This is a genomic window from Gottfriedia luciferensis (assembly GCF_002156865.1).
Classification (GTDB): Bacteria; Bacillota; Bacilli; order Bacillales; family Bacillaceae_G; genus Gottfriedia; species Gottfriedia luciferensis.
Genome location: NZ_NCTA01000017.1, coordinates 1 through 57,671 on the forward strand (window position 1 = coordinate 1; position 57,671 = coordinate 57,671).

General features: G+C 32.3%; 57 protein-coding genes (1 of these 57 running past the window's edge). 41 read left to right on the forward strand and 16 right to left on the reverse strand.

What is annotated here, in order from left to right:
• Nucleotides 1-127: 127 nt before the first annotated feature.
• Nucleotides 128-340 (reverse strand): hypothetical protein, encoded by a 213-nt coding sequence (locus B7R67_RS12995; RefSeq protein ID WP_088071084.1) that lies wholly within the window; start codon nucleotides 338-340, stop codon nucleotides 128-130.
• A 312-nt stretch (nucleotides 341-652) separates the two neighbouring features.
• Here B7R67_RS12995 and B7R67_RS13000 point away from each other — a divergent pair, with 312 nt between their 5' ends.
• From B7R67_RS13000 to B7R67_RS13065, 14 genes are all read left to right on the forward strand, one after another.
• A complete protein-coding gene (locus tag B7R67_RS13000; RefSeq protein WP_088071086.1) occupies nucleotides 653-1,261 on the forward strand; it encodes a superoxide dismutase in 609 nt (202 codons plus the stop codon).
• 225 nt (nucleotides 1,262-1,486) lie between these two features.
• Nucleotides 1,487-2,704, forward strand: coding sequence for an MFS transporter (locus tag B7R67_RS13005; RefSeq protein WP_088071089.1), 1,218 nt, complete (start codon nucleotides 1,487-1,489; stop codon nucleotides 2,702-2,704).
• A 100-nt stretch (nucleotides 2,705-2,804) separates the two neighbouring features.
• On the forward strand, nucleotides 2,805-4,958 hold the full coding sequence (locus B7R67_RS13010; protein WP_088071091.1) for a peptidoglycan D,D-transpeptidase FtsI family protein: 2,154 nt from the start codon (nucleotides 2,805-2,807) through the stop codon (nucleotides 4,956-4,958).
• A gap of 321 nt (nucleotides 4,959-5,279) precedes the next feature.
• The gene (pstB, locus tag B7R67_RS13015) at nucleotides 5,280-6,107 is read left to right on the forward strand and encodes a phosphate ABC transporter ATP-binding protein PstB (protein WP_088071093.1); all 828 of its coding nucleotides are present in this window, start codon (nucleotides 5,280-5,282) and stop codon (nucleotides 6,105-6,107) included.
• Nucleotides 6,108-6,131: 24 nt separating this feature from the next.
• Nucleotides 6,132-6,785, forward strand: a complete 654-nt coding sequence (gene phoU / locus B7R67_RS13020) for a phosphate signaling complex protein PhoU (protein ID WP_088071095.1) — start codon at nucleotides 6,132-6,134, stop codon at nucleotides 6,783-6,785.
• Nucleotides 6,786-6,891: 106 nt separating this feature from the next.
• Complete coding sequence (locus B7R67_RS13025; protein ID WP_088071097.1) at nucleotides 6,892-7,878, forward strand: sugar phosphate nucleotidyltransferase; 987 nt, start codon at nucleotides 6,892-6,894, stop codon at nucleotides 7,876-7,878.
• An 85-nt stretch (nucleotides 7,879-7,963) separates the two neighbouring features.
• Entirely contained in the window at nucleotides 7,964-8,113 is a 150-nt protein-coding gene (rpmG, locus tag B7R67_RS13030) for a 50S ribosomal protein L33 (protein ID WP_056475024.1), read from the forward strand.
• A 281-nt stretch (nucleotides 8,114-8,394) separates the two neighbouring features.
• Nucleotides 8,395-8,958: a 5-formyltetrahydrofolate cyclo-ligase gene (locus B7R67_RS13035; protein ID WP_088071098.1), complete on the forward strand. Its 564-nt coding sequence runs from the start codon at nucleotides 8,395-8,397 to the stop codon at nucleotides 8,956-8,958.
• A 195-nt stretch (nucleotides 8,959-9,153) separates the two neighbouring features.
• Nucleotides 9,154-10,101: an L-lactate dehydrogenase gene (locus tag B7R67_RS13040; protein WP_088071100.1), complete on the forward strand. Its 948-nt coding sequence runs from the start codon at nucleotides 9,154-9,156 to the stop codon at nucleotides 10,099-10,101.
• A gap of 128 nt (nucleotides 10,102-10,229) precedes the next feature.
• Complete coding sequence (locus B7R67_RS13045; RefSeq protein ID WP_088071196.1) at nucleotides 10,230-11,012, forward strand: M15 family metallopeptidase; 783 nt, start codon at nucleotides 10,230-10,232, stop codon at nucleotides 11,010-11,012.
• A gap of 95 nt (nucleotides 11,013-11,107) precedes the next feature.
• A complete protein-coding gene (locus B7R67_RS13050) occupies nucleotides 11,108-11,317 on the forward strand; it encodes a YqgQ family protein (protein ID WP_088071102.1) in 210 nt (69 codons plus the stop codon).
• Between the two features lie 52 nt (nucleotides 11,318-11,369).
• Nucleotides 11,370-12,341: an ROK family glucokinase gene (locus B7R67_RS13055; protein ID WP_088071104.1), complete on the forward strand. Its 972-nt coding sequence runs from the start codon at nucleotides 11,370-11,372 to the stop codon at nucleotides 12,339-12,341.
• 277 nt (nucleotides 12,342-12,618) lie between these two features.
• On the forward strand, nucleotides 12,619-14,526 hold the full coding sequence (locus B7R67_RS13060) for an LTA synthase family protein (protein WP_407920399.1): 1,908 nt from the start codon (nucleotides 12,619-12,621) through the stop codon (nucleotides 14,524-14,526).
• A gap of 86 nt (nucleotides 14,527-14,612) precedes the next feature.
• A complete protein-coding gene (locus B7R67_RS13065; RefSeq protein ID WP_158095098.1) occupies nucleotides 14,613-15,569 on the forward strand; it encodes a M14 family metallopeptidase in 957 nt (318 codons plus the stop codon).
• A gap of 90 nt (nucleotides 15,570-15,659) precedes the next feature.
• On the opposite strand, the gene B7R67_RS13070 is transcribed toward B7R67_RS13065, so the two are convergent.
• Entirely contained in the window at nucleotides 15,660-15,836 is a 177-nt protein-coding gene (locus tag B7R67_RS13070; protein ID WP_088071109.1) for a DUF2759 domain-containing protein, read from the reverse strand.
• Between the two features lie 158 nt (nucleotides 15,837-15,994).
• Here B7R67_RS13070 and B7R67_RS13075 point away from each other — a divergent pair, with 158 nt between their 5' ends.
• Entirely contained in the window at nucleotides 15,995-16,621 is a 627-nt protein-coding gene (locus B7R67_RS13075) for an MBL fold metallo-hydrolase (protein ID WP_088071111.1), read from the forward strand.
• 9 nt (nucleotides 16,622-16,630) lie between these two features.
• On the forward strand, nucleotides 16,631-17,764 hold the full coding sequence (locus tag B7R67_RS13080; protein ID WP_158095099.1) for an SAM-dependent methyltransferase: 1,134 nt from the start codon (nucleotides 16,631-16,633) through the stop codon (nucleotides 17,762-17,764).
• Between the two features lie 29 nt (nucleotides 17,765-17,793).
• On the opposite strand, the gene B7R67_RS13085 is transcribed toward B7R67_RS13080, so the two are convergent.
• On the reverse strand, nucleotides 17,794-18,036 hold the full coding sequence (locus tag B7R67_RS13085; protein ID WP_088071115.1) for a DUF2626 domain-containing protein: 243 nt from the start codon (nucleotides 18,034-18,036) through the stop codon (nucleotides 17,794-17,796).
• Between the two features lie 362 nt (nucleotides 18,037-18,398).
• On the opposite strand from B7R67_RS13085, the gene comGA reads away from it, so the two are divergent.
• The 9 genes from comGA to B7R67_RS13125 are packed head-to-tail and all read left to right on the forward strand — an operon-like array spanning nucleotide 18,399 to nucleotide 23,109.
• Entirely contained in the window at nucleotides 18,399-19,457 is a 1,059-nt protein-coding gene (gene comGA, locus B7R67_RS13090; RefSeq protein WP_088071116.1) for a competence type IV pilus ATPase ComGA, read from the forward strand.
• Between the two features lie 43 nt (nucleotides 19,458-19,500).
• Nucleotides 19,501-20,493: a competence type IV pilus assembly protein ComGB gene (comGB, locus tag B7R67_RS13095; protein ID WP_158095100.1), complete on the forward strand. Its 993-nt coding sequence runs from the start codon at nucleotides 19,501-19,503 to the stop codon at nucleotides 20,491-20,493.
• Nucleotides 20,494-20,504: 11 nt separating this feature from the next.
• Entirely contained in the window at nucleotides 20,505-20,801 is a 297-nt protein-coding gene (comGC, locus tag B7R67_RS13100; protein ID WP_235822163.1) for a competence type IV pilus major pilin ComGC, read from the forward strand.
• A complete protein-coding gene (comGD, locus tag B7R67_RS13105) occupies nucleotides 20,767-21,243 on the forward strand; it encodes a competence type IV pilus minor pilin ComGD (protein ID WP_088071122.1) in 477 nt (158 codons plus the stop codon). The genes comGC and comGD overlap by 35 nt, the downstream gene beginning before the upstream one ends.
• A complete protein-coding gene (locus B7R67_RS22175; protein ID WP_158095101.1) occupies nucleotides 21,227-21,556 on the forward strand; it encodes a pilus assembly FimT family protein in 330 nt (109 codons plus the stop codon). Before comGD ends, B7R67_RS22175 begins: the two co-directional genes overlap by 17 nt.
• Nucleotides 21,537-21,971 (forward strand): competence type IV pilus minor pilin ComGF, encoded by a 435-nt coding sequence (comGF, locus tag B7R67_RS13110; protein WP_158095102.1) that lies wholly within the window; start codon nucleotides 21,537-21,539, stop codon nucleotides 21,969-21,971. Before B7R67_RS22175 ends, comGF begins: the two co-directional genes overlap by 20 nt.
• Entirely contained in the window at nucleotides 21,940-22,341 is a 402-nt protein-coding gene (locus B7R67_RS13115; protein WP_088071126.1) for a hypothetical protein, read from the forward strand. The genes comGF and B7R67_RS13115 overlap by 32 nt, the downstream gene beginning before the upstream one ends.
• A gap of 13 nt (nucleotides 22,342-22,354) precedes the next feature.
• Nucleotides 22,355-22,879, forward strand: a complete 525-nt coding sequence (locus B7R67_RS13120) for a shikimate kinase (protein WP_158095103.1) — start codon at nucleotides 22,355-22,357, stop codon at nucleotides 22,877-22,879.
• A 20-nt stretch (nucleotides 22,880-22,899) separates the two neighbouring features.
• The gene (locus B7R67_RS13125) at nucleotides 22,900-23,109 is read left to right on the forward strand and encodes a YqzE family protein (RefSeq protein WP_088071199.1); all 210 of its coding nucleotides are present in this window, start codon (nucleotides 22,900-22,902) and stop codon (nucleotides 23,107-23,109) included.
• Between the two features lie 104 nt (nucleotides 23,110-23,213).
• Here the strand turns inward: B7R67_RS13125 and B7R67_RS13130 are convergent, their stop codons facing one another.
• Nucleotides 23,214-24,020, reverse strand: a complete 807-nt coding sequence (locus tag B7R67_RS13130) for a YqhG family protein (protein WP_088071130.1) — start codon at nucleotides 24,018-24,020, stop codon at nucleotides 23,214-23,216.
• On the reverse strand, nucleotides 24,007-25,692 hold the full coding sequence (locus tag B7R67_RS13135; RefSeq protein ID WP_088071132.1) for a DEAD/DEAH box helicase: 1,686 nt from the start codon (nucleotides 25,690-25,692) through the stop codon (nucleotides 24,007-24,009). The genes B7R67_RS13130 and B7R67_RS13135 overlap by 14 nt, the downstream gene beginning before the upstream one ends.
• 358 nt (nucleotides 25,693-26,050) lie before the next feature.
• Here B7R67_RS13135 and gcvT point away from each other — a divergent pair, with 358 nt between their 5' ends.
• The 7 genes from gcvT (at nucleotide 26,051) to B7R67_RS13170 (ending at nucleotide 33,984) form a co-directional block, all read left to right on the forward strand.
• The gene (gcvT, locus tag B7R67_RS13140) at nucleotides 26,051-27,154 is read left to right on the forward strand and encodes a glycine cleavage system aminomethyltransferase GcvT (protein WP_088071133.1); all 1,104 of its coding nucleotides are present in this window, start codon (nucleotides 26,051-26,053) and stop codon (nucleotides 27,152-27,154) included.
• A 26-nt stretch (nucleotides 27,155-27,180) separates the two neighbouring features.
• A complete protein-coding gene (gene gcvPA / locus B7R67_RS13145; RefSeq protein ID WP_235822164.1) occupies nucleotides 27,181-28,566 on the forward strand; it encodes an aminomethyl-transferring glycine dehydrogenase subunit GcvPA in 1,386 nt (461 codons plus the stop codon).
• Entirely contained in the window at nucleotides 28,538-29,995 is a 1,458-nt protein-coding gene (gene gcvPB, locus B7R67_RS13150; protein WP_088071135.1) for an aminomethyl-transferring glycine dehydrogenase subunit GcvPB, read from the forward strand. The genes gcvPA and gcvPB overlap by 29 nt, the downstream gene beginning before the upstream one ends.
• A 135-nt stretch (nucleotides 29,996-30,130) precedes the next feature.
• Nucleotides 30,131-30,580: a DUF4275 family protein gene (locus B7R67_RS13155; protein ID WP_088071136.1), complete on the forward strand. Its 450-nt coding sequence runs from the start codon at nucleotides 30,131-30,133 to the stop codon at nucleotides 30,578-30,580.
• A gap of 268 nt (nucleotides 30,581-30,848) precedes the next feature.
• Nucleotides 30,849-32,213, forward strand: a complete 1,365-nt coding sequence (locus B7R67_RS13160) for an aspartate kinase (protein WP_088071138.1) — start codon at nucleotides 30,849-30,851, stop codon at nucleotides 32,211-32,213.
• A 77-nt stretch (nucleotides 32,214-32,290) separates the two neighbouring features.
• Complete coding sequence (locus tag B7R67_RS13165) at nucleotides 32,291-32,785, forward strand: Lrp/AsnC family transcriptional regulator (protein WP_088071140.1); 495 nt, start codon at nucleotides 32,291-32,293, stop codon at nucleotides 32,783-32,785.
• Nucleotides 32,782-33,984, forward strand: coding sequence for an aminotransferase (locus tag B7R67_RS13170; RefSeq protein ID WP_088071142.1), 1,203 nt, complete (start codon nucleotides 32,782-32,784; stop codon nucleotides 33,982-33,984). The genes B7R67_RS13165 and B7R67_RS13170 overlap by 4 nt, the downstream gene beginning before the upstream one ends.
• A gap of 20 nt (nucleotides 33,985-34,004) precedes the next feature.
• Here the strand turns inward: B7R67_RS13170 and B7R67_RS13175 are convergent, their stop codons facing one another.
• The 8 genes from B7R67_RS13175 to B7R67_RS13210 form a co-directional block, all read right to left on the reverse strand.
• A complete protein-coding gene (locus B7R67_RS13175; protein WP_088071144.1) occupies nucleotides 34,005-34,787 on the reverse strand; it encodes a sirohydrochlorin chelatase in 783 nt (260 codons plus the stop codon).
• Nucleotides 34,788-34,822: 35 nt separating this feature from the next.
• A complete protein-coding gene (gene cobA / locus B7R67_RS13180; protein ID WP_142289558.1) occupies nucleotides 34,823-35,608 on the reverse strand; it encodes a uroporphyrinogen-III C-methyltransferase in 786 nt (261 codons plus the stop codon).
• Between the two features lie 16 nt (nucleotides 35,609-35,624).
• Nucleotides 35,625-35,843, reverse strand: a complete 219-nt coding sequence (locus tag B7R67_RS13185; RefSeq protein ID WP_088071147.1) for a DUF3906 family protein — start codon at nucleotides 35,841-35,843, stop codon at nucleotides 35,625-35,627.
• 16 nt (nucleotides 35,844-35,859) lie between these two features.
• The gene (locus B7R67_RS13190; protein ID WP_088071149.1) at nucleotides 35,860-37,482 is read right to left on the reverse strand and encodes a nitrite/sulfite reductase; all 1,623 of its coding nucleotides are present in this window, start codon (nucleotides 37,480-37,482) and stop codon (nucleotides 35,860-35,862) included.
• The gene (cysC, locus tag B7R67_RS13195) at nucleotides 37,479-38,090 is read right to left on the reverse strand and encodes an adenylyl-sulfate kinase (RefSeq protein WP_088071151.1); all 612 of its coding nucleotides are present in this window, start codon (nucleotides 38,088-38,090) and stop codon (nucleotides 37,479-37,481) included. The genes B7R67_RS13190 and cysC overlap by 4 nt, the downstream gene beginning before the upstream one ends.
• A gap of 10 nt (nucleotides 38,091-38,100) precedes the next feature.
• On the reverse strand, nucleotides 38,101-39,252 hold the full coding sequence (gene sat, locus B7R67_RS13200; RefSeq protein ID WP_088071153.1) for a sulfate adenylyltransferase: 1,152 nt from the start codon (nucleotides 39,250-39,252) through the stop codon (nucleotides 38,101-38,103).
• A 76-nt stretch (nucleotides 39,253-39,328) separates the two neighbouring features.
• Complete coding sequence (locus tag B7R67_RS13205; protein ID WP_088071155.1) at nucleotides 39,329-40,030, reverse strand: phosphoadenylyl-sulfate reductase; 702 nt, start codon at nucleotides 40,028-40,030, stop codon at nucleotides 39,329-39,331.
• Nucleotides 40,031-40,215: 185 nt separating this feature from the next.
• Nucleotides 40,216-40,359 carry a YezD family protein gene (locus B7R67_RS13210; RefSeq protein WP_088071157.1) on the reverse strand — a complete coding sequence of 48 codons (144 nt, stop codon included), beginning with the start codon at nucleotides 40,357-40,359 and terminating at the stop codon, nucleotides 40,216-40,218.
• A 394-nt stretch (nucleotides 40,360-40,753) separates the two neighbouring features.
• Between B7R67_RS13210 and B7R67_RS13215 the strand changes: the two genes are divergently transcribed.
• The 3 genes from B7R67_RS13215 (at nucleotide 40,754) to B7R67_RS13225 (ending at nucleotide 44,522) form a co-directional block, all read left to right on the forward strand.
• Nucleotides 40,754-41,182: a divergent PAP2 family protein gene (locus B7R67_RS13215; protein ID WP_088071159.1), complete on the forward strand. Its 429-nt coding sequence runs from the start codon at nucleotides 40,754-40,756 to the stop codon at nucleotides 41,180-41,182.
• A gap of 237 nt (nucleotides 41,183-41,419) precedes the next feature.
• Nucleotides 41,420-43,651 carry an MMPL family transporter gene (locus B7R67_RS13220; RefSeq protein ID WP_088071161.1) on the forward strand — a complete coding sequence of 744 codons (2,232 nt, stop codon included), beginning with the start codon at nucleotides 41,420-41,422 and terminating at the stop codon, nucleotides 43,649-43,651.
• Between the two features lie 235 nt (nucleotides 43,652-43,886).
• Complete coding sequence (locus B7R67_RS13225; protein WP_088071163.1) at nucleotides 43,887-44,522, forward strand: peptidylprolyl isomerase; 636 nt, start codon at nucleotides 43,887-43,889, stop codon at nucleotides 44,520-44,522.
• A 90-nt stretch (nucleotides 44,523-44,612) separates the two neighbouring features.
• Here B7R67_RS13225 and B7R67_RS13230 read toward each other — a convergent pair whose 3' ends face one another.
• Nucleotides 44,613-46,079: a CoA-acylating methylmalonate-semialdehyde dehydrogenase gene (locus B7R67_RS13230; protein ID WP_088071166.1), complete on the reverse strand. Its 1,467-nt coding sequence runs from the start codon at nucleotides 46,077-46,079 to the stop codon at nucleotides 44,613-44,615.
• 17 nt (nucleotides 46,080-46,096) lie between these two features.
• Nucleotides 46,097-47,470: an aspartate aminotransferase family protein gene (locus B7R67_RS13235; protein ID WP_268876035.1), complete on the reverse strand. Its 1,374-nt coding sequence runs from the start codon at nucleotides 47,468-47,470 to the stop codon at nucleotides 46,097-46,099.
• Between the two features lie 142 nt (nucleotides 47,471-47,612).
• Here B7R67_RS13235 and B7R67_RS13240 point away from each other — a divergent pair, with 142 nt between their 5' ends.
• The 4 genes from B7R67_RS13240 to B7R67_RS13255 all read left to right on the forward strand — a co-directional run bounded on the left by B7R67_RS13240 (nucleotide 47,613) and on the right by B7R67_RS13255 (nucleotide 54,050).
• Nucleotides 47,613-49,286, forward strand: coding sequence for a PucR family transcriptional regulator (locus B7R67_RS13240; protein WP_158095104.1), 1,674 nt, complete (start codon nucleotides 47,613-47,615; stop codon nucleotides 49,284-49,286).
• Nucleotides 49,287-49,548: 262 nt separating this feature from the next.
• Nucleotides 49,549-50,925, forward strand: coding sequence for a putrescine aminotransferase (locus tag B7R67_RS13245; RefSeq protein WP_268876036.1), 1,377 nt, complete (start codon nucleotides 49,549-49,551; stop codon nucleotides 50,923-50,925).
• Between the two features lie 105 nt (nucleotides 50,926-51,030).
• On the forward strand, nucleotides 51,031-52,401 hold the full coding sequence (locus B7R67_RS13250; protein ID WP_088071172.1) for an APC family permease: 1,371 nt from the start codon (nucleotides 51,031-51,033) through the stop codon (nucleotides 52,399-52,401).
• 143 nt (nucleotides 52,402-52,544) lie between these two features.
• Entirely contained in the window at nucleotides 52,545-54,050 is a 1,506-nt protein-coding gene (locus B7R67_RS13255; protein WP_208615653.1) for an aldehyde dehydrogenase family protein, read from the forward strand.
• Between the two features lie 224 nt (nucleotides 54,051-54,274).
• Here the strand turns inward: B7R67_RS13255 and B7R67_RS13260 are convergent, their stop codons facing one another.
• On the reverse strand, nucleotides 54,275-54,598 hold the full coding sequence (locus tag B7R67_RS13260; protein WP_088071209.1) for a rhodanese-like domain-containing protein: 324 nt from the start codon (nucleotides 54,596-54,598) through the stop codon (nucleotides 54,275-54,277).
• Between the two features lie 175 nt (nucleotides 54,599-54,773).
• On the opposite strand from B7R67_RS13260, the gene B7R67_RS13265 reads away from it, so the two are divergent.
• Nucleotides 54,774-55,607 (forward strand): lipoate--protein ligase family protein, encoded by an 834-nt coding sequence (locus B7R67_RS13265; RefSeq protein ID WP_088071174.1) that lies wholly within the window; start codon nucleotides 54,774-54,776, stop codon nucleotides 55,605-55,607.
• A 1,082-nt stretch (nucleotides 55,608-56,689) separates the two neighbouring features.
• Nucleotides 56,690-57,671 carry the 5' portion of a spore photoproduct lyase gene (gene splB / locus B7R67_RS13270; protein WP_088071176.1) on the forward strand. The gene runs 44 nt beyond the window's last position, so the window shows 982 of its 1,026 coding nt (coding positions 1-982); it begins with the start codon at nucleotides 56,690-56,692; its stop codon lies beyond the right edge, outside the window.

Genomic DNA, 57,671 nt, shown 5'->3' on the forward strand with positions numbered 1-57,671 from the left:
GGCTGAAGGGATCGGTCTTGAAAACCGACAGGGGTGTAACAGCCCGCGGGGGTTCGAATCCCTCTTACTCCTTACTGAATTAGAAAAAGTCCGCGATAGATTTAATCTATCGCGGACTTTTTTGTTGTTAATGTTCGTTACAAATCATTCTTCCTCTTTCAGTTAATTTAATGAGGGCTGCATAGCCTTTTCCTTTTTTAAGGACGCTCGCATTTCCAGCTTGTACGAGTAGATTTAAAGTTGATAGTTCTTCTTTGGTTAATTTTGAATATCGATAGTAACCATTCCCGATTTTGTGCATTAATTTTCCTTCTTTAGTTGATCCTAATACAGTTGTCATGCGTCGTTCCCTTCTTTCTATTTTTTTATAAGAATATGGTAATACGTTCATATGCATTTGTCTGTATCAAATTTGTGAAATGTTTAACAAAGTGAGTTTCGTTTTTGAACAAACGAATATCGAGATCCTAGTTTTGGTTTGTAAACATAAGTGAAATTTAAGTCAAAAATAGTGTCTTAAATGTAATGTATAATTGCCAAAAAATAAACAATTTAACATTCTTTCCCTTTTCTGAGCATTACTATTGAAATCTTTCCTTTTATTTGATAACTTTAAATTGAAATTTACTATATTCTTGGGAGGAATTTTACAATGTCAAAATTTGAATTACCACAATTACCTTATGCGTACGATGCTTTAGAACCACACTTTGATAAAGAAACTATGAATATTCACCACACTCGTCACCACAATACATATATCACAAACTTAAATGCTGCTTTAGAAGGTAAAGAAGTAGCTGCATCTTCAATTGAAGAATTAATTTCAAACTTAGATGCACTTCCAGAAGGTATTCGTACAGCAGTACGTAACAATGGTGGCGGTCACGCTAACCACAGCTTATTCTGGACTTTATTAACTCCAGAAGGTACTGGCACTCCAGTTGGAGAAGTAGCAGAAGCAATCAACGCTAAATTCGGTAGCTTAGATGAGTTTAAAGCTGCTTTCACTCAAGCTGCATTAACTCGTTTCGGTTCTGGTTGGGCATGGTTAGTAGTAAATAATGGTGAGTTAGAAGTGACTAGCACAGCTAACCAAGATTCTCCATTAATGGAAGGTAAAACACCAATCTTAGGATTAGATGTATGGGAGCATGCTTACTACCTAAACTATCAAAACAAACGCCCTGATTACGTTGGTGCATTCTGGAACGTAGTAAACTGGGAAAAAGTAGAAGAATTATACCAAGCAGCAAAATAATTTTTAATTATAAAAAACACTACTTAGATTATCTAGGTAGTGTTTTTTTATTGAGTTTTAATAAAGTATACATTGGTAAATTTGAAGAGTATTCGGCGTAGTATCAACTACATCTCTGCCTTCGCCTAAAAGACATGCTCGTCACTTGACGAGTTTTCTTTATTTAAAAAGGATAAATTTTCTTTTACTCGGAAAACTAGTTCATGAGACAAAGGAGAGTTTTTTATGAGTAAGTGGAAATTTTTAATAGGTGATGTGGATTTAAACAGAGATTTGATTTTATTATTAAGTGTTGGTGGATTATTTACTTTTGCGACAGCTCTTGCGAGTACATTTGTAAATGTTTATTTATGGAAGCAATCACATGATTATTTACCGATTGCCTCTTACCAATTTTCGATTGCATTTTTTCAAGCTCTTACATTTATTATTGCTGGTAGATTAGCCAAAACAATTGATCGAGTGGTTATTTTAAGAGTAGGGATTTCTTTTTTAGCGATATTTTATATTGTTGTACTGTTATTTGAAACGAAAACACTACTCGCGACAGTATTAATAGGTGCGATCTTAGGAATAGGAAATGGGTGCTATTATTTAGCATTTAATTTGCTAACGTTTGAAGTTACGGAACCTGATACTAGACAATTCTTTAATGGTTTCTTAGGACTTATTAGTTCGTTTACTGGAATGCTTGGACCATTTATAGCTGGTGCAATAATTTCATCTATGATTGGAAATAAGGGCTATCATTTTGTGTTTTTGGCAGCGGTAATTTTATTTGTATGTGCAGTAGTATTAAGTTGTTTCTTAATTAGAAGAGAACTTGATAGTGAATTTAATCTGAAGAGAGTGATTTTAGAAAGAAAATTAAATGAAAATTGGCGTAAAGTAACTTATGCTAATTTTTTCCAAGGCATTCGAGAAGGTATTTTTATGTTTGTTATTTCAATTTATATTTTCTTATCAACTGGAAGTGAATTTGCTTTAGGAAAGTATGGATTAATAACTTCATTAATTAGTTTTATTACATATTATATTGTTACACGTCTAATTAAAGAAAATTATAGAATGAAATCAATATTCTTTGGCGGTTTTTTGTTATTTATTGCTGTTTTTGTAATCGCTTTTAAAGTAACGTTTACATTATTAATTATTTACGGTGCAATAATTTCTTTAGCATATCCAATCATTTTAGTACCTTACTTATCTTTAACATATGATATAATAGGAAAATCGTATAAGGCCAGGGAATATAGAGTTGAATATATTGTCATACGTGAAGTGTATTTAAACAGTGGTAGAATGCTTTCAATCGCAATCTTTATTGTGTGCACTGCTTTATTTCCACCAAAGCAAGTCATTCCAGTACTGATGTGTTTATTTGGTACAGGACACTTTTTGGTCTACTTTGTTATGAGGAAAATGGAATTTAAACATGCTTAACCTGATGTTTTCACAAATTTGTCAAAAATATAGCTGTGATTCTATTTCAAAATCAATCAAAAAATGATATTTAGTATTAGTAGAAAAAAGAGGAGAAAAAATGAATAAACCTAAGAAATATAAAATCATATTACCAACACGGCTTAATACACTATTTTTTCTTGTGTTTGTCCTATTTTCTTTATTGATTCTAAGATTAGGTGTTGTACAAATTGTTAAAGGTGAAGACTATAAATTAGAATTAGAACGAACAGAAAATATGACCGTCGATCAATCCGTACCTAGGGGGAAAATTTTAGACCGTAATGGGAAGGTTGTAGTAGATAATACACCTTTACGTACTATTACGTATACAAGAAAAAAAGGTACGACATCTGGTGAGCTTTTAACGATGGCGACAAAATTAACTCAATATCTTCGTATGCCAGTTGATAAGATAATGGAAAGAGATAAAAAAGATTATTGGTTACTTAATCATCCAGATGAGGCGAAAAAACTAGTTTCAAAAAAGGAAGATAAAAAATTAAAAAAAGAATTCAAAGATGATGATGCAGGTTACAATAAAGCGTATTATAATTTGCAACTTGATAAAATTACACAAGCTGATATTGATTCACTAAGTGCAAAAGACTTGCAAATTCTTGCTATTTACAAGCAAATGAGCGTAGGTTATGCATTAACTCCGCAATCTATTAAAAGTGAGGGAGTTACTGAGGAAGAGTATGCTCGAGTTAGTGAACATTTGGACGAGCTACCAGGTGTAGATGTAACGACTGATTGGGAACGAAAGTACGTTTATAAAGATACTTTCAGAACAATTTTAGGAAATATTACATCAGAAAAAGAAGGATTACCTGCTCAGAACGTTGATTATTATTTAGCACGTGGTTACGATCGTAATGACCGCGTAGGAAAAAGTTATATTGAAAAACAATATGAAGATGTTTTACGTGGTACAAAAGGTAAAGCGCAAAATGTAATTGATTCAAATGGAAATGTTGTTGATACAAAAGTTATTACAGAAGGTGAACCGGGAAGTGATCTTGTACTTTCTATTGATATTGACCTTCAAGGTAAAGTTGATGAAATTGTAAAAAGAGAACTTTTAAAAGCAAAAGCTACATCAAATGGTAAATACTTAGATAGAGCATTTGTAACAATGATGAACCCGAAAACGGGTGAAATTTTAGCAATGTCAGGTAAACAAATTGTGAAAGACAAAAAAACAGGGAAATTAAAAGTAGTCGATTACGCAACTGGAAATCTTACTTCATCTTATGAGATGGGTTCAACCGTAAAAGGTGCAACTGTTTTAACTGGTTATCAAACAGGTGCAATTACACCTGGTCAACGTCAATTCGATACACCGATTAAAATTGCAGGTACACCTGTAAAAGCATCTTATAAAAATATGGGATGGATCAGTGATTTAGATGCGTTAAAGAGATCTTCAAACGTATATATGTTCCGAACAGCAATGGCAATCGGACATGCGCATTATGTTGAGAATAAACCTTTAGACATAGATGTAAGAGCTTTTGATACTTTCCGTAATAGTTTTAGTGAATTTGGACTTGGCGTTAAAACGGGAATTGATTTACCAAATGAAGCAATCGGATTTAAAGGTGTAGATAAGAGTCCAGGTTTCTTACTTGATATGGCGATTGGCCAGTATGATACGTATACACCACTACAATTAGCTCAATATGTATCGACAATCGCAAATGGCGGTTACAGAATTCAGCCACATGTTGCAAAGGAACTAAGACAACCTTCAATTGGTGATGACTCAGGGGTAATAAGACAAGAGTTCAAACCAAAAGTATTAAATCGAATTGATATGAAAGATTCATACATCGATCGTGTTAAGACAGGTTTTTATAAAGTTTATAATGAACAAGGTGGTACTGCCCGTCCTTACTTCTTAGGAGTAGATTATAAAATTGCAGGTAAAACAGGTACTGCCCAATCTGTATACGATGGACCAGATCGTAAAAAATATAATGGTCCTCAAAAAACGTATAACTTAACACTGATTGGTTATGCTCCATATGACAATCCTGAAATTGCTTTTTCAGTTGTAGTTCCTTGGTTACAAAGTGACCAAGCCCCAGTTAATAAATATATTGGTCGTGGAATCATGGATGAATATTTTAAACTGAAAAAAGAAAGACAATCAGAAACTACTGATGAGCCAAAAGATAATGTTGACACACAAAATACTACTGATAATACGCAAAATAAGAATCAATAATGAAAAAAAGAGAAGGACATAATCCTTCTCTTTTTTTATGTACATTAAAATAAATTTTCAAGCAAAGAAAACTCGACAAGGGTTCCAATTTTAGGTATTAATGTCATCGTCTAAAGTTACTTTTTAATATTCTAAGAGTATATTCGTACTCTTTACATAATCTTTACATTCGGTTAAAACGGTTTTAATAGTTTGAGAATATGATTATTGATGTAATGTATTACTAATTTAAAACGATTTTTAATGTTAGATATTGTTTAGTTAATAAATTGATACTAGTAAATAGAAAGATTCCTTTAGGATGAGAGGGGACATGAAGTTATGACGACTACATTAATAAGAGAGAATGAAGTTCAAAATAGTGATACTGAAGAGACAACTACAAACTTAAACAAATCAATTGTTTATGATACACAAAATTTAAATTTATGGTATGGACAAGATAAAGCTTTAAAAAACATTAATTTAAGCATTTATGAAAATGAAGTAACAGCGATTATCGGACCAAGTGGTTGCGGTAAATCAACCTATTTAAAAACATTAAATCGTATGGTTGAGTTAGTTCCTACTGTAAGAACAGAAGGGAAAATTCTATACCGTGATCAAGATATTTTTGATAAAAACTATCCTGTTGAAGAATTAAGAACGCATGTAGGAATGGTGTTCCAAAAACCAAACGTTTTCCCTAAATCGATTTGGGAAAATGTTGCTTACGGTCCAAAAATTCATGGTATTAAAGATAAAGCTACTTTAAATCAAATTGTTGAAAAAAGTTTAAAAGGTGCAGCGATCTGGGATGAAGTTAAAGATCGTTTACATGAAAATGCATATGGACTATCAGGAGGACAACAACAACGTTTATGTATTGCCCGTTGTTTAGCTATTGAGCCAGATGTTATTTTAATGGATGAGCCTACTTCTGCTTTAGACCCAATTTCAACTTTGAAAGTTGAAGAACTAATTCATGATTTGAAGAAAGAATTTAGTATTATTATTGTTACTCATAACATGCAACAAGCTGCACGTGTTTCAGATAAAACAGCATTCTTCTTAAGTGGCGAAGTTGTTGAATTCACAGAAACAAATAAATTATTCTCAACACCTAAAGACAAACGAACTGAAGATTATATTACTGGACGATTCGGTTAATAGAAGGGGTAATGGTGACTAGTTATGAGAAATCAATTTGAAGCAGATTTAAAAACATTACAGGCAATGATCATTGAACTAGCTGAAAAAACACAAAAAGCAGTTATAAAAAGTATGGATGCTTTTCGTAATGAAAATATTGAAATGGCATTAGAAGTAATTGATGAAGATGATCGTATTAATAAATTAGAAAAAGAAATTAATGAATTAATCGTAGTCATTATTACAAGACAACAACCAGTTGCAGTTGATTTAAGAAGAAATTTAACGGCTATAAAAATTGCACATGATTTAGAGCGAGTTGCTGATTACGCAGTTAATATTGCTAAATCGACAATCCGTATTCGTAGTCGTCAAGAAAATCTACCTTTAGAAAATATTGAAAAAATGCATACGTTAGGTTTAGAAATGTTGTCAAAAGCTGCTGAGGCATATCGAACAGAGGACTTGCAAGCAGCGAAAGAAATCGGTGAAATTGATGACAATGTTGACGAACTTTATGGAACTACTGTTCAAACATTGATGACGAGCATTGCAGATTCTCCAGAGCATGTTGCCAATATTATGCAAATGGCATTTATTTGTAGATATCTAGAAAGAATTGCAGATTATGCAACAAATATTGCAGAGAATATTTATTATTTAGTTAAAGGTAAGCATTATTTATTAAATCAATAATAATTAGGGTGTTCAGATAACTATCTCCTGAACACCCTTTTGTCATAAATATGTAATATGAAGCATACTTCTTTAACGAGTATAAAATATTGGGGTGGTGGTATGAATGAAAGTTGTTATCTTAGCTGGAGGATACGGTCAAAGGCTTTTACCAATTACTAGCAACATACCTAAACCACTATTACCAATTGCAAATAGAGCGGCTATTGAACATTTATTACTTCATTTAACAAGATTAGGATTTAACGAATTTATTATCCAACTTCACTATATGTCGCAAGCCATTATTGAAACAATCAATGCGATGAAATTAAAAAATGTTTTAATCGATTTTATTATAGAAGAAAAAAGTTTGGGGTCTGCGGGATGTTTGAGACTTTCTAACCATTATTTGAAAGAGCCATTTCTTTTAGTAAACGGAGATATTTTATTCGACGGAGATATTAAGGAAGCAATTAAAATTCATTTTGAAAATAGAAGTGATTTCTCTATGTTTGTAAAACAAGTTGATAATTGTGGTTCATATGGGAATGTAAAAGTAAAAAATGGACAAATAATCGACTTTGTAGAAAAACCAAACGAAGGAAATGAAATTAGTAAACTCGTAAATACAGGAATTTATATTATGAATCCTGAACTATTAAAGCATATTCCGGATAATTGTTATTTTGACATAAGTAATGATTTAATCCCTCTATTGCTAAAAGAAAATATTAGATTACATGCACATCATTTAGATGGATACTGGATTGATTATGGGACGCCAAGGCGGTTTGCAAAGCTTAACATAGATTGGATTGAAGAAAAATTAAATCTTCCAATTCCTGCTGTTCAAATTTTGCCACGAATCTTCTTAGGTGAACATGTAACCATTAATAATAATGTCAAGATCGTTTCACCTGTTATTATAGGTAATGATGTGACAATCGAAGAAAACTGTATAATTGGTCCTTATGTTTCAATAAGTTCTAATATTCGAATCGATCAAGGTAGTGTTTTACATCATCAAGCAGTATTTCAAAAATATACTCTGAATTATGAAAATAAATTTATACATAATTCAATAAAAAAAATATCAAAAGAAATGCATTGAATCAATAAAAACTATGGAAATTATCGCGAAAGAATGTTATTATATACAAGTCTGATTATGTCACTATGTCAGGAGGGAAAATAAAATGCGCGTAAATATTACATTAGCATGTACAGAATGCGGAGATCGTAACTATATCACTACTAAAAATAAACGTAATAACCCAGACCGTCTTGAGCTTAAAAAATATTGCCCAAGACTTAAAAAAGTTACAGTTCATCGCGAAACAAAGTAAGCAGTAGGAATATTCCTACTGTTTTTTTTATATTTATCAGAGTCACAGAAAGAGCAGGAAAGCACATAGGACAGGAACTATTTAGAGGAAATCAATAAAGTTCTCTAAAATGTTGTATCATGTATCGGAATTCAACATTTTTTAAGTGTGCAAAAAATAAAGTATTTGATTTTTGGTGTTGAATATCATTAAATTTAATCGAATATTAACAATTTTTCTTTATAATCTAAAAAGAACAAAATTTCGTTTAATCGTTCATTAATCAAGCTGGAGGGTTTTTTATGGAAAAAAAAGAAATCAGAAACGCCATGATTAAAAATTTGAATACAATTACAATTGAAAATCGAGAACAAAAATCAAAGCAAATTATTGATAGGTTGATTAATACAGATTTTTGGAAAAGTGCTGATATTATAGCTACTACTATTCCAATGGAACATGAAATAAACACTAAATATCTTATAACTGCTTGTTGGGATGCAAAAAAAACCGTTGTTGTACCAAAATGCAATCATAAAACAAAAGAAATGCAATTTTATAAGATAAACTCTTTTAATGATCTGGAAAAAGGCTATTTTGGGCTTCAGGAGCCGATTGAAATGAAATGTGAGAAAATAAGTAAGGAAGAAATTGATCTCGTAATTGTACCCGGAGTAGCTTTTACATATAACGGTGAACGATTAGGATATGGCGGTGGGTATTATGATCGCTTTTTAGTAGGATACAATAACTATTTAGCTGCTTTAGCTTATGACGTCCAAATGATTGAAAATATACCAATTGAAAAACACGATATCAAAATTCCATTTATTTATACTGAAACAAAAAGTATACAAGTCATTTAAAAAGTGCATAAGTAAACACGATTTGTTTGAAAATATATAAGACAATTACCGCTAGTGTTAAATAGATACAAACATTTATAAAATTTTTTGTAACAAATTTGTAAAAAGTTTCACAAACTTTTTGCTGATATACATATATAATAAAAATGTCTCAAATATACTAACACATTTATTACACATGAAGAGGTGGATTATATGTTACACAAAGAAGTTAATCGTGTTGCACTTATCGGAACTGGAGCAGTTGGAGCGAGTTATGCTTTCGGTATGTTAAATAAAGGTGTTGCGGAAGAGTTAGTTATGATTGATTTAAATAAAGACAAAGCTGAAGGCGATGCGATGGATTTAAGTCATTGTCTACCTTTTGTTAGTTCAAGAACAAAAATTTGGGCTGGAGATTACAGCGATTGTAAAGAAGCAAATTTAGTTGTTATTACAGCAGGTGCTGCTCAAAAGCCAGGTGAAACACGTTTGGATTTAGTAGCTAAAAACTGTGCCATTTTTAAAGGAATCATAGGAGATATTATGGCATCAGGTTTTGATGGTATTTTCTTAATTGCTACAAATCCTGTAGATATTCTAACATATGCAACTTGGAAATTCTCTGGTCTACCGAAAGAACGAGTTATTGGATCAGGTACAAGTTTAGATACTGCACGTTTCAGATATATGCTTGGAGATTATTTTAATGTAGATGCAAGAAACATCCACGGATATATTATTGGTGAACATGGAGATAGTGAGCTTCCAGTTTGGTCACAAACAACTGTAGGGACTCAACCAATTAATCAAATTCTAAAGAAAAATCCAAAGTATAGTCAAAGAGAGCTTGATGAAATCTTTTTAAATACACGTGATGCTGCATATCATATTATTAAGAAAAAAGGTGCAACATATTACGGAATTGGAATGGGCTTAGTGAGATTAACTAAGGCAATCCTTAAAAATGAAAATAGTATCATTACTGTTTCTGCATATTTAGAGGGACAATACGGCGAAAATGATATTTACATTGGAGTTCCAGCAGTTATTAATCGTGGTGGAATTCGTGAAATAGTTGAACTTGATTTAAATGAACTAGAACAACGTCAGTTTAAAAATTCAGTTGATACTTTAAGAAAAACGATGACGCCTATTTTATAAATATATCTACAAAATAAGACCTCTTTTAAAAGAGGTCTTATTATATTTCTTGATATTTGAAAAATGCTTAAACATTCGATATTGTTAACTTATTATAACAAACAGATAGGAAGATTCTTTTGAGAAAAGTGAAAAAGAAAACAAATCGAAAATTTATTTTGATTTTAATAACATTATTTATTGTTGGACTAGCTCTTTTAGTTAGAAAACAAAATAACTTTGATTTCATACTACATAAGTCTGAAAACAAGAAAGAAGCGACTGCACCAAAATTCCCAAATTATGATAACACCTCCACAGAAGCTGAAGATGGCTTGTTAGAGGTTACAAATCCAAAGTCAAATTTAGTTTTAGTGAATAAAGAAAGAAAGCTTCCTAATGGATATGAACCGACTGATTTAGTTTATCCGATTGTTCCACTACATGGAGTAAACAAGGCTAAGACTTTAATGAGGAAAGAAGCTGCTCATGCATTAGAAAAACTATTTGAACGTGCTGAAAAAGATGGAATCCAACTAACGCCAGTTTCTGCCTATCGTTCATTTGATAGACAGCAAAGCTTATATAATTATTACATTCAAATTCATGGAGAAGAGTGGACACACTCATATAGTGCAGTACCAGGTACAAGTGAACATCAAACTGGATTAGCAATGGATGTCTCATCTCCTAAGTTTGGAAATAAGCTTGAGAAGGAATTTGGCGAAACAAAAGAAGGTGCTTGGTTAGCAGATCATGCGCATGAATATGGTTTTGTAATCCGATATCCTGAGGATAAAGTAAATATTACGGAATATCATTATGAGCCATGGCATATTAGATATATTGGTATTAAATATGCCACTTATCTTTATAAAAAAGATTTGGTTTTAGAGGAAGTGATGAAACCAAAAAAGAAAAAAACACATTGAAATTAAACGGATTGTTTGCTTTTTCACATTGACGAGCAACTGTTTCCAACTTATACTAAATACATATTTAGAAGATAAAATAATAGGAGTTAAGCATGAAATCCGTATATGATATTCAACAATTTCTAAAGAATTATGGCACCATTATTTATACCGGGGATCGTCAAGCTGACTTGATGTTAATGCAAGATGAACTTAAAGAACTATTTCTAGCAAATATTCTTGATAGTAAAGATTTACAAGTAGCTACGTTAATACTAAAAAAAGAGTTTGATGAAATAAAAAAATTAAACGATTTGAAGTAATCGTTTTTTTTAGACATATATGCAAGCGGTTTCACCGCAGAGGGAGAGTCGTATGGAAAAATTGATTGTAGGTGTAGATTTAGGTGGTACAAGTATTAAATTGGCATTATTAACAAATGACGGACAATTTATAGAAAAATGGGAAGTTCCAACGGATAAATCAGATAGTGGGAAGCAAATCCCAAAAACAATAACATTAGCAATAGAAGAAAAACTTAAGCAGTTGAATAAAACTAAAGATGACGTAGCTGGTATCGGTATTGGTGCTCCAGGTTCAGTTCGATTAGAAGATGGTCTAATATTTGCGGCAGTTAACTTAGGTTGGGTTAATTTTCCACTAAAAGAAATATTAGAGAAAGAATCTGGAATTCCGGTCATTGTAGATAATGATGCCAACATTGCAGCTGTTGGTGAAATGTGGAAAGGTGCAGGTAATGGCGCAAAAGATGTAGTTATGGTAACACTTGGAACTGGTGTTGGCGGAGGAGTTATTGTAAATGGTGATGTAGCGCATGGAATCAGTGGATCGGCTGGTGAAATTGGTCATATAACAGTTCAACTTGAAAATGGAGTATTATGTAACTGTGGTAAGATTGGATGCTTAGAAACAATTTCTTCAGCTACTGGAATTGCAAGAATTGCAAATGAAAAACTACAAGAAACAACAAAAGATACGATTCTAAAAGAAATGTCGAATGGTGGACCTTTAACAACTAAGCATGTTTTTGAGGCATATGCTAAAGGTGATGAAGTTGCTGAAGAAATCATTCATTACGTAATGAAATATTTAGCGTTAGTGCTAGCTGGAGTAGGGAATACGTTAAATCCGGAAAACATTATTATCGGTGGTGGTGTATCAAATGCTGGGGAATTGTTATTAAAGCCACTAAAGAAATATTTTGATGAATTTGCTTTTACTACTGTACGCGAATCGACAAAACTTTCAATCGCTCAATTAGGTAATGATGCTGGTGCAATTGGAGCAGCATATTTAGTCAAAAAATTTATTACTAATGAAATTTAATTTATATTTAAGGTACTTCTAATTGAAGTACCTTATTATGTTTATTAGATTGAATTAATAAAAAAAATAGTTTATTTGACGATGAAGTAGTTATGTGATAAATTGAATGACGTTAGAAAAAACCTAAGGTGCGTCAAAATTTTTTAATTCGATTCAACTACGAAAATTCAGAAATGTATTAATTGTAATTAAACCAAAAATTCTTGGTAATGAACACCAATAACATAGATATGTGAAATGACAAACATTGTATAAGTATAGATATAGATTAGTAGTTTTGAAAGAGGAGGAAGAGAATATGTGGTTTTTTAAAAACTTTGGTTTTCCTTTACTTGCAGTATTCCTTTTATGGATTAAAGCAACATTATTAAGTCAGTTCTTTTTTGATTTAGAAATTGAAAATTCAATGCAAGAGTTTATTTTAATTATTGCCCCTATATCTTCATTATTAATATTTATAGGTATAGGTCTGTTTGCAAAAGGTCCTAAACGAAATAGAGCAATTATTTGGATTAGTTCTATCATGTCATTAATATTAGTTGCTGACACAGCTTACTATTCATTTTTTGACGATTTCGTAACGATTCCAGTATTATTTATGACACAGAACTTTGGCGATTTAGGTTCAAGTGTGAAAGCAATGATCAGTTATAAAACGATCTTAGCTTTCTCAGATATTTTTATCCTAATTGCAGTAAATTATTTCTGGGGTAAAAAATTCTTTACAACTGGAAACATTAGAGCAAAAGCAAGAACAGCATATTTCTTAGCAGCGGTAGCTATTTTCTTAGTTAACCTTGGATTAGCAGAAACTGAGCGTCCACAATTATTAACGCGTTCATTTGATAGAGAGTATATTGTAAAATTCTTAGGTCTATACAATTACCATTTATATGATATGGTTATTCAATCAAAAACATCTGCTCAAAAAGCGATGGCTGATGATAGTCAATTAGCTGGTATTGAAAACTTTATTCGTGCAAACGATACAGGTGTGAATGCACAATTACATGGTAAATATAAAGGAAAAAACGTCGTAGTAGTTTCATTAGAATCACTACAAAATTTCGTAATTGGTCGAAAAGTTGATGGACAAGAAATAACTCCTTTCTTAAATAAATTTACAAAAGAAAGTTATTATTTTGATAATTTTTACCACCAAACTGGACAAGGTAAAACATCTGATGCTGAATTCTTAATTGATAATAGTTTATTCCCATTAGATCGTGGTGCTGTATACTTTACTAACAGTAGTAATACGTTTACAGCTACACCAGCAATTCTTAAAAAGGATCAAAACTATTACACATCAGTAATGCATTCAAATAATAAATCGTTCTGGAACCGTGATATGATGTATCCAAGTCTAGGCTACGATCGTTATTATAATGAAGTTGATTTTAAAGTATCTGCAGCAACTTCAGTTGGCTGGGGATTAAAAGATAAATATTTCGTTGAACAAGCTGTAGACAAAATGGCTGCTGAGCCAAAACCGTTCTACAACCGAATGATTACTTTAACAAACCATTATCCTTTCGAATTAAACGATGAAGATTTAATGATTCCTCGTTTGAAAACAGGGGATCAAACTGTAGATAATTATGTAACAACTGTTCGTTATTTAGATGAATCAATTAAACACTTTATTGAAGAAATGAAAGCAAAAGGTTTATACGATAATACAATCATTGTTATGTATGGTGACCACTATGGTATTTCTGAAAACCATAACCGTGCAATGAGTGAAGTATTAGGTCAAGAAATCACTCCTGCTGAGCATGTGAAATTACAAAAAGTTCCATTCTTTATCCATGTACCTGGACAAACGAAGGGTGAAACAATTCATAAAGTTGCAGGTCAAATTGACGTAAAACCTACTATCTTAAACTTATTAGGTGAAGATCCAAATAAAACATCAATCAACTTTGGTAATGATATATTCTCTCCAAAACACAAAAACTTTGTAGTTTTCCGTGATGGAACAATTGTTACTGATAAATATATTTATACTGGTGAGAAGATGTATGATCCAAATACTGGTGAAGAATTAAAAGGACAAAAACCACCTAAAGAAGATTTAGCTAAAGCAAATAAATCACTTGAGTATTCAAACTCAATTATTTATAAAGATTTACTTCGATTCTACGAAGTTAAATATAACAAAGCTGATACTAAGTTTGAATAAACCAAAAAAGCACTTCCTTAATGGAAGTGCTTTTCTTTTTTTTCATTACATACAATTAACTAGAAAGTAATAGTGAGGTGAAAATATTGTTTCCAATTATTCATCCAATACCTTTTATTCCGCGAAAATATGATTTTAATGAACTTGAAAAAGACCTGAGTATACTAATAAGAGAATATCCCTTTTTGAAATTAAACATTATTGGTCGAAGTGTATTAAATCAACCTATTTATGAGATTGTATTTGGAGTAGGAGAAAGAAAGATACATTGGAATGGTTCATTTCATGCTAATGAATGGATTACAACTTGTGTCATTATCAAAATGATTGGATGGCTTTGTCAGACCATTACATTGAAAGAATTACCATTTCATAAAGAATTGTTGGATTTATTTAATCAAAATACGTTATCGATTGTGCCTATGGTCAATCCGGATGGAGTAAACTTAGTTATTAATGAACATGTTGAGAATAAAGAATATTTTAGTTTTGTCAATCAAATTAACGAAGGAAATGAAGGTTTTACAGGCTGGAAGGCAAACATTAGAGGCGTTGATCTTAATAATCAATTCCCTGCCAATTGGGAGATTGAAAAAGAAAGAAAAAAACCAAAAACTTTTGCACCTAGAGATTATCCAGGTGATGCACCTTTAACTGAACCAGAAGCAATAGCAATGAGTAATTTAGCCATTGAAAGAAAATTTGATCTTATTTTAGCATTACACACGCAAGGAAGAGAATTTTATTGGGGGTATAATCATCTTGAACCGCCAATATCAGAAGTCTATGCTAACTATTTTTCGAGTATAAGTCCTTACAGGGCAGTAAAAACGATTGATAGTCATGCAGGATACAAGGATTGGTTTATACAAGAATTTAGAAAACCAGGATTTACACTTGAATTAGGTAAAGGGATTAATCCTTTACCACTTTCAATGTTTGAATCCATTTTTGCAGAAACATTTCCTATATTGTTGGCTTCATTATTTAATTTAGAAAATTATTATTTGAATCCATTTTTAAAAAGCCAATTATATAAATAAGACTTTAAATAAATTAAAAAAGCTGACAAATGTCAGCTTTTTTGTATGTTTTCTATATGTAGAAAAAGATTTTTTAGAAAACGAAAAAAATTATAGATGTTCTGGTGGATAACCGTTATGTAAAATTGTCATAATGGCAAACCAAGCAAATAGAACTAATGTAGCACCGGAAAATAAAATAGCTAATAAATTTTTGTTCTTTAAAGATCCGAATAATGCTGGAACACATAAAATAGCTACTAGGATAAAAATAATAACTGTACCCATTGTTAACCCCCTATAAAAATTTCTTCAAGCAACCCCTGTTTGCTATCACATCATTATTATTGTAAAACTTTTATGAACAATTGTCTATTTGATTTTAGGACTAAAACAAAATTATGATATAGTATTAGATAGATTATAAAAGAAAGCAGGGTATTAAAATGAATGTTTTTCAATTACCGTTAGGTACTTTACAAACAAATTGTTATATCATAAGTAATGATTTGAATGAAGCTGTTATTTTTGATCCAGGTGATGAAGCAGATATTATTTTTAATGTGATTGAAGAGAATAAATTAAAGCCATTAGCAATCCTTTTAACACATGCTCACTTTGATCATATCGGGGCTGTCGATGATGTGCGTGATGAGTATAATATACCCGTTTATATTCATAAATATGAAGCTGATTGGTTAACTGATGGCCAAAAAAATGGCTCAGAAATTTTTATGAGAAACCATTCAATCTTTGCAAGAGAAGCTGATCATTTAATTGAAAAAGAAGGGAAAATGGAAATCGGTCAATTCTTATTTTCAATATTCGAAACTCCAGGTCACTCACCAGGTAGTGTTTCATTTTATTGTAAAGAGATCAAAACCGTATTTTCAGGTGATGCTCTATTTCAAGGAAGTATTGGAAGAACGGATCTACCAGGCGGTGATCACGAACAATTAATAAAAAGTATTAAAGGAAAACTATTATCGCTACCCGATGATGTTGTTGTTTGCAGTGGCCATGGTCCAAATACAACGATTGGCGATGAGAAAAAACATAACCCATTTTTTTAAGGAATGATTATGAAAAACTTAATTCTGAATGAAATAAATAAAAGTAAAGATCATTTTATTACATACGAACAATTTATGGAAAAAGTATTATATGATCCTGATAAAGGATATTATCAGAAGGATCTTGAAAAAATTGGGCGAAAAGGTGATTTTTACACTTCAAGTTCGATCGGTTCAATTTATGGTGAAGTAATTGCAGCTACGTTTTGTAGATTTGTAAAACAAAAACTTATCGATCCTTTATTTGTAGAAATCGGTGGTGGAAACGGTCAATTTGCCTCCTCTTTTCTTGCGTATTGTGAAAAAAATGAAACTGCGATATTTAAGGATTTGATCTATCATATAATTGATGAAAGTAAATATCATCAATCATTACAAAAAGAAAAATTGAAGAATTTCTCTAATGTCCAATTTTTTAGGAATTTAATAAAAATTGAAAAAATCAATAATGGGATGATTTTTTCAAATGAGTTGTTCGATGCCCTACCAGTTCGAGTCGTAGAATTTAATGACGAAAGTCAATGGCAGGAAGTCATTATTACGATAGATGAACAAAATAATCTTAAAGAGCGACTCATAGATATCCTTGATGATGATATTCATAAATTTCTTATTCAAAATAAATTTCAAGGGAAAAATGGACAAAGAGTTGAAATTCCGGTTAGTATGGGAAAAGTATTCGATTTGTTACAATCGAAACTCGACCAAGGAATTATTTTAACAGTTGACTATGGTTTTACTCGAGAAGAATGGGATGCACCACATCGTATTAAAGGAAGTTTACGGGGCTATTATAAACATGAAATGAAATCAAATATATTAGAAAATTTAGGTGATATGGATTTAACGACTCATATCCATTGGGACGAATTAAAAAGACTGGGTATGGAAAGTAAGCTTGAAAATCTGTATTTTTCTAACCAACGAAATGCTTTACTTGATTTCGGTGTGTTAAATTGGCTAATACCACATGCTCAATCAAATCCATTTTCAATTGAGTATAAACAAAATAGAGCTGTCCAATCTTTAATAATGCCTGGTGGAATAAGTGATTCATTCCAAATGTTATTACAAACAAAAGGAATGACTGAAGAACAACAGATCAAAATTAAAGAATTAATTTCATTAAATGAATTCAAATAAAAAAACCAGTCAATTGACTGGTTTTCTTATTATTCACCGAAGCCAGGTACTAATAAGAAAGTACTATAATATGTAAATCCTACAAAGAACACAGTTAAGTATGCGCCAAAGATATAGATGTACATACGCTCAGAAAGTTTTAGATAGCCTAATACTACGAAAAATGCTGTTTGACATGCAAAAATAAGTGCAGCTGCTGACATATGTCCAACAAAGAACATTATCGTAAAGATTGCTGTCCAGAATCCTAGAACGCGAAACATACGATCCATTCTAAATCCCCCCATAAAAAATTTCTACCCATTCATTATTATAAAATAAGGAAGTTACAATTGTAAACAATGTATTATTACAAATCTTACCTGATCCAAACCTAATGAAAGTACTTATCCAATATAATTTTTCTTAATTTGTTATTTTCTATGCGCTATGTAGATTATTTTTTGATTAATTTACATTTTTTTTTACAACATAATTTTGAATTTCTAGTAAATTATTTTGAAAAATTAAAAGGTAGTTCGTAAGAAAAATTTTGGCAAAATTGAATTTTTCGTTTAATTTCAAAATTTTCATGAATTGAACTAAATGAATGATGAAAATATAATTGCTTCATAAGAAAGGGGGACTACAAAATATGTCAGTTGAAAAAATAGTCGAACAACTTTTAAAAAAGGCTTGTCACTTCGGAGCGTCTGATATACATTTATTACCTAAAAAAGACGATGTTGAAATTTTTTTTCGGATAGATGGGCAGTTAAAGTTTATTCAACGAATTAGTTCAGATGAATCAAAGAGAATCATCATGCATTTGAAATTTTTAGGTAGTATGGACATAGGAGAAATTAGGAAACCGCAAACTGGTATTTTAGCTGTTCAAATCAATGATATTTTACTATCACTCCGTTTGGCAACACTTCCATCAATCATTGATGAATCAATGGTTATTCGGATTCATCCTCAACAAAAGATTACTCCAATTGAAAAGCTTTCATTATTCCCATCTACAACTCGTAAGCTTTTATCTTTATTACACCATTCCCATGGGTTAATGATGATTACCGGGCCAACAGGTTGTGGGAAAACAACTACATTGTATTCACTTTTACATGCAGCTAAAAAAGATATTGAAAGAAATATTATTACTTTAGAAGACCCGATCGAAAGAAAATCAGATGAATATTTCCAAGTTCAAGTAAATGAAAAAGCAGGCTTAACATACTCAACGGGTTTAAAGGCTATTTTAAGGTCTGATCCTGATATCGTAATGGTTGGGGAAATTAGAGATGAAGAAACAGCAAAAATTGCTGTAAGGGCTGCATTAACAGGGCACTTAGTATTAACAACAATCCATTCAAAAAATACAAAAGGTGCTTTGTATAGAATGTTAGAACTCGGTATTCCTAAAGAAGAATTATTTCAAGCTATGGTCGCAATCGTTTCACAAAGATTAGTGCCTGTGAAATGTCGTTTTTGTGAAGGTGAATGTGATCCAAGTTGTTTTGTAAAACGAAGAAATAGAAGATTGGGTGTATACGAATTACTTTACGGTAATGCGCTCAATTCTGTAATAAATGAGTTTAGAGGGATTCAGGAGGAAGCTCAATTTAGTACATTAAATAATCAAATCATTAAAGGGTATGCTCTTGGCTATATTGATTGTAATTCTTTGGATAGAAGCTTGTTATATGGTTAAAAGGTTCTTTAAAAGAAAGCTTAATTTATATGAGCAGGCAAGATTGTTAAAAATTTTAGGGGAGTTATTACAAAAAGGTTATCCCCTCATTCAAGCAATTGAGTTCTTATCAATCCAATTTCCAAAGGAACTTAATGATTCAGTCAATCATGCAAAATTATTATTAATCGAAGGTAATTCATTTGTTGATTTTGCTAAAGAGCTAATACTTCATCCAGATGTTCTTGTTTACTTGTACTATGCTGAAAAACATGGGGATCTATCATTTGCATTAAGAGAAGGAAGCTTCATGTTAACGAAAAAAATTCAACATCGAAACTACTTACGTAAGATTATGGGCTATCCAGTATTTTTAATAACGATTTTGTTATTAATTTTAACAGTGTTTAGAAGTTTTGTTATTCCTCAATATGAAATATTATTTTCTACGTTTCAATCTAATCAGAATTCATTTTCATATATTTATCTTCAATTTATAAAAAGTTTACCCTCAATTATGTTTATCTGTGTTTTCATTATAGGCTTAATTGTTATAGGTTTTTTTATTACTTTAAAGAAGTTGAATCCAATTGAGCGAATGGAGAAGTTAGTTCAAATACCATTACTAAAAAAATATTTAATTATGATGAATACCTATGAATTTTCAATGCAATTGAGTATTTTGCTCCATGCTGGATTTCCTATTATCGATGCTTTAAAAACTATGCAAAATAATGATAGTAGAACATTTATAAAGGAAAAAGCAGTAGTCATGTACAAGCAAATTAGTAACGGAAACTCAATGCAGCAAGTTTTGATGAATGAATGTGCATTTCATAAAGATTTAATATTCGTGATAGATCATGGAATGAACAATAGTACTCTTGAGAAAGAACTTAGTGATTACGCGGACTATTTAAAAAATAGTATTGAAGATTATTTTCAACGCTCAATTAAAACGATTCAACCGATTATTTTCATCTTAATATCATCAAGTATTTTATCATTATATATCGCAATTTTATTTCCAATGTTTCAATTAATGAACAATATTTAGGAGGGTTAATTGTGAATGAAAAAGGATTTACTTTAATTGAAATGCTTGTAGTATTATTAATCATTTCAATTTTATTGTTGCTTGTTATACCAAATATAGGAAAACAACAGGATACAATCCAAACGAAAGGATGTGCAGCATTGCAAAAAATGGTTCAATCAAGTGTTGAAGCTTATCGGTTAGATAATGATCAATTGCCAGACAGTTTAACAGTATTAAAAGAACAGGGCTATATAACAACTTTCAAATGCAAAAATAAATTAGAGCTTTCTTATGATAAAACGAATGGTACTGTATCACTTCCTTAAAAAGCATATTGGAGATTCATTAGGATTTACTCTAATTGAAATGTTAATAGTCCTTTCCTTAATGATGGTTTTACTAATTCTTCCAATCAGACAAGTCCAAAAGATTGAAGATAGTCAAAAAATAACTTTATTTATACAATTGCTTCAGAATGATCTATTTCTAGCACAGAGAAACGCAGTTTTGAAACAAATTCCAACTAGAATTATTTTTTATCAAGGCAAATATGAAATTGAAGATAATTTATTAAATCCCCCAATTGTTATTCGAAATTATGATCAAGCAATTTCGGTAACTTATCTAACTTTAAGACCTCCATTAAGATATAACTCCGATGGTAATATTTCCAATTCAGGTACAATTTCAGTTAAGTATAAAAAAATTGAATACGTTGTAACGATTTACTTAGGAAGCGGTCGATTTAAATATGATAAAAAATCATAAAGGATTTACGTTCATCGAAGCAGTGATTTCATTAAATCTATTAATTATTTTTTGCAGCATAATTGTTCCTTCACTTTCATTAATTCTGCAAAAAAAAGAAGCCTTAATACTAAGAAATAATGCAGATGACTTGTTAACTGATCTGTTTCACCTCTATGTTTTAAACAGAGATGAATTTAACGAAGGGACTTTTATGAGAAATGGTAAAGAGTATTCAGTTGAAATGCATAGAACAAATAATTCAGAGAAGATTTGTGTTTCATGGTTCAATCGGAAAAAGGAAAGTGAATTATGTGAAGAAATTATGGAATGAACAAGGTTTTACACTGCTTGAAACACTTTTTTCACTAATAATTTTTATAATTATTATTTCAATAACGACTTCTAGTTTGAAAAGCTTTGTCAATCGAAATAATCAATTCGAATCAGTTAATAAATTAGAATGGGATAATTTTATAAAAGAAGTTCAAAAAGAGGCAAACAAAAGTATTAGTTTTACAATTTACTCTGATATGTTAATTTTTGAAGATTCAATTCACGTTACAAGTAGTTATCGAAAATACGCCACCATTATTAGGAGACAAAAGCTTGGTACAGGACATGAGATTGTATTGCAAAACATTAGAAGTATAGAGTTTCAGCAAATAAGTAAAAAGCAAATTTTCATAAAAGTAGTTGATTTAAAAGGGGGAATTTATGAAAAATCTATTCGATTATTTATTGATTGATAAAAAGAATAAAGAAAGAGGAATTTATTTACCTTATACAATAATTAGTATAAACATTCTTTTAATTTTTTTTCTAATACAAATCGATATGTTTTATTCAATTAATACATTTTATCATTTCACAAGTAATCAAAATAAACTTGATCGGGCATATTCTCGTGCGATATTCGACTTAAAACATGGTGAAATTCCACTTCAATCAAATATAATAAAGTATTATAATAATACAAAAATTGTATGGAATTTTAAGTCATTAACGTATGATGATTATTTTGTAGTTTTGACGAGTAGCAATTCTAAAATTAAAAAACATGTAATACAGTTCAAATATAAAAAAAGTACAAACCAAGTGTATGATTGGACAGACTAAGGTGGAGGATAAAATGCAATCAATTTATTTAGTTGGGTTTATGGGGTGCGGGAAAACGACAGTTGGAAAAGAGTTGGCAAAAAGATTAAATAGAAAATTTATCGACCTAGATGAAGAAATAGTCATTCAAACAGGTGACCAAATCCCAAGTTTATTTGAGAAGTTTGGGGAAAGTGGCTTTCGAGATATTGAAACAGAAACATTGAAATCGATGTCTTCTAAAGGGGCAGTCATTTCAACAGGTGGTGGAATTATAATTCGAGATGAAAACATTCGTTTAATGAAAGAAACTGGAATGATGTTCTATCTTGAATCACCTATTGAAATTTTATTCGAAAGAATTCATTCAGATTCTAATCGCCCTAATGCTGTAAACCGTTCATTAAAAGAATTAACTGAATTATTTTTAAGTAGAGAATCCCTTTATAAGAAGGCAAATTTTCATATTTCAACAAATGGTTTAACGCCAATTGAAGTGTCAGAGGAAATCATTAACTGTTTAAATTATTCAAAAGGAGGAGATAGTAGAGGTATGTAGAAGAAAGTAAGGTGATTTTTTTGAAAACAAATGATTATGTGAAATATATGACCGAGCAGTTCATGAATTACATCGACCAACCAAAAGAAGAACGTGATTTAATAAAACATGAAAAAGAAGAAATGAAAAAACCATTTACTACTAATATGTTTGGTATGCTACCATTAAGCTTTGCATTGTACATGAAAAAAATTCAAAATAAAAAAGAAAAAGATAAGAAAAGTATGTAAATAATAAGACTGATTTCAAAGCTTCTGAAATCAGTCTTATATTTTATACATTAATATGAGATTACATTCTGGGGTGTGATTGTATACCAAATGATCTAGTTTTATTATCCTAATTTACTCATTGTGTTCGGTGAGAGATAGAAAAGTCCACCATTAATACAATCTACGTGAATGATTGGCTCATAAAGTTCTTTTAGTGCATTGTATTCAACATGATAGTTTTCAGGTTTTTCTTCATCATCTTCGTAAAATTGATTTAGTAAGTCTAAATCATGTTGCCATCTTTTTTTTGCCTCTTCAGCCCAAGTTTCATCTTCTTCTTGAATTTTACCTCGAAGTAATTGTTCCATTCTATTTAAACCACTTACCGGTTTAATAATAGGTGACATTGAATAACAAAAATCAGGGATTTTTGAGTTGAATTGAATCTTTTCAAGTTTGGTATGGAAATCTTCTATAATCCTTCCAGAAATCAAATGAATTCCAAAAGAATAAATATAATCTTTTTTATGATCACAAGTAAATGAAACTTGGTAATTTACTGCTAACCAAGGGTGTAAAGCAATTTGTTGTCCAATAGGGGCTTTTGTTTCTTCATAAAGTCTGATTGATTGACCAAGCTCATTTACAATTGAAAAGATTTGATGAAGTCGAGGTGAACCAAAATGAATTTGTTCACCTTTTATATCATCCGGTGCATTATCATTATCTGTAATAATCGTTAACTTCATTGGATTAGGGATACCGCCTGTTTTTTCTAAGTAATGCCAATAGAAAGGGCGATTCATTAATTTTTTATCCATTTCAATCGTAAGTTGAATTTCTAAATAGGTTGGTGTTTTTGTTACGATTTCACAATCATTATTATGAAAAAAATATTCAATATAATCATGAATTTCACGTTGCTGCATAACGATCACCTTCTTGTTTATGTTGCTGTAATTGAATAATTGATGTTAAATTCTCCATTTTAATTTTCATTTCGCCTTCCGTTTTTGAGTTAATAAAGATTTCGTTCATATGAGCTTCGAAATCTTTATAAGGAATGCGAGTAAGGATATCATCGAGTTCACCAATTACACGTTCAAATAAATTAATTTTCTCATAAAGGAGTCGTAGAATATGCTCCTCTATTGAGCCAACAGTAGCAAAATTATAAATACATACATCCTCTGTTTGTCCAAGTCGATGAATACGACCAATTCTTTGTTCTAGTCTCATTGGATTCCATGGGAGATCATAATTTATCATATTTGAACAAAATTGTAAGTTAATCCCTTCACCACCAGCCTCGGTTGCAATAAGTACTTGGACTCTGTTTTTAAATAACTCCTTCATCCAATCTTTTTTACCACGTTTAAAACCGCCTCGAAATGGTACGGAAGTAATACCATTTTGTTTTAAGAACCACTGCAAATAAAGCTGCGTTGCACGATATTCAGTAAAGATAATGACTTTATCATTAATCTTTTTTATTAGTTCAACTACTTTATTAGCTTTAGAGTTGGACGTGATTTGATTAATTTGATGGAAAACCTTATCAATGTATGGATCTGTAATATTAATATTTTCTTTTTCAAATTTTTGAAGCATTTTCTTCATTGATACATAAACAGCTTCTCGACTACTACATGCTTCACGTTTAAATGTGAGAAACGAGAATGCAGATGTTACACCTGTGTACTGTGACTTCTGCCATTCATCTATTAAATTATAAAGTTTTTGTTCTTCTTCATTGAAATTTATTAATACTGTTTCTACTTTTCGCTTTGTCCATTCGATACCGGTATCTTGTCTTCGGTTACGTACCATTACTTTTCCAATTAATTCTCTTAATAAGTCCTCGTGCTCTAATGAACGATTTTTAGCTGAAAAATATTCTTCAAAATTGGATTTATTGCCAAGATGTCCAGGTTTTAAAAGTGAAACTAAATGAAAAATTTCTTCAATCTTGTTTTGAACAGGCGTTGCTGTTAACAATAAACAATATTTCTTTTTTAGATATTGTACAAACTCATAGTTTTTTGTTTTATTATTTTTAAGTTTATGAGCTTCATCAATGATAACTAAATCATAATTAATATCTAATATTTTTTCACGATGTGGTGCTCTTTTTGCTGTATCAATTGAGGACACAACAACATCACAGCTATCCCATACATAATTCTTTTTTTGCTGCGCAATAGCAGGGATATGGAATTTTGTATTTAACTCATAAGTCCATTGTGATACAAGGGAGGCTGGAACGAGGATTAATACTTTATTAACTAATCCACGAATCATGTATTCTTTTAAAATTAAACCTGCTTCCACTGTTTTTCCTAATCCTACTTCATCTGCAAGAATTGCCTTTCCATTCATTTTTTCAATTACGGTCGTAGCAACTTCCAATTGATGAGGTAAAGGTGTTAAGTTCGGTAAATGAGATGGAGCAATCATACCCGTAAATGAAGGAACTGCTAATTTTGTAGAAGTATGATAGGCAAGTTTATAATTCTCCCAATTTGACCATGGTCCATCATTCTCTAGCTTCTCTAAGAACTCTTCCTGCCATTCTGTATGGAATTTAATCTCAATTGACATGTGATTCTCACCTATTTCTATTTAATCTTAGATAATCATGAACGTTATTGTAGTATAATCTGATTAATGTTCGTTATTTTCTTTTTATAAAATTTCACTTCTATATTGATGAAAACTGTCGTTTAATGTTAGGATAATAGTGTAGAAAAAAAGTAAAAATTTATTATTCTTTTACAAAACAAAAGAGTTTTATTGTTTAGAAAAAACAGTTAACTAATATAGTCTGATAATATTTTCTTGTTTTCTACTAGTTTTTCCGAAAAAAGATAAATTATGTAAATTATTTAATGGTTAGCTGGACGAACTAATAATTTAGTTTTCCATCATGCTAGGATGTAGATAAGGGGGAGATGGCTACATGACGACTTTATTACGTACACCTTTGTTTGAAGAATACAAAGTGTTAGGTGGTAAAACAATTGATTTTGGTGGCTGGGAGCTACCAGTGCAATTTTCGAGCATTAAAGAAGAACACGAAGCTGTTCGTACAGCAGCTGGTTTATTTGATGTTTCTCACATGGGAGAGATTGAAGTAACTGGTAAAGATAGTCTTAAATATTTACAAAAAATGATGACAAATGATATTTCAAAATTGAATGAAGAAGGCGCATTATATACCGCAATGTGCTATGAAAATGCAGGTACAGTTGACGATTTACTAGTTTATAAATTTAATGATGAACATTATTTATTAGTTGTAAATGCGTCTAACATTGAAAAAGATTTCGAATGGTTACTTTCACATGTTGAAGGTGATGTAAAAGTAGTTAATAAAAGTAATGAAATTGCACAATTAGCTCTACAAGGGCCAAAATCTCCTGCAATTTTACAACGTCTTACGGAGACAAACGTTACAGATATAAAATATTTTACTTTCAAAGATAATGTATTAATTGGTGATCTAAATGTATTAGTTTCACGCACTGGTTACACTGCTGAAGATGGATATGAGCTATACTTAGCTGCTGAAGATGCGTCTAAGCTTTGGACTTTACTTTTAGAAGCAGGTAAAGAAGATGGTTTAAAACCTTGTGGATTAGGTGCACGTGATACACTTCGTTTCGAAGGGGCTCTAGCATTATATGGACAAGAACTAACGAAAGACATTACTCCTTTAGAAGCTGGAATCGGATTTGCTGTGAAATTAAATAAAGAAGAAGATTTCTTCGGTAAAGAAGTTCTGAAAAATCAAAAAGAACAAGGTGTTCCTCGTAAACTTGTTGGAATTGAAATGATTGATAAAGGGATTCCTAGAACTCACTACCCTATACATTTAAATGGGGAAGTAATTGGTGAAGTAACAAGTGGTACGCAATCTCCAACATTAAAGAAAAATATTGGACTTGCATTAATTAAATCTGAATTTTCTGCTTTAGGTACTGAACTTGAAGTCGAAATTCGAAATAAAAAATTAAAAGCAGTTGTAGTTTCAAAACCATTTTATAAAAGAGAGAAGAAGTAACTAGGGGGAGAAAGGGGATTACCTTAATGCATCGTTATTTACCAATGACAGAGCAAGATCGTCAAGAGATGTTAAAAGTTGTAGGCGTTTCATCAGTAGATGAATTATTTAGTGATATTCCTGAAAAAGTTCGTTTTAATGGCTTATTAAACATTAAAAAAGCAAAATCTGAATCTGATTTGATTCAAGAGTTAAGCGAATTAGCGAATAAAAATGCAAACTTAAGAGAATATGTATCTTTCTTAGGTGCTGGTGTATATGATCATTATTTACCAACAGTTGTAGATCACGTAATTTCACGTTCAGAGTTCTATACAGCTTATACTCCATATCAGCCTGAAATTTCTCAAGGGGAGCTTCAAGCAATCTTTGAATTCCAAACAATGATTTGTGAATTAACAGGTATGGATGTTGCAAACTCATCAATGTATGACGGTGGTACTTCTTTAGCGGAAGCAACTACTTTAGCAGCAGGTCACAATGGTAAAAAACGTATTTTAGTTTCAAAAGGTGTTCATCCACAATCACGTGAAGTTATCTTATCTTATGCAAAAGGTCAACATTTAGAAGTTGTTGAAATTGGGCTAAAAGATGGAAGAACTGATCTTGAAGAATTAAAAAATGAAATGAACGATAATGTAGCATGTGTTGTTGTTCAATATCCTAACTTCTATGGTCAAGTTGAAGAATTAGCTGAAATCGAACCAATTGCACATACTGGCAAAAGTCTGTTTGTTGTTTCTAGTAATCCATTAGCGTTAGCAGCTATTACACCTCCAGGTGAGTTTGGTGCGGATATCGTAGCAGGTGATGCTCAAACATTTGGTATTCCAACTCAATTTGGTGGACCTCACTGTGGATACTTTGCAACAACAACAAAATTAATGCGTAAAATGCCAGGTCGTTTAGTTGGACAAACAGTTGATGGAGAAGGTCGTCGCGGATTTGTATTAACGCTTCAAGCTCGTGAACAACATATCCGTCGAGATAAAGCTACTTCAAATATTTGTTCTAACCAAGCGCTAAATGCATTGGCGGCTTCTGTTGCTATGACTGCTCTTGGTAAAAATGGTGCTGTAGAAATGGCAATGCAAAACATCACTCGCACTCAATATATGAAGAAAAAGTTAGAAGAAAACGGCATCTCAGTGGTTTACAAAGGTGCTGCATTTAACGAACTTGTAATTGATGTTAAGCAAAATGTTTCTGAAATCAATAAACAATTATTTACTAAGAAAATTATCGGTGGTTATGACTTAGCAAAAGTTGAACCTGCTATGGAAAATCATATGTTAATCGCAGTAACAGAATTACGTTCTAAACAACATATTGATACATTTGTAGAAGAGTTAGCACTATTAGTAGACGGAAAGGGGATTCAACATGCTGAAGGATCAACCGTTAGTTTTTGAGTTAAGTAAAGAAGGTCGTATTGCATATAGTCTTCCTACAATGGATGTAGAAGAAATCGATATTAATGAAGTTATTCCAAGTGCGTATGTTCGTAAAGAAAAAGCGAATTTACCTGAGGTTTCTGAATTAGATTTAATGCGTCACTACACAGCTTTATCTAAACGTAACCATGGTGTTGATTCAGGGTTCTATCCACTTGGATCTTGTACGATGAAATATAATCCAAAAATCAATGAAGCTGTGGCACGTTTCGCAGGTTTTGCTCATATTCATCCACTTCAAGATGAATATACAGTACAAGGTGCATTAGAATTAATGCATGAGCTTCAACAAGAATTAAAAGAAATTACTGGTATGGATGAAGTAACATTACAACCAGCTGCTGGTGCTCATGGAGAGTGGACAGGATTAATGATTATCCGTGCATACCATGAAAGTCGTGGCGATTTTAACCGTACAAAAGTAATCGTACCTGACTCAGCTCATGGTACAAATCCAGCATCTGCAACTGTAGCAGGCTTTGAAACAATCACTGTTAAATCAAATGAAAAAGGTTTAGTTGACCTTGATGATTTACGCCGTGTAGTTGATGGAAATGTTGCAGCATTAATGTTAACAAATCCAAATACTCTAGGTCTTTTTGAAGAAGACATTTATGAAATTTCTGAGATTATCCACGCAGCTGGAGGAAAAGTTTACTATGATGGAGCTAACTTAAATGCCGTGTTAAGTAAAGCGCGTCCTGGCGATATGGGATTTGACGTAGTACATTTAAATCTTCATAAAACGTTTACTGGTCCACACGGTGGCGGAGGTCCAGGTTCAGGTCCTGTTGGAGTTAAAGCTGATTTAATTCCTTATTTACCAGCACCTATCGTTGAAAAAGTTGGAGAAGAATACGTATTAAATTCTGATCGTCCAGAAACAATTGGACGTGTTAAACCTTACTTTGGAAACTTTGGAATTAATGTTCGTGCATATACGTACATTCGTTCAATGGGTCCTGAAGGATTAAAACAAGTAACTGAAGATGCAGTATTAAATGCGAACTATATGATGCGCAGATTAGAGCCTCATTTTGACTTACCATTTGATCGTCATTGTAAGCATGAGTTCGTTTTAAGTGGAAAACGTCAAAAGAAATTGGGTGTGCGTACTTTAGATATCGCAAAACGTCTTTTAGACTTTGGTTACCATCCACCAACAATTTACTTCCCATTAAACGTGGAAGAATGTATCATGATCGAACCAACTGAAACTGAATCGAAAGAAACATTAGATTCATTCATCGATACAATGATTGCAATTGCGAAAGAAGCTGAGGAAAACCCAGAAATCGTACAAGAGGCTCCACATACAACTGTTGTAAGTCGTCTTGACGAAACTTTGGCAGCACGTAAACCAGTATTACGTTATACTAAAGCATAATAAAAAAGTTCCCTTTTAAAGGGAACTTTTTTAGATTTCGATTCAACTATTCTATTTCTGGCCTTTGTTAACTTAACTGTTGATAGTATCCGGTATCGGGAGTCTTAGAAGTATAAGATTTAAGGGGATTCATTAATGAAAAATAAAAAATTAAAGACAACTGAAATACTGAAGTGGGGTAACTACTTACGTGAGAAATGGCGTGAAAGCTTTGCAAATCATCTTTCATTCGAAGAACAAAAAATGATAGGGATGGATCATTTCCTATGGCATTTATGTAGTTATGAAAAGGTTAAATGTCTTAGGAAAGAAGAGGCCATAACAGCATTCCTTAATCAATCAAAGTCTAAATTTACAATTTTTTATCAGTTCATTAATGAAGCTTATCTTTTTGAAAATGCAAATGCAATCACGATTAAAGATTTACCGTATCATCAAATTCACATGTATTATGGTGACATTTATGTTATGGACTGGGAGTGTAATTGGACATTTATGATGACTCATGAAACTGACTGTGGTCCATATTTTTATCCAGAGGTTATAAAAGTGAGACAAATTAATAAAGTCTTATCAGTTAATTGAAGAATAAAGGTACTTGCTATTTTTCTGTATTTTTATTCATTATTTATTATTTGAATAATGTTCCCGTTCGCATAATTACGCCTGTAGTTGTAACGATTTAAAATAGAAGTAAGAACTTTGCATAAATACACAGATCATACTTTTAATCTTTTTCTAAGATACTAATTATTTCTAAAAATCTTTAAAAATAGTGTTGATTTTTTTTCTTAATAGGAGGATAATTGTACAATATTTAACTGAAAATTAACATAATTAGGGGTAATTAAAAATGAAAATCGCAAAATTTGGTGGATCTTCATTAGCCACTTCGGAACAAATTGAAAAAGTATTTCAGATTGTTACATCAGATGCTGAACGAAAAATTATCGTTGTGTCTGCACCAGGCAAAAGATTTCCAGATGATATTAAAGTTACCGATCTACTAATCGCTTGTGGCAAACATGCTTTGCAGGGGAAAAGTTATTTAAAAGAATTCAATCTTATTATAGAAAGGTATTCTGAAATTGCGATTGGCCTAGGGGTATCTTCAATCATTATGAATGAAATCTCTCTTAATATTGAACTTGCATTAAGTGGTAATAAAGAGCATCCTGCTAAATTTATGGATGCTGTGATGGCATGTGGAGAAGATAATTGTGCTAGATTAGTAGCGAGCTATTTTCAGTTAAAAGATATAGAGGCATATTATATTAATCCAAAAGAAGCAGGATTATATGTTTCAAATGAACCAGGGCAAGCTCAAGTTTTATCAAAAAGCTATGAAAATCTATTTCATTTGAGAGAAAGAAAGGGAATACTGATCTTTCCAGGATTTTTTGGATATTCAGAAGACGGAGAAATTGTAACATTCTCGCGCAGTGGATCAGATATTACTGGTTCAGTTGTAGCAAACGGTGTAAAAGCTAAATTATATGAAAATTTCACTGATGTTGACGCTGTCTATTCTGTAAATCCTACAATTGTAAAGAATCCAAAGGAGATTAAGGAATTAACTTATCGAGAAATGAGAGAGTTATCATACGCTGGATTTAATGTATTTCATGATGAAGCATTGATTCCTGCCTTCCAAGCGGGTATACCTGTCAATATTAAAAATACGAACAATCCTTTAACTCCAGGTACACGAATTGTTAAGGAACGAACATTATCAAATGGGCCTTTAATCGGTATTGCGAGTGATAATGGATTTTGTAGTATTTATATAAGCAAATATTTAATGAATAGAGAAATTGGATTTGGACGAAAAGTGTTACAAATATTGGAAGATTTTCAAATTTCATATGAGCATCAACCAAGTGGAATTGATGATATTTCAATCATTATCCGTCAAAATCAGTTTCCAGAAGAGATCGAATCTCAAATTATTAAACGAATTCATCATGAATTGAATCCTGATCACGTAGTTGTTGAAAGGGACCTTGCTTTGATTATGTTAGTAGGTGAGGGAATGCGTCACAATGTTGGTACAACTGCAAGAGCTAGTAAAGCATTAGCAATTGCCAATATTAATATTGAAATGATAAACCAAGGTTCATCAGAAGTAAGTATGATGTTTGGGGTAAAAACATGTGATGAGAAAAAAGCAGTTCAAGTAATTTATGAAGAATTCTTCGCAAAAGTGTCATCTAACTAAAATAGTAAAATATAGATGAAGAGAATAAACATCTAAGGTAATTCCAAAATTTTGGAATACATAAGGAGCAAATGGATATGACAGAGAAAGAGATTCAATTACTTCAGTGTATTGAACAAAATGGTCGCTTAAGTAATGATGTATTAGCAAAAATGATTGGAGCTACAGAAGAAGAGGTTGTTGAAATTTTAACAAAATTTGAAAACGATCGAGTTATTCTTCAATATATTACACTGATTGACTGGGGGAAAGTTCCAGTTCAAGAAAGTATTACAGCAATGATTGATGTGAAAGTTGCACCGAAACGTGGAGTAGGTTTTGACGAAATTGCTGAAAAAATCTATTTATACCCAGAGGTTAAATCAGTTTATTTAATGTCTGGAACATATGATTTATCAGTTGTAGTTGAAGGGAAGACAATGACGTCTATTGCATCATTTGTATCTCAAAAACTTTCAACTTTAGAATCCATTTTATCAACAACTACACACTTTATTTTAAAACGATATAAACATGACAGTATTGTATACGGTCAAAAACAAAATGATAAGCGTATGGTGATCACGCCATGAGTAAATTTAATCTTTCAAACACAGTAACTTCATTACAGCCATCAGGCATTCGAAAATTTTTTGATTTAGCAGCTAGCATGGACAATGTTATTTCACTTGGAGTAGGTGAACCTGACTTTGTCACGCCTTGGAATGTTAGAGAGGCTAGCATTTATTCTTTAGAAACTGGTCATACAGCTTATACTTCAAACGCTGGATTACTTGAATTACGAGAAGAAGTTAGTCGTTATTTGGCTAAGAAATTTGATGTTCATTATAATCCAGAAAATGAATTAATTATTACAGTGGGGGCAAGTCAGGGGATTGATATTGCTTTAAGAACGATTTTAAACCCAGGAGATGAAGTAATTGTCATTGATCCTTGCTTTGTGTCTTATGCCCCATTAGTATCATTAGCAGGTGGTGTACCTGTACATTTAGCAACAACTGGAGAAGAGGAATTTAAAATTAATCTTCAAGCACTAAAAAAGAAAGTTACACCGAAAACGAAAGCAATTTTACTTTGTAATCCTAACAATCCAACTGGTACTTTACTTGAAAAAGAATTACTTGAGGATTTAGCAGTATTTGTAAAAAAACATAATCTAATCGTTATTTCAGATGAAATTTATGCAGAACTTGTTTATGATGGCGAATATACTAGCTTTGCTAACATCGAGGGAATGAGAGAACATACTATTTTAATTTCTGGATTTTCTAAAACATTTGCAATGACAGGTTGGCGATTAGGGATTGTTGCAGCACCTTCGGACATCATTTCACACATGTTAAAAGTACATCAGTATGCAATTATGTGTGCACCTACAATGTCACAGCATGCAGCCGTTGAAGCATTACGAAATGGAGAGCATGATGTAGAAGAAATGAGAAGAAGTTATATGCAACGACGTAATTTCCTTGTTCAATCACTGCAGGAAATTGGTCTATCATGTCATCTTCCTGGTGGAGCATTTTATGTATTTCCATCCATTCAAAATACGGGCTTAACTTCAGAGGAGTTCGCAGAGCAATTATTATTAAAAGAACGAGTTGCAGTTGTCCCGGGAAATGTTTTTGGTGAATGTGGTGAAGGATTTATTCGTTGTTCATACGCAACCTCACTTAATCAATTGATTGAAGCTACAAAACGAATTAATCGTTTTTTACAAACGCTGCCATCATTTGAACCTGTAAATTTAACAAAAATGGTTAGTAAATAAAACATTAAAAAAAGCTCTTGTTATCCTTTACGGGAACAAGAGCTTTTTATATGACTTTGTAAAAAAAAAGAATTTGCATTTGCTTCAAAAATTCTTTCTTGAAAGATCGAAGTAATTAAATCATCATAACCTAAAGTGTCACATAGTATCCATATGTTTTGAATAGTTGGAGGGAGATTTTCTAGTTTATTCTTTATTTCATTCATAAGAGTTCCAGAAAAAAATAAGTAAGGTACAATTATGACTTGGTCATTGTTGTTTGATAGTAGAGAATCCCATATTTCATGAATGGACGGTTTTGAGACTGCCATAAAAGCAGGTAGTATCGTTTGATTTAAATTTTGTTCTAGTAATCTAACAATTGAATTAAAATCATTTCGGGTCAGAGGATCACTACTTCCTCGACCGACTAACACGATTTTAGCTGGTTTTGTTAAGTCGTTTACTTTTTCTTTCATTCGTTTTCTGACTAACTCAATCATGTTTTCATGTACTCCGATTGGATTAGCTAAATTAATTTTTAAACTTGGATTAGTAAGTTGAAATGCCTTAATTTCATCTGGAATATCAACTTTTGCATGATTGGCAGAAAGGAGTAAAACCGGTAACACTGTTACTGATTTTGCTCCTTTGTTTAAACAGTTTGTTAATCCTTGTGAAATTGTTGGCTTTGCTAATTCTATAAAACTGATTTCTTGGATTGGGCAATCAATTTGTTTTTGTACTTTTTTGACAAAGTGAATGGCCGATTGGACGGCGGACTTTATTCTGCTTCCATGGCAAACATATAAGATTGCGTCCATTCACTAACACCTCATTTCATTATTTGAATCAGTAATTAAATACTTGAGTAGTTAAAATTTTTATTTTCAGATAATGAATTGTATTTTGTTTCAAACCATTGTAATTGATGATGTAAATTAACAACTTCACCTACAATGATCATACTAGGATTCGTTATTTCCTCTTTTTCAACCACTGATAATACGTCTTTTAATGTACAAATGACCGTTTTCTGTTGCTCTGTTGTACCATAGTGGATTAGTGCGATTGGTGTATCCTGATGCTTACCATTTGAAATCAATTGATGACGAATATAGGGTAAGTTATTTACCCCCATATAAATTGCTAGTGTATCAATGCCTTTTGATAATGCAGCCCATTTAACTGTGTCTTCTTCTTTGCAGTGACCTGTTACAAAAGCAAATGAGCTACTGTAATCTCGATGCGTAACAGGGATCCCTGCATAGGCAGGGGCAGCTATACCAGAAGTAATACCTGGAACTATTTCAAAGGGAACGCCACGTTCTACTAAATAAGATGCTTCTTCACCACCACGGCCAAATATAAAGGGATCGCCTCCCTTTAATCGAACAACTGTTTTTCCTTTTTTCGCGTATTTTACTAAAAATGCATTAATTGTTTCTTGTTTCAATGCATGGTAGTTTGGTAGTTTACCTGCGTAGATTAATTCGACTGATTCTTTTGCATACGCTAGAAGTTCTTTATTGACTAATCGGTCATACAAAATGACATCAGCTTTTTGAATGCACTTGAGTCCTTTTACAGTAATTAGATCAGCATCACCTGGTCCAGCACCGACTAAATAAACTTTTCCAATCATCCCATACACCTCATCATCATCGTTTACTTAAAACCTCAATGTCTAATACATAACCACCGCTTTGGGTCACTTTCTTTTTTTCATACAACAGTAAATCTTTGACGTCCGGTTTTTTTACATAAAATTTTTCTAGCTCTGAGTCCACAAGCTTAAAAGCTTTATCATCGTCATTCGCTAAAATTACAATTGGGATTGTACGATCTTCAATTGAAGCTTCGAATCGATATAAAAACATAGGTCACCGACTTTCGTTAAGATGCTTTAACGGTTTCAAGAATTTTATTTAAATGATTTTGTAATTCCTCAATCCCAACTCTAGATACATATTCCAAGTAAGGTTCAGATGGTAATTTCTTTTCTTGGAAGTGCTGTAAGAATTTTTCTAATACAAGATGTAGAGAAGGGGACTCCACTTTACCTTTTAATTTTTCGTTTAATTTACCACCATTTGCTAACGTTCCGCCTACATAAATTTCAAATGCTTCCACTAATTCTTTTTTCTCATTACGAGCTTTTATTCCTTGTAGACCGATATCTGCGATTGCTCTTTGTCCACAAGAGTTAGGGCAGCCAACCATATGAATTCGGACTGGCACATCAAGTGATAGTTTTTCATCCAAATAAGATGCAGTTTCTTTCATTCGAGCTTTTGTCTCTACTAAAGCTAGATTACAATATTCATTTCCAGTACAAGCAACGGAATAACCAATAAACTTAGGTGGTACTGGCGTGAATTTGTCTAATAATGGCTCTTTCAATAAAGCATCTAGATTAGCTGTTGGTATATTTGGAAGAATTAAATTCTGTGAATTACAATTTCGAATTTCACCATTACCGTATCGTTTTACAATTCTTGCTAACTCAAAAACATCCTTAGAATGTAATCTTCCAACAGGGATACTTAAACCAACGTAATTTAAGCCTTTTTGTTTTTGTGGATGTACACCGTAAAAATAGCCAGCGTTCCAATTTTCTTCAAAGCCAGTTCCTTTCGGTAATAATTCACCTGTATATTTTTGTAATACTTCTTTGAATTTTTCTACACCCCAATCAGCAACTAAGAACTTTAGTCTAGAGTGATGGCGTTTTTCACGATATCCAAAGTCTCTAAAAATGGTTGTAACAGCAATTGCCACTTCTTTAACTTGATGTGGTAAAACAAATACATCTAGCGTTTGAGCTAAATGAGGAGCAGAAGAGAGTCCACCACCTACTTTTAAATGGAAGCCTGCAGTTTCCTTCCCATCAATTTCTTTAAGGGCAGGAACAAAAGATATACAATTAATTTCTGCATTAGATGCATTATTTTTATTTGTACTAATCGACATTTTGTATTTTCTAGGTAGATTAGAGAATTCTTCATTAAACTGAAAAAACTCGTAGACTTCTTTTACAATAGGAGTTGTGTCAAATAATTCATTTGGATCGATCCCAGCTAATGGATTTCCGACGATATTACGTGTGATATCACCGCAAGCTCCTGCACTTGAGAGACCAACTTTTTCTAATCGTTTAAAAATATCTGGTATTTGTTCAATTGTTAGCCAATGAAATTGGATCGCTTGACGAGTTGTAATATCGTAAACATCACGACCATAATCGCGAGCGATTTCAGCTAAGGTTACAAGCTGATCGTATGTTAAAATCCCAGATGGAACATTCACACGCATCATAAAATAGCCAGCTTCTTTTGGCTTCTGTAAATAACAACCAGCCCATTTAAATAAATCCCACTGTTCCTTAGGAATAGATTCAAACCCATTTTTAGCGTAGTAGGGGATGTCATCATAAATTTTTAGACCGTCTTTAACAAGTTTCTTTTTTTCGGTTTCATTTAATTTAGGGTTGTCTTTCCAAATTTTTTCAACTGTCATCGAACATCACCTAACCCAATATAATTTTTGCTTTTTAAAAATTGAAGTACAGTTTCAACACATTCTTGAATCGAAAGCTTATCTGTGTTTAAAGTTAGTTCAGGATTTAATGGAGCTTCATATGGGGAGCTTATACCAGTGAAGTTTTTGATTTCACCATTCTTTGCCTTTTTATACAAACCCTTTGGATCTCTGTTTTCGCAAGTTTCAACCGAACATTCAACATAAATTTCGATAAATTCATCGCTTTCAACTAAAGTACGAACTAGATTACGATCAGCTATAAAAGGGGAGATAAAGGCCGTTAATACGATTTGCCCGTTATCTACAAATAATTTTGCTACTTCACCAATTCGGCGAATATTTTCAGTTCGATCATAGTCTGAAAAACCTAAGTCTTTGTTCAAACCATGACGAATATTATCCCCGTCTAATACATACTGCTGAATATTAAGCTGGAATAATGCTTTTGAAATCTCATTAGCAATTGTTGATTTACCGGCAGCAGAGAGGCCGGTAAACCATAATATACAGCTATGGTGGTTGTTTTTAAGGCGACGATCTTGTTTTGATATACTTGAATGATGCCAAACAATGTTTTTAGACATTAAATTTCTCCTATTCTACTGAACTCGATTGAGGCTCTCTCATGCCTTCAATTAATATTTCCACGACTTCTTTCCGGCTAAAAGCGGAAGGAGGAATTTCACCGTTTTTCAGCATTTCACGGACCTTTGTACCAGATAAAGTAATATGGTTTTCGCTACTATGAGGACATGTCTTAGTTGATGCCATATTTTCACATTTAGAGCAATAAAAACTATTTTCAAAGAAAAGGAGAGTAATACCCAATTCTTCATGTGAAAATTGACTAAAGATTTTTTGTGCATCGTAAGTTCCATAATAATTACCTACTCCTGCATGATCACGTCCAACTATAAAATGAGTACAGCCATAATTTTTTCTAACAATTGAATGGAAAACTGCTTCTCTAGGTCCTGCATAGCGCATAGCAGCAGGGAATACAGCTAAAAATACGCGATTGGTAGGATAATAGTTTTGAAGTAAAACTTTATAGCTTTTCATTCTTACGTCTGCCGGAATATCATCTGATTTAGTCTCACCAACTAAAGGATTTAAGAAAAGGCCATCAACGATTTCTAATGCACTTTTTTGAATGTATTCATGAGCTCGATGTACTGGATTTCGCGTCTGAAAACCAACTATTTTTTTCCAATTTAACGAAGCAAATTGTTCTCTAGTTTGTATAGGGGTTAAGTAATATTCAGCAAATTGCGCACGATTAATCTGTTTGATTACAGTTACTTCTCCGCCGATATAAACGTCACCTCGAGAATACATTTTGGCAACTCCGGGATGATTTAAATCAGTCGTACCATAAACAGATTGTGCTTCTATCAATTTATCAGGAGTATAAATGTCTTTGATTGTTAACAATGCATAGACATCATTTTCCCAAGTAAGTTTTACTTCTTCACCTAGTTTTAGCTGACGAGCTATTTGCTCTGAAACAGGAAGCGTAATTGGAATACTCCAAACCGTTCCATTTTTTAATCTCATTTTGCTAACGACTTGTTCATAATCGTCTTTACCTAAAAATCCGGTTAGAGGACTATATGCACCATTTCCGATTAATTCTAAATCACTTAAACTAATTAAATCTAATTGGATTTCTTTTAGATTGTTTTGAATGGAAACTTCAGGTTTAAATCGATTAACTAAGACGCCACCATGCGGGGGTAAACTCATTGTTTAACACTCCTTAGATTTTCCTATTTTAGTAGGTTGATTATTGTGATTTAAATAAAATGAATGATGTAACTAACTAATCATGCAAACCACATTCAGTTTTTCCTGTTCCTGACCAACGTCCAGAACGACTATCTGTAGAGTTCGAAGCTGGTAATGTACAAACTTCACAACCAATACTTGGATAACCTATATCATGCAATGGATTGTAAGGTAAATTTTGATAGTACACATATCTCCAAACTTCTTTCCAAGTCCAATGGATTAATGGACAAACTTTTATAGAACTGAACTTGTGATCAAGATTAATAAAATTTGTTTTTTGACGAGACGGTGATTGTTCTCTTCTTAATCCTGACACCCAAGCAGGTGCACCATCCAATGCTTCTTGAAGCGGTAAAATTTTACGGATGTTACAACACTTATTTGGCTCACGCTTCCATAACTCATCTCCATGAATCGCTGCTTGCTCGGCTAGTGTCAAACTAGGTAGTTTCTTTTCGATTTGCAAACTAGGATACTTAGCTTGAATTTTATCGATTAATTCATAAGTTTCTTTAAAATGAAGCCCAGTTTCTAAAAAAACAATCTTTGCGTCAGGCTTTACTTTTGAAATTAAGTCAATCAATAAAATACCTTCTACACCGAAGCTACAGGCATAAATTAATTCATCCCCATAGGTAGAATAAGCCCATTTAAGTGCTTCAAGTGCACCCTTTGTTTCATTATCAATCGAAAAGCTCGGAATCGTATTTTCGTTCCAATTTTCAAATCTCATTTGCTTTCCTCCAATGAACTAAAGAAAGTATAGAAATTGCATGTTTTATGGCATATTTATCAATTCATTTCATATATACTTTCTAATCAGTTTTCCGTATAAAGAAAAAGACAGCTCAAATCTTCAATCGTAAATTACGCGAAGATTTGAGCTGCCTCTAGTTTTTCTAGTCAGCAGGAACTCATTTACTTTAATCGTATTTTTTCTTGTTTTTCTACTTGAATAATTTTCCCATCTTGAACGACTAGTGTGATCGTTCCAAATTTTAAACCATTAAGTAACGATTCCACGACCTCAATGATTGGTTTTAAGTCGCTGGTATGGCTCATGAGCTTCCCCCTAGAATTTAATTACAACTAAGTTTATCAGAATTGTATGAATTGTCAATTTCGAAAATGATAATTTTTTAAATTTTTTAATCATATTTTTTGAGAGTAGTTGATCACATCAAAAAATCGAAAAACAAGAGGTACTCTCTCGATTTTCGATCGTATTTAAGATCTTGATAGGTAGCAAAATAGTACTGAAAAATATAATCATAACGTATTCTATTCTTAAAATTTATCCATTTAGATTGAATAGGATTAAGATCAAATGCTAGGCTGCATACCACCTTAAACTATTCGTAAAACGAAATTATCTTGTTCTTTTACTAACTTCGTGAATATACAATTATTTATGGAAGATAATAATGAAATAAAATTGATTTATTAAAGGAGGTTCGTGATGACGATACTTCATAACGAGCCATTGATGTCGGCTGTAATAGCGTGGTTTATTGCTCAGTTTTCAAAAGTAATCATTCATTTAATTAAAGAAAAAGACTTTGATATTTCTAAGTTCTTTGCCTCTGGCGGTATGCCAAGCTCGCATTCATCAACCGTAACAGGACTAGCATTAAGTGTAGGATTAACAGTTGGATTTGAAAGTGTTAATTTTGCGATCGCAGCAATTTTTGCAATCATTATCATGTATGACGCATCAGGAGTAAGGCTTGCGGTCAGTAAACATGCAAAATTATTAAATGATTTTTTCCACGGAAGAATTAAAAATTATAAAGCATTAAATGAACTTGTGGGTCATACATCATACGAAGTAGTAGTTGGGGCACTACTAGGCATAATCGTTGCAATTATCGTTTCAAGATATTAACGCTGTAATATAAATCAAGTTGATTTATATTATGAGCGTTTTTTTGTACGTTCATAGTATATAAATAAGCAGTGGCGAAGAATAGTACATAACATGGTTGCTAATTCTAGGAATTAAGAAATCAGTAAAATAACCAAAAAATTTTTAATACTCTTTCTTAAACACAGTAAAAAAAATAGGCGAATTAATTTGTGTTTGATAAGATGTTGGTAGGATATGTAATTAAGGAGTGAAAAAATGAAAAGTACAGTAAGTGAAAACAGTGCTTGGAAAAAGGTGGGACGCTGGATTTATCAATTACGATTTATAGTGATTGCAATAATAGCCGTGGCTTCTATCTTTCTAGGTTTATATTCTAAGCATTTACCTGGTATCTTAGATGGGGATGGCTTTAGAACACCTGGTGAATATGAAAAAGCTAAAAATGTATTGGAAAAAGAATTTGAACAATCACCAGATTCGCTCATCATCTTACTTGAACGTAAAAAAGGGGTAACTGATGATCAATTCCAGTCGGATATTGAACGTGTTGTAAAAGAAGTTCAAAAGGAAAAAAATATAGAGCAATTTCATAACCCATTAAATAACCCTAGTATGAAGAAAAAAAATATTGCCTATTTATCTCTTTTATTTGATGAAAAAGATCACGATAAGCTAGTTGATTTAAACAATAAATTTGCAAAAAAAGTAGAGTCATTATCTAATGATAAAGTGAAAATAGGTACTACTGGTTTTACGATCATTAGCGATGTAATGAATAAAACTAGTCAAAAGGATTTAAAAAAGGCTGAAATGATAGGTGTTCCTATCGCTTTTATCGTGTTATTTTTTGCTTTTGGTAGTCTAGTTGCATCAGCAATTCCTATTATCATTGGAATGATTAGTATACTGACAACTTTTGGTATACTAGCATTTATTGGAAAACATGTAGACTTATCAATATTTGTTTTAAATGTTGCACCTATGATTGGTTTAGCATTATCGATTGATTTTGCATTGCTATTTGTAAGTCGATATAAAACTGAATTATCAAACCACTCAACTGTAAAAGAAGCGATTAGTGTAACGTTTGCAACAGCGGGAAGAGCAATTATCTTCTCAGGAATTTGTGTATTTATAGGCTTGTCAGCGCTTTACTTCATAAATATTGATTTGTTTAGAAGTGTGGCAATTAGTGGTGCGGTTGTCGTTTTAGTCAGTTTATTTTTATCACTAACCTTATTACCAGCTGTTTTATCAGCACTTGGTAAAAACATTAATAAAGGTACTTTAAAATCAATTGCAAATCGAAGTCAAGAGCAACAACAGGCTGTTTGGAGAAGATTTGCTAATTTCGTAATGAAAAGACCAGTTATTATGGCGCTAACTTCATTAATTATTCTAGGCTTATTTGTCATTCCAATTAGAGATGTTCATTTAAATATCCCTACTATTGATGCATTACCTAAACAAGAGGCGTCAAGAATCAATTATGAAAAGTATCAAAAGTCATTTCTTCCAGAAGCTCAAAAACATGGAACAATATCAATTGTATTTGAAGCAAATAATGACTTCTTAAATCAAGATCACTTAAATTCATTAGAAAAAATACAAAAATTGCTTAAAAATGAGAAAGATGTTTATGAAGTGAAAAGTGTTTTTGATGCATTAAATATGAATGCACAACAAGTTTTACCTGCTTTAAAATCACCAAATGCTGCAAAGATTCAGCCGGCAATTCAATCATATATAAAAAATAATAAAACTTTTATCCAAGTGTTTTTGAATGCAAGTCCTAAATCAGAAAAAGGAAAGCAATGGGTAAGAGATTTTGAAGAAAAATACAAAGGAAAAATAGAAGGACTTAATTATACTGTGGGTGGTCAAGTAAAATTTGAACAAGAATTATTTGATGAGATAACAGATAATATTGCATACGGTTTACTTGTCATAATGGTCAGTACTTTCATTATATTAATGATTGCATTTAGGTCAATTATCATTCCGATTAAAGCGATTTTAATGAATGTTTTATCCTTAAGTGCAACGTTTGGTATCATTACTTGGCTATTCCAGGGTGGTAATTTTGGATTACCTCAATCAGATATTATGTTAATTTTACCAGTTTTTGTTTTCGGTTTAGTTTTTGGTTTAAGTATGGACTATGAAGTATTTTTAATGTCCAGAATGCAAGAGCTATATTATGAAACTGGAGATAACACATATTCGACGAGAGAAGGGTTAGTGTCAACAAGCCGAATCATTACATCAGCGGCTTCTATTATGATTGTCATTACAGGTGCATTTGCTTTCACAGATATGGTACCTGTTAAACAAATGGGGATTGGTATAGCGATTGCCATATTCTTAGATGCTACAATTGTTCGTTTAGTATTAGTACCAAGCTTAATGCAGCTATTTGGAAAATGGAATTGGTGGTTCCCATTCTCAAAAATTAATCGTAACGAAGCTACTAAAAAAGTCGGGTAAATTTATCTGTGGAAACTGCTATTCTTTAAATGAATAGCAGTTTTTTTGCACGAATAAAACAGCCCTAAAAAAGTTTAGGTTTCTTAAAAGGCTTGTTACTATTTTTTTTAAATAGATTCTATTGTAACTAGAGGTAATGGACATACTAAGCAATATGTTCTAATTTTACATAAAATAGTAAATTGGTGGTCAAATTTGGTAAACTATTAAAAGATACAGAAGGGAGAAGGAAAACATGTTTAAGAGAGGTTTAAGAGCAATTTTTATAAGTTGTCTTGTTTTAACAATTAGCTTATTAGCAGCATGTGGAAATAATAAACAACAGTCTTCAAAGGTTGAGAAACCTGCAAAACTACCAGTTGCAACAATCACGGTAAAAGATTATGGAGTAATTAAAGCTGAGTTATATCCTCACATCGCACCAAACACAGTATATAATTTTATATCGCTTGCAAACAAAGGATTTTATAATGGATTAACTTTCCACCGAATTGTCAAAGACTTTGTTATTCAAGGTGGTGACCCAGAAGGAACAGGTAACGGTGGACCAGGATATACAATTGATGGAGAATTTACATCCAATGGTTTTAAAAATAATTTAAAACATACAACAGGTGTACTATCGATGGCGCGTACCGGAGAGCCAAACAGTGCTGGAAGTCAATTTTTCATTATGGCGAATGACACACCTGATCTTGATGGTCAATATGCTTCATTTGGGAAGGTTATCGAGGGAATCGATATTGTAAAGAAAATCGATGCAGTAGAAACTGATTCTATGGGAAAACCTACAACACCTGTAATAATTGAATCGATAAAAGTTGATACAATGGGTGTAAAATATCCAAAACCAAAAACCCATAAAGAATAATATACATACTTTACAGAAAAGAACCCCACAAGGAAACTAAAATTCTTTGTGGGGTTTCTATATAAAGCTATATTTTTAGGCTAAGATTTCTTATTCAAATCGACTAGTGATCATTTTCTTTCTAGTATAAAATTCAACTCCATCAGTTCCATTTGCATGTAAATCTCCATAAAAAGAGTTTTTCCATCCAGAGAATGGGAAGAAAGCCATTGGAGCCGGCACGCCTAAATTAACTCCTAACATACCTGCCTCTATATTTTCCCTAAAGAATCGAATACTGGAAGCGCTATCAGTGAAAATGCAAGCTCCATTTGCAAAATCAGATTGATTCGCTAATTCAATTGCTTCCTCTAAAGAATTTACCCTAACAATTGAAAGGACAGGTGCAAATATTTCATCCTTCCAAATTTTCATTGAAGTTTTTACTTTATCAAAAATAGTCGGGCCAATAAAATAGCCTTTATCATTTGATACTGAATGATTTCGACCGTCTCGAATTAATGTTGCTCCTTCTTGGATACCAATTTCAATATATTGTTCTGTCCGTTCTCGAAGTTCTTTTCTTATTACAGGACCGAGGAAGATATCTTTTTCTAATCCATTTCCTATTTTTATCTCGTCAGCCTTATTATTAAGTTTTTCAATAAGAGGCTCAGCAATATCTCCAACTGCAACTACAACTGAACATGCCATACATCGTTCACCAGCAGACCCAAATGCAGCAGTTAGAATTTGAGTAGCAGCTTCTTCTAAATTTGCATCTTGAAGTACAATACTATGATTTTTAGCTCCTGCTAACGCTTGAACACGTTTATGATTGGCTGCAGCAGTTTTATAAACATATTCTGCGACTGGCTGTGATCCAACAAACGAGATCGCTTGAATATTCTTGTGATGAAGTAACCCATTTACAATTTCGTTTGAGCCATGAACGATATTTAGTACACCTTCTGGAAGACCAGCTTCACTAAATAGTTCAGCTAAACGATTAGCAAGGAGAGGTGTTTTTTCTGATGGCTTTAGAATAAAAGTATTACCGCATGCAATGGCTAAAGGGAACATCCAACATGGCACCATCATCGGAAAATTAAAAGGTGTAATTCCACCAACTACGCCTATAGGGTAACGATACATTGCTGATTCAATATTTGTTGCAATATCAGGTAATTGTTTACCCATCATTAATGTTGGTGCGCCGGCAGCAAATTCAACACATTCAATTCCGCGTTGAACTTCTCCATATGCCTCGTTATAGCTTTTTCCATTTTCGATCGTGATTAATTTCGCTAGTTCTTCCCAATTTTTCACTAATAATTGTTGATATGAAAATAGAATTCTGGCGCGTTTTGGTACAGGCGTCTTACTCCAAGTTGTAAATGCAGACTTAGCAGCATTCACTGCATGATTTAAATCATCAATGTTTGATAAGGGAACATATGCAATTACTTCTTCAGTTGCAGGATTATAAACAGGTAGATGTTGGGATTCTTGAGATGCCTCAACCCATGTGCCATTAATATAGTTTTTTACTATTTTCGTATTTGTTTGAACTGACATTTGAATTCACCTCAGTTTTATAGTTTTGCAAATGCTTGTAATAGTGTAGTGACAATAAAATCAATTTCCTCATCAGTTGTTGTAAACGGTGGACTTAATGTAAGTATGTTATTAAAACCTGGAACAGTGTCTCCGTTTTTCCCAATGATTAATCCGTTTTCCTTACATTCTTTAATAATTTTCATAACTTTTTCTGGACTTGCAGGAATTTTACTTTCTTTGTCTTCAACAAGTTCAATTCCAAGAATAAAGCCAAAACTTCGAATATCTCCTACGTTTTTATGCATGATTAATCGATCTAATTTTTTACGTAGCTCATTTCCTAAATATGCTGCTCGATCAATTAATTTTTCTTGTTCAATGATTTCTAAATTTTTTAAAGCTACTGCGCAAGAAGCTGGATTTCCACCAAATGTATTGACATGTCTGAAATGATTGTCAGCTCCTGGTTTTTTAAATTGCTCATATAAATCACTCCGAATAGCTGTAGCAGATAAAGGAGTATAAGCACTAGTCATTCCTTTTGCCATTGTAATAATATCCGGTTTGATATTAAAATTTTGATGTCCAAAAGGTTTCCCACTTCTACCGAATCCACAAATTACTTCATCAACTATTAATAAAATTCCGTGGCGGTCGCAAATGTTTCGTACTTCAGTTAAATATTCTGGAGGAGGGACAATTACTCCGCCACCTGTAATAACTGGCTCCATAATAATACCAGCTATCGTATCTGCACCTTCGTAATTAATTAAATCTTCATATGCTTTAGCACATTCTAAACCACATTCGCCGTAAGTTTTACCAAATGGACAGCGATAGCAATATGGAGGGGCAACATGATGAAATCCAACCGATAAAGGCTCGTATTTTGTTTTACGATGTGCTTGCCCAGTTGCACTTAACGCCCCCATAGAATTTCCATGGTATGCTCGATATCTAGAGATAAATTTAAAGCGGGAAGGTTCTCCATTTTGTTGGTGGTATTGTCTAGCAATCTTAAAAGCTACTTCATTTGCATCCGATCCAGAATTTGAATAAAAAATTCGATAGTTTCCACCAAGCCACTCATTGATTTTTTCAGCTAATAAGATAGATGGAACATTGCCTTGTGACATAGGGACGTAAGGAATCGCAACCATTTGATCAGCAGCTGCCTTTGCAATTTCCTCTCGGCCATAGCCAACATTTACGCACCATAAGCCTGACATTCCATCGATATAAGTTTTTCCATCAATATCTGTCACACTACTATTTTTCCCTGAAACGAAAATCATAGGATTTGGATTGTGAACTGACATATGATGCCATACAAACTTACGATCTAATTCAAGAAGTTCTTCTTTCGAAAAAACCTGAGCATTGGATTCTTGTATTGAACGATCATTCACGTAGGTCACCAACTTTCATTATTCTATTTGTATCGTACATTCAATTTTCTGATAATTCATTATACATTTTGTCTAAAGATAGAAGGATTTTATAGATCAATATGTAATTAATAACTATAGAAGAATGAATAGAGGTGAAAAATTGATTGCATCAGAAAGTTTAATTTTAAGAGATGTAATAAAGAGGCCGGTATTCAAAAAAAATGAAATAATCGCAGGGAATAAAGGTTTATTACGTAAAGTCAATTGGGTACATGTTTTAGAAATTACGAACACTGCTACGTTTGTAAATCAAAATGATCTCATATTAACTACGGGTATTGGAATTCACCAAAGTAAAAAGAATCGCTTAAATTATTTACAAAATTTAATCTCTCAAGGCGCAGCTGGTTTGTGTATCGAATTAGGAATTTATCTTAATGAAATACCAAATGATATGATTGAATTAGCTAATCAATACGATTTTCCTCTGATTGTCTTATGTGAAAATCTGCGTTTCGTAGATATAACGCAAGATATACATAGTCTAATCATTAACCAACAACATTTACAATTGAAAAAACTAGAAGCATTTTCTAGAAAACTTCAGCAATTAACACTCCAATCAACAGATATTTATCCAATCTTAAGACATTTACATGAATATGTTTCTTTACAAGTACTTTATTATTCAGAAATTGATGAGCATACTTTTTACCCCCAAATTTCACCAGAAGTTGGTAAAAAACTAATCCAATATTACAAGGAAGTCATTAAGAATGAACATTCACTTGAAAGTTCACTTATTTTAGTTGGAAATAAACAAGTATTATCAATCCCTGTAGTTTGTCTTGGTCAAACTTTGGCATACGTGGGGATTATATGCCATAATCAGGTTTCTTCTGAATGGCTACCGATCGTACTGGATTATACATCGAAAGGAATCGCACAAATTTTACTTAGAAAATTTTTCTTAGAGGAAAATACTTATAAGCATCATAATGAGTTGTTTCAAGATTTATTACTAAATAAAATTGAAAGTGAAGAATTGGCATTACAGCGGTTAGGCATTCGACATATTAGCAAATTAGGTCATTTATTTATTGGTGGAGTAATTGAGCTTGCTCATAATGTAATGGAGGATGAAGCGAAAGAACTTACATCAAGAAATCAAGACTTATTAATAACACTTAGATCACTCCTGAAAAAACATGGTTTATTTAGCTTATTAATGTTAAAAAATAATCTAATCTACCTAATCATTGTAAAAGAATATAGTACAGAAAAAACAATCATCTATTTAAAGGAGTCACTCGTTAAGTGTATTGAAGAATTAAAACATACGATAGGAGTGACCTTTTCTGGTCAAACAGACGTGCATATTGGATTTGGAACGGTAAAAACGAAATTAATCGAGATTGTTCAAAGTTTTAAAGAAGCATTTGATACTTTAAGTATTGCAAGAGTACCGTTAAAGAAGAAATCAGCATTATTTTATGACGATTTAGGAATCTATCAAATTATAAAATCGCTTCCTGAAGAACAATTTCTAGCTTCATTTATTGAACAATATTTAGGCAAATTAATTGAATATGATTTTAAGAATCAATCCGAATTATTGCATACAATCGATATTTACTTAAAATGCCAAGGTTCAAAACAGGATACTGCAAAACAATTATTTATTCATCGTCAAACACTGTATCATCGATTAGATAAAATAGAAGAATTAATCGGGAATGATTTTCTTGATGAGCAAAAAAGACAATGCATTGAATTTGCATTAAGAGCGTATGAATTGTTACATCCATTTAACGAAGCAAGATTAAAAAATTAATTGTAAAGAAGTAAGATGACATAGTGTCGATAAAATTTATTGAATATTTAGACAAAGTGTAAAATGTTTTTTAATTCAATATTTTATATAGTTCTTATTAAGGAATATTATTTGAATAAAAAACAGTTTAAAGCGCTTACATTAGGGGATTAATCATTGTCAAATCTGATTTCTTTTCCTTTTAAGGAGGGTGATATTTAAAAGTGAAATTTAATTCTATTTATTTTCAATGTAAACATCCTAAAAAAATTCGAAAGAAAAGGTGATATGTATGCGTAAATCAAAAGAAGAAGTATTAAGAGATGCAAATGATATTTTATCTTATATTGAAAAACAAACTTTAACTGAAGCCGAACAAAAGAAAATTATTCATGATTCAGTTTATAACTTTACTCATTATGTAAATGAGGCGATTCTCAAACATCGTAAATCGGTTTCAAATGATTTTTCTGTTGTTGAATGGAAAGGTGAAGGTGCAGTTTTTTACGATACAAAAGGTGACGAATATATTGATTGTTTAGGCGGATATGGGGTGTTTTTACTAGGTCATCGTCATCCAAATGTAGTGAATGCAGTAAAATCTCAAATCGATCGATATGCTCTACACAGTCAAGAATTAGTAGATCCTTTACGTGGATATTTATCGAAGCTAGTAGCTGCAATTACGCCAGGAGATTTGCAACATACTTATCTAGTAAACTGTGGAACGGAAGCAAATGAAATGGCATTAAAATTAGCAAGACTAGCAACTGGGAAAAAGTGGTTTATCTCAATGGAAAATGGTTTTCATGGTAAAACATTAGGTTCATTATCTGCATCAGGTAAAGCGATGTTCCGTACTCCTTATATGCCATTAGTACCTGGCTTCCAACATGTTGCATTTGGTGATGCTGAAGCAGTAGAAAAAGCGATTCATCACTTAATAGGGACAGGTGAAACAGTTGCAGGTGTCATTGTCGAGCCGATGCAAGGTGAAGGAGGAGTTAACTTAGCGCCAGAAGGCTATTTCCAAAGATTACGTGAGATTTGTGATAAATATGAATGTCTATTAATCGTTGATGAAGTCCAAACAGGAATGGGCCGTACTGGAAAATTATTTGGAATGGATCATTATGGCGTTGTACCGGATATTATGACGCTAGGAAAAGCATTTGGTGGTGGTGTTATGCCCATTGCTGCAATGGTTGCTAAAGATGAGCTATGGGATAAGATGGAGGAAAATCCATTTTTACTTGGTTCTTCTACTTTCGGTGGGAACCCTCTTTGCTGTGCTGCTTCAATTGCTGCTATTAAAACCATACTAGAAGAAGATATTCCAGGACAAGCGGAAGCAAAAGGTGAATATATTTTAGACCGCCTTAAAAAGATCCAATCAGAACATCCTGAAGTATTGAAGGATGTTCGTGGTCTAGGCTTATTAATTGGTATGGAATTTACTACGAATGAATTAGGTTATACGATGGCAAAATATTTATTTAACGAGAAAATTTTAGTAAGTGGAACAATCAATAATGCGACTGTTATTCGATTAGAGCCACCTGCAGTAATAAGTTATGAGCAGTTAGATGTTGTTTTAGATGCAATTGAACGAAATATTGCGTTATTAGCTAATGAAATGAATGAGGTAACTGTTAAGTAAAATTAACAGGTTTCATTTTGGAAATTAAAGACTGAATATTCAAAATAAAAAATAAGGAAACCATTTCGGTTTCCTTATGATATATCAAATTGAGGAGATAGATATATGAAAAATAGCCCAACTTTAAAAAGATCCCTTGGATTATGGCCAATAGTAATGTTAGGACTTGGATATTTAACACCGGCTGTAGTCTTTGATACATTTGGACTTGTATCGAAAGAGACATCCGGTCATGTACCGACTGCATATCTATTAACGTTAGTGGCAATGCTTTTCACAGCTTTTAGTTATGGAAAAATGGTTAATGCGTATCCTACTGCTGGATCTGCTTATACTTATGCTCAACGTTCAATTAATCCTAAAGTGGGCTTTTTAGTTGGGTGGTTGGCACTTTTAGATTATTTGTTATTGCCGATGATTAATATCTTACTTGGCCAACAATATTTATCAGCAATTTTCCCAAGTGTACCTGGTTGGCTGTGGGTTGTTGTATTAACAGGCGCAATGACCTATATAAATATTAAAAGTATCAAATCGACCGCGAATATTAATTCAATTTTTGTAGTCTATCAATTTTTGATTGTAGTAGCATTTATCGTACTTGGAGTAAAGCAATTATTAGGTGGAATGGGATATGGTTCACCTATAGCAATGGGACCATTATTTAGTTCTAATATGCATTTTTCACCGCTTGTTTCAGGCGCTACGATTCTTTGCTTCTCATTTTTAGGATTTGATGCAGTTTCAACCTATACGGAAGAAGCAATTAATCCTAAAAAAACAATACCAAGAGCGATTTTCTTAACTGCTTTAATCGGTGGAGGTATTTTTATTATCGCATCATATGTTTCACAGCTTTTATTCCCTGATATTTCATTGTTCAAAGATATTGAAAATACAACTGCTCCTGATATTTCATTTTATGTTGGTGGAAAAATATTTCAAACATTTTTCTTATCTGCTTCATTTGCAGGGATTATAGCTTCTGCTTTAGCTTCTCATGCAAGCGTTTCACGACTGTTATATGTAATGGGACGAGATAATGTTTTACCTAATAAATTTTTCGGTTATGTACATCCAAAATTCCAAACGCCAGTTTATAACATCCTATTTGTTGGCGCAGTTTGTTTAACAGCGGTTTTCTTTAGTATGCAATATGCTACATCGTTCATTAATTTCGGTTCATTAATCGCATTTACCTTCGTTAATTTATCTGTGATTGCTCAGTTTGCAATTCGAGAAAAAAAATACAAATCTTTGAAACAAATTATAAGTAACATCATTATTCCATCAATTGGAGCTTTGTTCGTTGGGGTTCTTTGGGCAAATGTACAAAGAGATTCATTTATTCTTGGAGTTGGATGGGCAATTATTGGCATCATTTATTTATTCTTCTTAATAAAAGTATTAAATGTGCAAATTGATCATTTTGGTAAAGAAAAGGTTATTGATGAAAAGATAACGATAAATTCATAGGAATGTTAAAGGACAAACTTAGGTTTGTCCTTCGAGTGTGTAGACAAAGTCCTATTTATCTGATTATCAGACTGCCTACGACTTCATGCTTGCTTAATTCTGCGTAACTTGTGGGTGCTAATTATTGTAGAGGAGGAGAAAAAATGTATCTGAATGATATAGGAAGAATGTATATAGATGGAAAATGGGTTATGAGTGAAAGTGGACAAACTCGAAAGATTCTTAATCCTGCAACTGAAGAAATAATTGCCACAGTAACAGAAGGCAGTAAATTTGATGTTCAAAAAGCAATCGTTTCTGCAAGAAGAGCTTTTGATAAAGATGGATGGGCAAATTCAAAAGCTAGGGATCGTGCTGAACTGCTTTTAAAGTTAGCAGACCTTCTTGAACAAGATTGTAAAGAAATGAGTATTTTAGAAACACTTAATAATGGCAAGCCATTAAGGGAAGCTGAGTACGATATTCAAGATGCGGTAAATCAGTTAAAGTACTATGCTGGTTTGACGACTAAACCTCATGGGCAAACTTATGATGTTCCAGATGATATGCAATCTATGGTTGTTAGAGAACCAATCGGTGTAGTTGGTCAAATTATCCCGTGGAATTATCCATTAGTAATGGCGATTCAAAAAATTGCTCCTGCAATCGCAGCTGGATGCACGGTTGTTATTAAACCTGCAGAACAAACTCCATTAACGTTAATACGATTTTTTCATTTAATTGATCAAGTTGGTTTTCCAAATGGGGTTTTGAATCTTGTTTTAGGAGAGGGGAAAATAGTAGGTACTGAACTAGTAAAAAGTGAATTGATTGATAAAATTGCTTTTACTGGTGGAACAGAAACTGGGAGATCAATCATGAAAGTAGCTGCAGATACAATTAAAAAGGTTGGATTAGAACTTGGAGGTAAGTCTCCTAATATTGTTTTTGCAGATGCAGATTTTGAAACTGCAATAGACTATGCATTATTCGGTATTTTTGCAAATCAAGGCCAAGTATGTTCGGCGGGTTCTCGACTGCTTATAGAAGAGTCAATCTACGAACGATTTGTGGAGGAGTTAGTAAATAGAGCAAAAGATATTGAAGTCGGAAATGGTATGGACGAGTCGACAGAAATGGGTCCACTAATTTCACAAGTTCAATTAGATCGAGTCTTAAATTATGTGCAAATTGGATTAGAAGAAGGGGCAACATTACTTTGTGGAGGAAAGAGAATGAATCGAAAAGGATTCTTTTTCGAGCCTACAATTTTTACAAATACGACTCCTTCTATGAGAATCGTACAAGAAGAAATATTTGGTCCCGTATTAGTCATTCAAAAATTTAAAACTGAAGAAGAAGCATTAGAATTAGCAAATGGGACGAAATATGGATTAGCAGGTGCGGTCTTTACGAATGATGTAGCAAAAGCACATCGAATAATAAAAGGCTTAAGAGCTGGAATTACTTGGATCAATACTTATCATCCAACGTTTAATGAGGCTCCTTGGGGTGGATATAAACAAAGCGGAATCGGTAGGGAACTTGGAACATTTGGCTTAGAGGAATATTTGGAAGTTAAACAAATCAATATAAGCTTATCCGTGCAGCCTTCTAACTGGTTTAGGAAAAAGAATCGTACCTTACAATCAAAATTAGTTAATAAGTAAGGGGAATTTGAAAAAAGGCTCAGGAAAATATAGTATACAAGGTAAAAACTCTATTAATACGTAAAAACTACTTCGTAAATTAGAAGTAGTTTTTTTCATACTTGAAAGTATAAATTGGCAGCGGAGAAGAAAGCTCGACCTAATGTACAAGTACAACTAAGTTTCTTACTTCTCCTAAAAGCTCGCTAATTGGCGAGTTTTCTTTATCTAATCTAAAACTAGATTTATAGGCCTTTTTTTACTTTACCAGACCAAAGTTTGAAGCCGCCTTTAAGTTGGTAAAGTTCAGTTACACCTTGTTTACGTAAAATACGAGCAGCTTGTCCAGGACGAACGCCCATTTGATCATATAAATAAACTGCCTGATCTTTACGAATTTCTTTTGAACGCATTTTTAATTGTGCAAACGGGATATTACGAGCACCTAATATATGACCGTTCTTAAAATCTTCTTGATCACGTAAGTCAATTAGTTGAGCTTTACGGTATCCAGCACGGAATTCTTCCTCAGTTAACGTTTTAATTAAACGTTTTTGGTAGAAATACATAACTGTTGAGTATACAATAATACCTAGCACGACAAAAATTATTGGTAAAAACTTACTCAATTCATTCAACACCTTTCAATTACCTACTTATCTTATTATAATTCTCTAATAAGATTCTGCAAGAAACTTTAACAAAAAAAGTAAAATTTCAATTGAAAAATGAGGAGATTTCAACATGACAAAGGCTAAATGGTATTTTATTAATAGTGGCAAACAATCTGGTAGCTATAACATGGCGCTAGATGAATGCTTAATTAAATGGCAAAGCGAAGAAGGATTCCTACCAACATTACGCTTTTATGAGTGGGAAAATCCTACTGTCACAATCGGTTATTTCCAAAAAAACCAAGAAATTAGTCTAGATGCACTAAAAAAATATAATGGCGATTTCGTTAGAAGACAAACTGGTGGAAGAAGTGTTTTACACCACGAGGAATTAACATATAGTGTTATTGTTCCAGAGAGCTATCCGAATATGCCTGAAACAGTTACAGAAGCATACCGAGTAATTTCAATGGGAATTTTAGAAGGGTACAAGCTATTAGGTCTAGATGCATCATTTTCAGTACCTAAAACTGCTGAAGAAAAAGATCAATTAAAAAAACCAGCAAGTGCAGTTTGTTTCGATGCCCCTTCTTGGTATGAAGTTGTCGTAAATGATAAAAAAATTGCTGGAAGTGCACAAACAAGACAAAAAGGATCAATCCTTCAACATGGTTCGATTCCATTAAATATTGATGTTGATATGTTATACGATTTATACATTTTTTCTTCAGACTCAGTAAAAGAAAAAATGAAGAAAAGATTTTTAGATCGTGCAACTTGGATTAACGCAGAGAGCAAAACACCAAAAACAATGGCTGACTTATATGAAGCATTTGAAAAAGGCTTCGAAATTGGCTTAGATGTAGAGTTAGTTCCATATGAATTAACGGAAGCACAAGAAAAAGAAGTACAAGATTTAGTAGCAACAAAGTACAGTACAGAAGAATGGAATTTACGAAAGTGATTTAGGAGAGAAAGCCTTGTGGGGCTTTCTTTTTTTTTGAAATTTGGAATTGGAGATATCTTGATTGGAGCTGCAAATAAAATCAGAAAATCGCAAATAAAAATACAATAATCGCAAATAAAAGTCAAATAATACCTTTACCCCTAAAGGTAAAAAACAACAATTTTCATCTAAATCTTTGCTTTTGAACGATAAATTAGTTTGAATTGACCTAAAATATAGCTGTTTTTCATTAAAAAGATTATTTTTAATCAAGAATTATGTGCTTTTAATAAAAATATTGCAATCTTACCAGGAAATACCCCACAAATTGATTCCTTTTGACACGGAATACTTATTTAACCTAGACCCTTATGTATACAACATATTAAAACTTCCTTCCTTTTCCACTGTTTTATTCAAAAATAAATCCGAGGAATCGCAAATAAAATCAGTGAAATCGCAAATAGAATCAGAAAATCTGCAAATAAAAGGAAAAGTGCAAATAAAAGAGGTAAAACCGCAATTAAATCCGAGGAATCGCAAATAAAATCAGTGAAATCGCAAATAGAATCAGAAAATCTGCAAATAAAAGGAAAAGTGCAAATAAAAGAGGCAAAACCGCAATTAAAATCGAGGAATCGCAAATAGAATCAGAAAATCTGCAAATAAAAGGAAAAGTGCAAATAAAAGAGGCAAAACCGCAATTAAAACCGAGGAATCGCAAATAAAATCAGAAAATCGCAAATAAAAATACAATAATCGCAAATAAAAGTCAAATAATACCTTTACCCCTAAAGGTAAAAAACAACAATTTTCATCTAAATCTTTGCTTTTGAACGATAAATTAGTTTGAATTGACCTAAAATATAGCTGTTTTTCATTAAAAAGATTATTTTTAATCAAGAATTATGTGCTTTTAATAAAAATATTGCAATCTTACCAGGAAATACCCCACAAATTGATTCCTTTTGACACGGAATACTTATTTAACCTAGACCCTTATGTATACAACATATTAAAACTTCCTTCCTTTTCCACTGTTTTATTCAAACATGCTGCTAATACTATTGAATAATCATGATGAGAGGGAGTGAGGAAAGGTGAAACCTTTTTTACCTAAACTTGTTTTTTTTGAGCCTCAAGCTTTAGAGTATCCTTTAGGAAAAGAATTAAAAATGAAATTTGAGAAGATGGGCTTAGATATAAGGGAAACAACTTCTCATAATCAAATTCGAAATTTACCAGGAGAAAATGATGTTGAAAAGTATCGGATAGCAAAATCAACTTTAGTTGTAGGGATTCGTAAAACTTTAAAATTTGAAACGTCTAAACCATCTGCGGAGTATGCTATTCCTCTTGCTACGGGATGTATGGGACATTGTCATTATTGTTATTTACAAACTACACTTGGATCGAAGCCCTATATTAGAGTGTATGTAAATTTAGAAGAAATTTTTGCACAAGCTGAAAAATATATGAAGGAACGTGAGCCTGAAATTACTAGGTTTGAAGCTGCTTGTACATCCGATATCGTTGGTATTGATTATTTAACGCATTCTTTGAAGAAAACGATTGAATTTATTGGTCAAACTGAATTTGGGCGTTTAAGATTTGTGACGAAATTTCCACATGTGGATCATTTGTTAGATGCAAACCATAATGGGAAAACGACATTTCGATTTAGTATTAATTCTAGATACGTGATAAAAAATTTTGAACCAGGTACCGGTTCTTTTGATGAGAGAATTGAAGCAGCTAAAAAAGTAGCAAATGCGGGATATCCATTTGGCTTTATTGTAGCGCCAATTTACATGCATGAGGATTGGGAAGAAGGGTATGAAGAGTTGTTTATACGGTTAAAAGATGCTTTAGGTGAATTAGCGAATGAGAAGATGACTTTTGAACTTATTCAGCATCGTTTTACGAAACCTGCAAAAAAAGTTATTCTTGAACGATATCCTAATACAAAGCTTGAAATGGATGAAGAAAAAAGGAAATATAAATGGGGTAAATATGGGATAGGAAAATATGTCTATCCAAAAGAAGAAGCTGCTTCAATTGAAGAAACGATTTCAGATTATA

Excerpts from the sequence above, each read along its gene's own strand:
- B7R67_RS12995 (WP_088071084.1), bottom strand. The coding sequence starts at position 340 with ATGACAACTGTATTAGGATCAACTAAAGAAGGAAAATTAATGCACAAA.
- B7R67_RS13000 (WP_088071086.1), top strand. The coding sequence starts at position 653 with ATGTCAAAATTTGAATTACCACAATTACCTTATGCGTACGATGCTTTA.
- B7R67_RS13005 (WP_088071089.1), top strand. The coding sequence starts at position 1,487 with ATGAGTAAGTGGAAATTTTTAATAGGTGATGTGGATTTAAACAGAGAT.
- B7R67_RS13010 (WP_088071091.1), top strand. The coding sequence starts at position 2,805 with ATGAATAAACCTAAGAAATATAAAATCATATTACCAACACGGCTTAAT.
- pstB (WP_088071093.1), top strand. The coding sequence starts at position 5,280 with ATGACGACTACATTAATAAGAGAGAATGAAGTTCAAAATAGTGATACT.
- phoU (WP_088071095.1), top strand. The coding sequence starts at position 6,132 with ATGAGAAATCAATTTGAAGCAGATTTAAAAACATTACAGGCAATGATC.
- B7R67_RS13025 (WP_088071097.1), top strand. The coding sequence starts at position 6,892 with ATGAAAGTTGTTATCTTAGCTGGAGGATACGGTCAAAGGCTTTTACCA.
- rpmG (WP_056475024.1), top strand. The coding sequence starts at position 7,964 with ATGCGCGTAAATATTACATTAGCATGTACAGAATGCGGAGATCGTAAC.
- B7R67_RS13035 (WP_088071098.1), top strand. The coding sequence starts at position 8,395 with ATGGAAAAAAAAGAAATCAGAAACGCCATGATTAAAAATTTGAATACA.
- B7R67_RS13040 (WP_088071100.1), top strand. The coding sequence starts at position 9,154 with ATGTTACACAAAGAAGTTAATCGTGTTGCACTTATCGGAACTGGAGCA.
- B7R67_RS13050 (WP_088071102.1), top strand. The coding sequence starts at position 11,108 with ATGAAATCCGTATATGATATTCAACAATTTCTAAAGAATTATGGCACC.
- B7R67_RS13055 (WP_088071104.1), top strand. The coding sequence starts at position 11,370 with ATGGAAAAATTGATTGTAGGTGTAGATTTAGGTGGTACAAGTATTAAA.
- B7R67_RS13070 (WP_088071109.1), bottom strand. The coding sequence starts at position 15,836 with ATGGGTACAGTTATTATTTTTATCCTAGTAGCTATTTTATGTGTTCCA.
- B7R67_RS13075 (WP_088071111.1), top strand. The coding sequence starts at position 15,995 with ATGAATGTTTTTCAATTACCGTTAGGTACTTTACAAACAAATTGTTAT.
- B7R67_RS13080 (WP_158095099.1), top strand. The coding sequence starts at position 16,631 with ATGAAAAACTTAATTCTGAATGAAATAAATAAAAGTAAAGATCATTTT.
- B7R67_RS13085 (WP_088071115.1), bottom strand. The coding sequence starts at position 18,036 with ATGGATCGTATGTTTCGCGTTCTAGGATTCTGGACAGCAATCTTTACG.
- comGA (WP_088071116.1), top strand. The coding sequence starts at position 18,399 with ATGTCAGTTGAAAAAATAGTCGAACAACTTTTAAAAAAGGCTTGTCAC.
- comGD (WP_088071122.1), top strand. The coding sequence starts at position 20,767 with ATGATAAAACGAATGGTACTGTATCACTTCCTTAAAAAGCATATTGGA.
- B7R67_RS22175 (WP_158095101.1), top strand. The coding sequence starts at position 21,227 with ATGATAAAAAATCATAAAGGATTTACGTTCATCGAAGCAGTGATTTCA.
- B7R67_RS13115 (WP_088071126.1), top strand. The coding sequence starts at position 21,940 with ATGAAAAATCTATTCGATTATTTATTGATTGATAAAAAGAATAAAGAA.
- B7R67_RS13120 (WP_158095103.1), top strand. The coding sequence starts at position 22,355 with ATGCAATCAATTTATTTAGTTGGGTTTATGGGGTGCGGGAAAACGACA.
- B7R67_RS13130 (WP_088071130.1), bottom strand. The coding sequence starts at position 24,020 with ATGCAGCAACGTGAAATTCATGATTATATTGAATATTTTTTTCATAAT.
- B7R67_RS13135 (WP_088071132.1), bottom strand. The coding sequence starts at position 25,692 with ATGTCAATTGAGATTAAATTCCATACAGAATGGCAGGAAGAGTTCTTA.
- gcvT (WP_088071133.1), top strand. The coding sequence starts at position 26,051 with ATGACGACTTTATTACGTACACCTTTGTTTGAAGAATACAAAGTGTTA.
- gcvPA (WP_235822164.1), top strand. The coding sequence starts at position 27,181 with ATGCATCGTTATTTACCAATGACAGAGCAAGATCGTCAAGAGATGTTA.
- gcvPB (WP_088071135.1), top strand. The coding sequence starts at position 28,538 with ATGCTGAAGGATCAACCGTTAGTTTTTGAGTTAAGTAAAGAAGGTCGT.
- B7R67_RS13155 (WP_088071136.1), top strand. The coding sequence starts at position 30,131 with ATGAAAAATAAAAAATTAAAGACAACTGAAATACTGAAGTGGGGTAAC.
- B7R67_RS13160 (WP_088071138.1), top strand. The coding sequence starts at position 30,849 with ATGAAAATCGCAAAATTTGGTGGATCTTCATTAGCCACTTCGGAACAA.
- B7R67_RS13165 (WP_088071140.1), top strand. The coding sequence starts at position 32,291 with ATGACAGAGAAAGAGATTCAATTACTTCAGTGTATTGAACAAAATGGT.
- B7R67_RS13170 (WP_088071142.1), top strand. The coding sequence starts at position 32,782 with ATGAGTAAATTTAATCTTTCAAACACAGTAACTTCATTACAGCCATCA.
- B7R67_RS13175 (WP_088071144.1), bottom strand. The coding sequence starts at position 34,787 with ATGGACGCAATCTTATATGTTTGCCATGGAAGCAGAATAAAGTCCGCC.
- cobA (WP_142289558.1), bottom strand. The coding sequence starts at position 35,608 with ATGATTGGAAAAGTTTATTTAGTCGGTGCTGGACCAGGTGATGCTGAT.
- B7R67_RS13185 (WP_088071147.1), bottom strand. The coding sequence starts at position 35,843 with ATGTTTTTATATCGATTCGAAGCTTCAATTGAAGATCGTACAATCCCA.
- B7R67_RS13190 (WP_088071149.1), bottom strand. The coding sequence starts at position 37,482 with ATGACAGTTGAAAAAATTTGGAAAGACAACCCTAAATTAAATGAAACC.
- cysC (WP_088071151.1), bottom strand. The coding sequence starts at position 38,090 with ATGTCTAAAAACATTGTTTGGCATCATTCAAGTATATCAAAACAAGAT.
- sat (WP_088071153.1), bottom strand. The coding sequence starts at position 39,252 with ATGAGTTTACCCCCGCATGGTGGCGTCTTAGTTAATCGATTTAAACCT.
- B7R67_RS13205 (WP_088071155.1), bottom strand. The coding sequence starts at position 40,030 with ATGAGATTTGAAAATTGGAACGAAAATACGATTCCGAGCTTTTCGATT.
- B7R67_RS13210 (WP_088071157.1), bottom strand. The coding sequence starts at position 40,359 with ATGAGCCATACCAGCGACTTAAAACCAATCATTGAGGTCGTGGAATCG.
- B7R67_RS13220 (WP_088071161.1), top strand. The coding sequence starts at position 41,420 with ATGAAAAGTACAGTAAGTGAAAACAGTGCTTGGAAAAAGGTGGGACGC.
- B7R67_RS13225 (WP_088071163.1), top strand. The coding sequence starts at position 43,887 with ATGTTTAAGAGAGGTTTAAGAGCAATTTTTATAAGTTGTCTTGTTTTA.
- B7R67_RS13230 (WP_088071166.1), bottom strand. The coding sequence starts at position 46,079 with ATGTCAGTTCAAACAAATACGAAAATAGTAAAAAACTATATTAATGGC.
- B7R67_RS13250 (WP_088071172.1), top strand. The coding sequence starts at position 51,031 with ATGAAAAATAGCCCAACTTTAAAAAGATCCCTTGGATTATGGCCAATA.
- B7R67_RS13255 (WP_208615653.1), top strand. The coding sequence starts at position 52,545 with ATGTATCTGAATGATATAGGAAGAATGTATATAGATGGAAAATGGGTT.
- B7R67_RS13260 (WP_088071209.1), bottom strand. The coding sequence starts at position 54,598 with ATGTATTTCTACCAAAAACGTTTAATTAAAACGTTAACTGAGGAAGAA.
- B7R67_RS13265 (WP_088071174.1), top strand. The coding sequence starts at position 54,774 with ATGACAAAGGCTAAATGGTATTTTATTAATAGTGGCAAACAATCTGGT.